General features: G+C 46.2%; 46 protein-coding genes, 3 pseudogenes and 1 riboswitch. Of the genes and pseudogenes, 34 read left to right on the forward strand and 15 right to left on the reverse strand.

Features of this window, described 5'->3' with window-relative positions; translation table 11 throughout:
- Positions 1–728 precede the first annotated feature (728 nt).
- From cydH to B5D35_RS10875, 8 genes and pseudogenes are all read left to right on the forward strand, one after another.
- The gene (cydH, locus tag B5D35_RS25495) at positions 729–821 is read left to right on the forward strand and encodes a cytochrome bd-I oxidase subunit CydH (RefSeq protein ID WP_101210404.1); all 93 of its coding nucleotides are present in this window, start codon (positions 729–731) and stop codon (positions 819–821) included.
- A gap of 88 nt (positions 822–909) precedes the next feature.
- Positions 910–2,133, forward strand: coding sequence for a patatin-like phospholipase family protein (locus B5D35_RS10845; RefSeq protein WP_078752601.1), 1,224 nt, complete (start codon positions 910–912; stop codon positions 2,131–2,133).
- 26 nt (positions 2,134–2,159) lie between these two features.
- Positions 2,160–2,717: a sugar O-acetyltransferase gene (locus B5D35_RS10850; protein ID WP_078752602.1), complete on the forward strand. Its 558-nt coding sequence runs from the start codon at positions 2,160–2,162 to the stop codon at positions 2,715–2,717.
- Between the two features lie 146 nt (positions 2,718–2,863).
- On the forward strand, positions 2,864–3,463 hold the full coding sequence (locus B5D35_RS10855) for a GTP cyclohydrolase II (RefSeq protein WP_078752603.1): 600 nt from the start codon (positions 2,864–2,866) through the stop codon (positions 3,461–3,463).
- A gap of 285 nt (positions 3,464–3,748) precedes the next feature.
- Positions 3,749–4,528 (forward strand): hypothetical protein, encoded by a 780-nt coding sequence (locus B5D35_RS10860; protein ID WP_244556562.1) that lies wholly within the window; start codon positions 3,749–3,751, stop codon positions 4,526–4,528.
- Between the two features lie 269 nt (positions 4,529–4,797).
- Positions 4,798–6,000: pseudogene (gene emrD / locus B5D35_RS10865) on the forward strand (multidrug efflux MFS transporter EmrD).
- Between the two features lie 242 nt (positions 6,001–6,242).
- The gene (locus B5D35_RS10870) at positions 6,243–7,640 is read left to right on the forward strand and encodes a peptide MFS transporter (protein ID WP_078752604.1); all 1,398 of its coding nucleotides are present in this window, start codon (positions 6,243–6,245) and stop codon (positions 7,638–7,640) included.
- Positions 7,641–7,986: 346 nt separating this feature from the next.
- Positions 7,987–8,074: riboswitch (cyclic di-GMP riboswitch) on the forward strand.
- Between the two features lie 28 nt (positions 8,075–8,102).
- Positions 8,103–10,712 carry a calcium-binding protein gene (locus B5D35_RS10875; protein ID WP_078752605.1) on the forward strand — a complete coding sequence of 870 codons (2,610 nt, stop codon included), beginning with the start codon at positions 8,103–8,105 and terminating at the stop codon, positions 10,710–10,712.
- 178 nt (positions 10,713–10,890) lie between these two features.
- On the opposite strand, the gene B5D35_RS10880 is transcribed toward B5D35_RS10875, so the two are convergent.
- Complete coding sequence (locus tag B5D35_RS10880) at positions 10,891–11,520, reverse strand: response regulator (RefSeq protein WP_078752606.1); 630 nt, start codon at positions 11,518–11,520, stop codon at positions 10,891–10,893.
- A gap of 16 nt (positions 11,521–11,536) precedes the next feature.
- Positions 11,537–13,225, reverse strand: coding sequence for a nitrate/nitrite two-component system sensor histidine kinase NarQ (narQ, locus tag B5D35_RS10885; RefSeq protein ID WP_244556563.1), 1,689 nt, complete (start codon positions 13,223–13,225; stop codon positions 11,537–11,539).
- A 195-nt stretch (positions 13,226–13,420) separates the two neighbouring features.
- Between narQ and napF the strand changes: the two genes are divergently transcribed.
- The 7 genes from napF to napC are packed head-to-tail and all read left to right on the forward strand — an operon-like array spanning position 13,421 to position 19,442.
- Complete coding sequence (napF, locus tag B5D35_RS10895) at positions 13,421–13,936, forward strand: ferredoxin-type protein NapF (protein ID WP_078752609.1); 516 nt, start codon at positions 13,421–13,423, stop codon at positions 13,934–13,936.
- Positions 13,933–14,220: a chaperone NapD gene (locus tag B5D35_RS10900; RefSeq protein WP_078752610.1), complete on the forward strand. Its 288-nt coding sequence runs from the start codon at positions 13,933–13,935 to the stop codon at positions 14,218–14,220. Before napF ends, B5D35_RS10900 begins: the two co-directional genes overlap by 4 nt.
- Positions 14,204–16,690: a nitrate reductase catalytic subunit NapA gene (gene napA / locus B5D35_RS10905; RefSeq protein WP_078752611.1), complete on the forward strand. Its 2,487-nt coding sequence runs from the start codon at positions 14,204–14,206 to the stop codon at positions 16,688–16,690. The genes B5D35_RS10900 and napA overlap by 17 nt, the downstream gene beginning before the upstream one ends.
- Before the next feature lie 19 nt (positions 16,691–16,709).
- The gene (gene napG, locus B5D35_RS10910; protein ID WP_078752612.1) at positions 16,710–17,507 is read left to right on the forward strand and encodes a ferredoxin-type protein NapG; all 798 of its coding nucleotides are present in this window, start codon (positions 16,710–16,712) and stop codon (positions 17,505–17,507) included.
- On the forward strand, positions 17,507–18,367 hold the full coding sequence (gene napH, locus B5D35_RS10915) for a quinol dehydrogenase ferredoxin subunit NapH (protein WP_078752613.1): 861 nt from the start codon (positions 17,507–17,509) through the stop codon (positions 18,365–18,367). Before napG ends, napH begins: the two co-directional genes overlap by 1 nt.
- Positions 18,357–18,836 carry a nitrate reductase cytochrome c-type subunit gene (locus B5D35_RS10920; RefSeq protein WP_078752614.1) on the forward strand — a complete coding sequence of 160 codons (480 nt, stop codon included), beginning with the start codon at positions 18,357–18,359 and terminating at the stop codon, positions 18,834–18,836. Before napH ends, B5D35_RS10920 begins: the two co-directional genes overlap by 11 nt.
- Positions 18,837–18,845: 9 nt before the next feature.
- A complete protein-coding gene (napC, locus tag B5D35_RS10925) occupies positions 18,846–19,442 on the forward strand; it encodes a cytochrome c-type protein NapC (RefSeq protein ID WP_078752615.1) in 597 nt (198 codons plus the stop codon).
- Between the two features lie 74 nt (positions 19,443–19,516).
- On the opposite strand, the gene B5D35_RS10930 is transcribed toward napC, so the two are convergent.
- On the reverse strand, positions 19,517–19,837 hold the full coding sequence (locus tag B5D35_RS10930) for an HI1450 family dsDNA-mimic protein (protein WP_078752639.1): 321 nt from the start codon (positions 19,835–19,837) through the stop codon (positions 19,517–19,519).
- 191 nt (positions 19,838–20,028) lie between these two features.
- On the opposite strand from B5D35_RS10930, the gene B5D35_RS10935 reads away from it, so the two are divergent.
- From B5D35_RS10935 to B5D35_RS10950, 4 genes are all read left to right on the forward strand, one after another.
- Positions 20,029–20,817, forward strand: coding sequence for a hypothetical protein (locus tag B5D35_RS10935; protein ID WP_078752616.1), 789 nt, complete (start codon positions 20,029–20,031; stop codon positions 20,815–20,817).
- Positions 20,818–21,104: 287 nt separating this feature from the next.
- Positions 21,105–22,475, forward strand: a complete 1,371-nt coding sequence (locus B5D35_RS10940) for a YjiH family protein (protein WP_425291235.1) — start codon at positions 21,105–21,107, stop codon at positions 22,473–22,475.
- Positions 22,476–22,958: 483 nt separating this feature from the next.
- Positions 22,959–23,564, forward strand: coding sequence for a type VI secretion system-associated protein TagO (locus B5D35_RS10945; protein ID WP_078752617.1), 606 nt, complete (start codon positions 22,959–22,961; stop codon positions 23,562–23,564).
- A gap of 132 nt (positions 23,565–23,696) precedes the next feature.
- Entirely contained in the window at positions 23,697–24,290 is a 594-nt protein-coding gene (locus tag B5D35_RS10950; RefSeq protein ID WP_078752618.1) for a PGAP1-like alpha/beta domain-containing protein, read from the forward strand.
- A 63-nt stretch (positions 24,291–24,353) separates the two neighbouring features.
- On the opposite strand, the gene B5D35_RS10955 is transcribed toward B5D35_RS10950, so the two are convergent.
- On the reverse strand, positions 24,354–25,637 hold the full coding sequence (locus tag B5D35_RS10955) for a DASH family cryptochrome (protein WP_078752619.1): 1,284 nt from the start codon (positions 25,635–25,637) through the stop codon (positions 24,354–24,356).
- Between the two features lie 459 nt (positions 25,638–26,096).
- Between B5D35_RS10955 and B5D35_RS10960 the strand changes: the two genes are divergently transcribed.
- Positions 26,097–26,432 (forward strand): hypothetical protein, encoded by a 336-nt coding sequence (locus B5D35_RS10960; RefSeq protein WP_078752641.1) that lies wholly within the window; start codon positions 26,097–26,099, stop codon positions 26,430–26,432.
- A gap of 51 nt (positions 26,433–26,483) precedes the next feature.
- Here the strand turns inward: B5D35_RS10960 and B5D35_RS10965 are convergent, their stop codons facing one another.
- Positions 26,484–27,116, reverse strand: a complete 633-nt coding sequence (locus B5D35_RS10965; protein ID WP_078752620.1) for an OmpA family protein — start codon at positions 27,114–27,116, stop codon at positions 26,484–26,486.
- The gene (locus B5D35_RS10970) at positions 27,113–28,429 is read right to left on the reverse strand and encodes a TolC family outer membrane protein (protein ID WP_244556564.1); all 1,317 of its coding nucleotides are present in this window, start codon (positions 28,427–28,429) and stop codon (positions 27,113–27,115) included. Before B5D35_RS10970 ends, B5D35_RS10965 begins: the two co-directional genes overlap by 4 nt.
- A 568-nt stretch (positions 28,430–28,997) precedes the next feature.
- Between B5D35_RS10970 and B5D35_RS24835 the strand changes: the two genes are divergently transcribed.
- From B5D35_RS24835 to B5D35_RS10980, 6 genes are all read left to right on the forward strand, one after another.
- Positions 28,998–29,174 (forward strand): hypothetical protein, encoded by a 177-nt coding sequence (locus B5D35_RS24835; protein WP_244556565.1) that lies wholly within the window; start codon positions 28,998–29,000, stop codon positions 29,172–29,174.
- Positions 29,175–29,231: 57 nt separating this feature from the next.
- Positions 29,232–34,505, forward strand: a complete 5,274-nt coding sequence (locus tag B5D35_RS24840; protein WP_244556567.1) for a T1SS-143 repeat domain-containing protein — start codon at positions 29,232–29,234, stop codon at positions 34,503–34,505.
- 17 nt (positions 34,506–34,522) lie between these two features.
- Positions 34,523–37,345, forward strand: coding sequence for a hypothetical protein (locus tag B5D35_RS24845; protein WP_139367748.1), 2,823 nt, complete (start codon positions 34,523–34,525; stop codon positions 37,343–37,345).
- A gap of 135 nt (positions 37,346–37,480) precedes the next feature.
- Positions 37,481–38,542: a calcium-binding protein gene (locus B5D35_RS24850; RefSeq protein ID WP_244556566.1), complete on the forward strand. Its 1,062-nt coding sequence runs from the start codon at positions 37,481–37,483 to the stop codon at positions 38,540–38,542.
- Positions 38,543–38,556: 14 nt separating this feature from the next.
- The gene (locus B5D35_RS24855) at positions 38,557–39,243 is read left to right on the forward strand and encodes a calcium-binding protein (protein ID WP_139367749.1); all 687 of its coding nucleotides are present in this window, start codon (positions 38,557–38,559) and stop codon (positions 39,241–39,243) included.
- Positions 39,244–39,366: 123 nt separating this feature from the next.
- Positions 39,367–40,347, forward strand: coding sequence for a chemotaxis protein CheV (locus B5D35_RS10980; RefSeq protein WP_078752622.1), 981 nt, complete (start codon positions 39,367–39,369; stop codon positions 40,345–40,347).
- Positions 40,348–40,456: 109 nt separating this feature from the next.
- On the opposite strand, the gene B5D35_RS10985 is transcribed toward B5D35_RS10980, so the two are convergent.
- Both B5D35_RS10985 and B5D35_RS10990 read right to left on the reverse strand, forming a co-directional pair.
- Positions 40,457–42,562 carry a TRAP transporter permease gene (locus tag B5D35_RS10985; RefSeq protein WP_170915169.1) on the reverse strand — a complete coding sequence of 702 codons (2,106 nt, stop codon included), beginning with the start codon at positions 42,560–42,562 and terminating at the stop codon, positions 40,457–40,459.
- A 132-nt stretch (positions 42,563–42,694) separates the two neighbouring features.
- Positions 42,695–43,708 (reverse strand): TAXI family TRAP transporter solute-binding subunit, encoded by a 1,014-nt coding sequence (locus B5D35_RS10990; RefSeq protein ID WP_078752624.1) that lies wholly within the window; start codon positions 43,706–43,708, stop codon positions 42,695–42,697.
- A gap of 333 nt (positions 43,709–44,041) precedes the next feature.
- On the opposite strand from B5D35_RS10990, the gene B5D35_RS24555 reads away from it, so the two are divergent.
- The gene (locus B5D35_RS24555) at positions 44,042–44,293 is read left to right on the forward strand and encodes a hypothetical protein (protein ID WP_078752625.1); all 252 of its coding nucleotides are present in this window, start codon (positions 44,042–44,044) and stop codon (positions 44,291–44,293) included.
- A 36-nt stretch (positions 44,294–44,329) separates the two neighbouring features.
- Here the strand turns inward: B5D35_RS24555 and B5D35_RS11000 are convergent, their stop codons facing one another.
- The 4 genes from B5D35_RS11000 to B5D35_RS11015 form a co-directional block, all read right to left on the reverse strand.
- Positions 44,330–44,818, reverse strand: a complete 489-nt coding sequence (locus B5D35_RS11000) for a hypothetical protein (protein WP_078752626.1) — start codon at positions 44,816–44,818, stop codon at positions 44,330–44,332.
- Between the two features lie 287 nt (positions 44,819–45,105).
- Positions 45,106–46,533 (reverse strand): NAD-dependent succinate-semialdehyde dehydrogenase, encoded by a 1,428-nt coding sequence (locus B5D35_RS11005; protein WP_078752627.1) that lies wholly within the window; start codon positions 46,531–46,533, stop codon positions 45,106–45,108.
- 131 nt (positions 46,534–46,664) lie between these two features.
- The gene (locus tag B5D35_RS11010) at positions 46,665–48,002 is read right to left on the reverse strand and encodes a CoA-disulfide reductase (RefSeq protein ID WP_078752628.1); all 1,338 of its coding nucleotides are present in this window, start codon (positions 48,000–48,002) and stop codon (positions 46,665–46,667) included.
- A gap of 63 nt (positions 48,003–48,065) precedes the next feature.
- Complete coding sequence (locus tag B5D35_RS11015; RefSeq protein WP_078752629.1) at positions 48,066–49,466, reverse strand: L-cystine transporter; 1,401 nt, start codon at positions 49,464–49,466, stop codon at positions 48,066–48,068.
- A 727-nt stretch (positions 49,467–50,193) separates the two neighbouring features.
- Here B5D35_RS11015 and B5D35_RS11020 point away from each other — a divergent pair.
- Complete coding sequence (locus B5D35_RS11020) at positions 50,194–51,414, forward strand: hypothetical protein (protein ID WP_212567537.1); 1,221 nt, start codon at positions 50,194–50,196, stop codon at positions 51,412–51,414.
- Positions 51,415–52,593: 1,179 nt separating this feature from the next.
- Here B5D35_RS11020 and B5D35_RS11035 read toward each other — a convergent pair.
- The 3 genes and pseudogenes from B5D35_RS11035 to B5D35_RS11045 form a co-directional block, all read right to left on the reverse strand.
- Positions 52,594–53,375: pseudogene (locus B5D35_RS11035) on the reverse strand (transposase); the annotation flags it as partial.
- Positions 53,376–53,531: 156 nt separating this feature from the next.
- Complete coding sequence (locus B5D35_RS11040; RefSeq protein ID WP_078752633.1) at positions 53,532–54,485, reverse strand: phage integrase; 954 nt, start codon at positions 54,483–54,485, stop codon at positions 53,532–53,534.
- Between the two features lie 46 nt (positions 54,486–54,531).
- On the reverse strand, positions 54,532–54,828 hold the full coding sequence (locus tag B5D35_RS11045; protein ID WP_078752634.1) for a helix-turn-helix domain-containing protein: 297 nt from the start codon (positions 54,826–54,828) through the stop codon (positions 54,532–54,534).
- 107 nt (positions 54,829–54,935) lie between these two features.
- Between B5D35_RS11045 and B5D35_RS11050 the strand changes: the two genes are divergently transcribed.
- From B5D35_RS11050 to B5D35_RS11065, 6 genes and pseudogenes are all read left to right on the forward strand, one after another.
- Positions 54,936–55,208, forward strand: a complete 273-nt coding sequence (locus B5D35_RS11050; RefSeq protein ID WP_078752635.1) for a hypothetical protein — start codon at positions 54,936–54,938, stop codon at positions 55,206–55,208.
- A complete protein-coding gene (locus B5D35_RS11055; RefSeq protein WP_078752636.1) occupies positions 55,205–55,465 on the forward strand; it encodes a hypothetical protein in 261 nt (86 codons plus the stop codon). Before B5D35_RS11050 ends, B5D35_RS11055 begins: the two co-directional genes overlap by 4 nt.
- 15 nt (positions 55,466–55,480) lie before the next feature.
- Positions 55,481–55,630 (forward strand): hypothetical protein, encoded by a 150-nt coding sequence (locus B5D35_RS24295; protein ID WP_170915167.1) that lies wholly within the window; start codon positions 55,481–55,483, stop codon positions 55,628–55,630.
- Positions 55,614–55,817 carry a helix-turn-helix domain-containing protein gene (locus tag B5D35_RS11060; RefSeq protein WP_078752637.1) on the forward strand — a complete coding sequence of 68 codons (204 nt, stop codon included), beginning with the start codon at positions 55,614–55,616 and terminating at the stop codon, positions 55,815–55,817. The genes B5D35_RS24295 and B5D35_RS11060 overlap by 17 nt, the downstream gene beginning before the upstream one ends.
- A 103-nt stretch (positions 55,818–55,920) precedes the next feature.
- The gene (locus B5D35_RS24300) at positions 55,921–56,061 is read left to right on the forward strand and encodes a hypothetical protein (RefSeq protein ID WP_170915168.1); all 141 of its coding nucleotides are present in this window, start codon (positions 55,921–55,923) and stop codon (positions 56,059–56,061) included.
- A pseudogene (locus tag B5D35_RS11065) lies at positions 56,058–56,612 on the forward strand (hypothetical protein); the annotation flags it as partial. The gene B5D35_RS24300 and the pseudogene B5D35_RS11065, both read left to right, overlap by 4 nt.

Here is a 56,612-nt window from a genome sequence, read left to right on the forward strand (position 1 = left end):
GCCTGAAACTCAGTATATTGCTTAAGAACCGAACAACTTTAGGCTGCCATGTCTTCCAACCGAATTAAGCAACAAAGCCGTGATGATGTTATGTGATCGTAATTGAGCGGAGTATTCTAAATGTAAACAGATTATGTATGGTGTATTACACTGACTAAAATATTTTGATTGGTGAAAAATAGTAATTTGAAATTATGGTTTAACTGTCTTTAATTTGTACAAAAATGTGTTTTGGTTCGAATTTCTGATTAAGCGCTCAAAAAAGCACCATAACATTAAATTGTAGCCTGTTTTCTAGACACATCAACATATGAGAACAGATTGGTTGTTGTCATAACTATTTAAATAATAATGATAAAAAATTGAATATATTTAGAGTTCGAATTAATTGCATTGTTAACTTGGTGTGAATTAATACCTTCTATTTTGAACGTTATCTCTTGCGTTGGTGGCAGGTAATAGCCTGCGGATTCTTGAAGTGATTGTGTAAACGTGGTTCCTAAAAGGAGGCTTTGTTGTTTGGCGGGTTTTTAAACGTAGAGCAGCAAAAAATCCTGATCTAGCAAGTAACGACAGGCTTTATGCTTTGAGTCACAATTTGAAACATAATCACCAGAACTAGGACGAGATAGTTTCAAATAGTGAATGTTACTGCTTGATCAGTTACGTGCTCTACATTATGTATATGTAACGCTAATGTTGTATTTCATGTGATTGGAGCTAAGAAAATGGACACTAATTTAAGAATCGCTTTATTCACCGCGTTTGCAGCTCTTGCAGGCATCATTACCTTTGCAACTGTAGCGATTGTGTTCTCCTGAACGCTCGTTGCACAAATTGTTGGCTCTGCAATGGCGACCTTGAGTAGAATGGTTCTGAATATAGAACAGCATTCTCTCAGAGGTTGGTGTGCAGAGTTCCAATGTAAAAAAAGGTTCATTGTTATCCCTGGATGAGCAATACAAGCGTCATCCGTTTCTTTCCTCAACGCAAAATAGAAAGCTCAGAGTTGCACTCGTCGCGCAAGGTGGGGGGCAGCGTGGTGTTTTCACCGCTGGCGTTATTGATGCGTTTCTAGAAGCTGAATTTGACCCGTTCGAGTTGTACATAGGTACATCCGCAGGGGCACTCAATCTTTCCTCCTATATCACTCGCCAACGTGGGTTTGGTTTTCGTTTTATTACGCAATATACGACGCACGACCGATTTTTCAATTTGATGAAATACGTACGCCGTCAACAGTTTATGGATTTGGACTGGGCGTTAGAAGCCGCAGGACCAAATTCTCCAGATGGCCTCCAAGTAGAGAATGCACGCTCTTTGCTTGAAAACCGAAGGGCGTATGCGTGTGTTACTAATACCCGCACGTTAGAACCCGAATATTTCAATTTGTTGGAAGATAATTACCTGGACGTGTTGAAAGCAACATGTGCTATTCCCTTGCTCTATCCTGAAAGCGTACAAATTGGTGACCACCACTTTGTTGATGGTGGGGTGAGTGGCGCAATCCCGGCGAGAGAGGCCTACAACCGTGGCGCCGATGTTATTGTTGTGATTCGTACGGAACCCGTGGAAGAACAAGAAAAAGAGCTGCCTGTCGCACCCGCGTTTTTGGATAATCTGAAAAGCCGGATGGAAGAGCGATTACCGCAGTACTTTGAACGGTTTAATGTGGAAGACAGGCTTGATAAGCTGCAAGATTTTCATGGTCATGTTCAACAGCATGTCCAAACGCTAAAAGCGCGTTATAAAGAGAACCATCAAGAGCCGATATGGCATAAACTCAGAGACATGGTGCCCGACAAGTTAAACCAAAATGGCGGTAGGTGGCTGTTTGGCGGTGAATCGATATATCGCTTACAGGCAATGAGCGGGCACAAAATCAATGCTGTTATGTTTGATATGGTCACGAAACATTATCAAAGTTACCACGATGCGATTGATTTTATGGCACGTCCTCCAGCACGGACTTTACTTATGCAAATTGCGCCCGACGCTCCGCTTGAAAGCAGCGCATTATTGAGTAAATCATTTCAATTGAAGCTTGATTACTTTCAAGGCCATGAGCTGGGACGGGCATTTTTAAATCAATATGGTTCAGCGCTAAATTCTCTTTCTACGGTTGGTAAATAGAGTCGATTTTTATCAGGGACGTACTTTTGACTGAATTTGAAAAAATGCAGCAGGGGCTGCCATACAGCCCTGTTGATTCAGAGTTGATGCAATTTCGTTTTGCTTCCAGAAGGCTCTGTCAGCAGCTTAATGCTGTCGATCCTGCCGATACGGATAAGCAATATATGGTTATCACCAAACTGTTTGCAAGGCGGGGCAGGGGCGTTGTCGTAGAAGCGCCTTTTACTTGTACCTATGGCATGAATTTGCATCTTGGAAATAACGTTGCGTTTGGCCCCAATTGCACGGTTATTGATAGTAGCCATATTGAAATCGGCAATAATGTATTGATAGGTCCAGCAGTGGGGCTTTATACAACCACACAAGCGTTACTGCCGCTTGAACAGCAAAATGGCGATAACGAGATCTCACTGCCTATAATTATTGGCAACAACGTAGTAATTGGTGGTAACAGTGTCATCAAAGCTGGTGTGTCGATTGGCGAAGGAGCCGTTATTGATGCAGGCTCAGTGGTGGAAGGCGATGTTGAGCCATTTTCCGTTGTCGCGGGGAATCCGGCTGCCGTAGTTAGACGCCTACGATGATTCGTTATTGGCAGTGGTGCTGGACTTCTGTTACGATTGCCCGCCGCATTGATTGAGTTGTTATAATATAACAATTGTCGCAATCGGTGTTGCAGTATAGGGCAGTACACCTCGGTTAACGCCGACATAACAGAGTATTACAGTCGATGGCAAAAATTAGAGCAAGAGTCCCGTTGAATGTTGGAGTGGGAAGTAAGGTTCCTGCAGAAGTCCTGTCATTCGAAGGTTTGACCTCAAATCAAGAGCACGTCGCAATCATCTTCCAATGCGCTGACAAACAGCAAGGCGCCCCTCTCGTTCGTATGCACTCCGAATGTCTTACTGGTGATGTTTTCCATTCGTCTCGTTGTGACTGTGGTGAGCAGCTAGAAGAAACCATCCTGAAAATGGGTGAGCAAGGCGGCATATTGCTGTACTTGCGCCAAGAAGGCCGAGGTATTGGTCTTTACAACAAATTGGATGCGTATGAATTGCAAAGTCAGGGAATGGATACCTACGAAGCAAATAATCACCTTGGGTTCGCCGACGATCTTCGGACCTTTGAGGATGCAGCAGATATGCTGAAAGCTCTGGGTGTTACAAAGATTCGTCTGATCACAAACAATCCTAAGAAAATTAAAGATATTCAAGACCACGGCATTGAGCTTGAAGCGGTGGTAGGCACCGAAGCGCATCTTAAAGACGGCAATAAGCTGTATTTGAAAGCTAAAATTTCTCACGGAAAGCATAAGCTACGTTTGAGTTAATCCGCAGCCGTTAAAAACATTTAGAAAGCCCAGCATCTTCGCTGGGCTTTTTTGTTTGGCTCTATATCACATCTGGCAAAGATCGGTTGTCTATAGCTAAACAACAGGCCGATGATTTAAAAACCCAACCTTGCTTCCGAATGACGAATAGATAAGTTTGACAGCCAATCTAGAGTTTTGCAGCAACGCCTCATTACTGCATTTTCAACACTTTAACCTGTTGCTATTAAAACGTTTTTCGAAGATTTTACGCAGAGTTTTAGTAGTCAGATTCGAGGCTTTGCTATGTTGAAAAATAATAAGAAAATGATGAACCTGTTCGCTGTTTCTGCTTTGGCATTTGCTGTGTCGCAACCTGTATTGGCACATGAATATGTGGTGACACCTGAAATGGCCGCCAGCTATGGGTTAACGATGCCAACGTTGACAGCAAATATGGAAAAGATCCCATACTCTTACCTTGTTTACGGTGGCCAGATTGAAATCAAGTTGGAAGGGGCAAAGTTCAATACTTCTGACATCAATGTGCTTCGTAATGCGGTGAGTGTGTCGAGCGAAAACCGTCTGGTGCCATATCGCGCAACCTCCAACTCAGTGAGATTCCGTGTGTCAGGTGATTTCGATCTTCGTGCACTAAATTTTGTTGATTTCACAGTTGATTCAAGCGTACTCACTATCCCGCAAGACCTGACGTTAACTCTGCCCGTTGACCAAGATATTGCGGCTCCTGATACGCCACACGAGGAGGCAAACAAGGTTGCACAGTTGAAGGATGCGTCAGTGAAAGCAACAGACTTTCTATCAGGCTCTGGGAAAGTGTTCACAATCAACTTGAAAGAAGGGCAGTTCCTGCCTGGCTGTGCAGACCCAATTGCACATAGCATTATTAAAACCTCCAATGTTCAAGGTATCGTTCGCATCTGGCAGCGTACCAATACATCCGTCGATTTTATCGTAGAAGGCGGTCACTACACGACGAGCAGTGGTAATTGGAACTTCGAGTTAGCACCAGAAACAACCACGCTGGGAACCACATTGCACGTGAGCACACCGATTGTTCACTAATCCTTGTTGATGACGAAAAGAAAGCACCCATTGGGTGCTTTCTTATTGCTCAAATACTTCGCATTACAAAAACTAATCCTTTCTATGATTTCTTATCGTGTATGAAACACGGTTTTTATGTTGTTTAACTTCCTCTCGGCCATTAGTATCTGCGCAAAACCCGAGGGGGAAAGAAATTATCTGCAGTTTTCTCCGCTAGAATCCATTTTCGCTTCTCTCCCTCGCATAAAAGAAACTTAGTTAATTTGCTTGTTTAGGGAGACCTGGTGATGTCGTCGACAACGCCTTTGTCCAAAATTCTCATGATGATCATCATTCTGGCTGCGGTCGGTCAGATGACTCAAACTATGTATGTTCCGTCTATGGCTTTGATGGCGGAAGACTTCAGTGTGTCTCCAGCTTTGCTGCAAGCGGTGATGGCGTGTTATCTCATCCCTTATGGTTTGTCGCAGTTTATCTATGGCCCTTTGTCGGATCGTTTTGACCGCAAACCCATTATTTTGGTTGGCTTAGCAATCTACCTTGTAGGCACCATCGCTGCGTTGGTTGCACCTTCATTCAATCTGTTCTTGGTTGCGAGTGTCATCCAAGGTGCGGGTATTGGTTGTGGTGGGGCTATGGCCCGTACTCTGACACGCGATTGTTTCGACGGTAGTCGTTTGCACCGTGCGAATAGTCTTGTCAGCGTAGGTCTTATTTTCTCGCCGCTGGCTGCACCTGTGATCGGTGGTCTTCTGAGCACTTATATTAACTGGCAGGCCAGTTATGCATTCTTGCTGGTATTGGCGGCGGTGGTTTACCTGATCATGTCGCTTTACTTTGAATAAACGCTACCCGTTGAATCTCGCCGAAATGATTCGGTGCTAGCACGTTACCAATACGTGATGAGTAACCGCCAGTTTCAAGGTTATCTCATTTGTCTTATTGCTGTTTTTTCGGGTATCGCAGTCTTTGAAGCGGCAGCGGGCGTGATTTTAGGCAGTACGTTAGGGTTGAATGCTGCGACGGTAAGTTTGCTGTTCGTAATGCCACTGCCGGGTTTTATGCTTGGCTCTTGGCTATCCAGTATGATTGAGCAACGTTTGTCTGTGGCAAAGTCCCTGATCATCGGGACCGCGGTACTCATTATTGGTGCATTGGTGGTTTTCATTCCGGGTATTGAAGGCGTGGTGACCGTTGAAACATTGATTGGTGGTGCGTTTATCTATTTTCTCGGGGCGGGGGTGTTGTTTCCTTCGGCAACGACAGGTGCATTGTCACCCTTTCCTCACCATGCGGGCACCGCTGGTGCAGTATTGGGCGGTGTTCAGAACATGGCGGCAGGATTTTTTACACTGATCGCCGCAAAAATGAGTGTCAATGACCAGTTTTCGCTTGGCGCCATATTATTAGCGATGGCCGTTGTAACTGGATTAGGGTTACTCCTATGTAGAAATAGAAAAATGGCACCTGACTTACCTGTCACCGCGTAAACTAATCTGCTTATTTCCTCCCAGCTAACCGCAGGAATTTCATAAGATATTTCTGCGGTTTTTGTGCTTTATAGACAATTAATCCCATTTATCAACTATGCAATCTTAAGTTTTCGTTCAATTATTATTTGCGGCAAAGACCGATTTGGTGCAGTCTTTACGGCCTGCGGCGGAGACTAGAGAGGAAAGGAGGCCCCGATATTGCCCCGCCAGGCTAATAATAATAGGCGGTATAGACAAACATGAATGCAAACACTCAGGCAACGTGGCTTGGTCATCCTCGCGGATTGTTCCTGCTCTGTGGTACAGAGTTGTGGGAACGTTTCTCCTTCTATGCAATGCGCGCCATTCTGGTGCTTTATCTCACAGACAAAACCATAAATGGTGGCCTTGGTTGGACGACTCAAGACGCACTGAATCTCTATGGTATCTATACCGGTTTGGTCTACCTGACACCTGTGCTGGGTGGGTGGTTAGCCGACAACTTCCTTGGTCAACGACGCTCTATTCTTATTGGTGGTGCATTAATGGCGATCGGTCAGTTCACACTGGCGTTGCCGAATAGCATCATTGACCCTTATGAGCTGAATGCTTTCTATGTTGGTCTGGCCTTCCTTATTGTGGGTAATGGCCTCTTCAAGCCAAATATTTCGACGATGGTTGGCCACTTGTACAATGAAGGTGATAACCGTCGTGACGGCGCGTTTACCATCTTTTATATGGGCATTAACTTAGGCTCACTGCTTGCAGGTATCATTGCGGGCACTGCATCTTCAGAATACGGTTGGAAAGCAGGCTTCTTGTGTGCCGGTATCGGTATGTTGATGTCGCTTGTTATTCAGATGGTTTTTGCCAATAAATACTTGGGCAGCATTGGTATTGAGCCTGCGGCTAAAAAGCAACTTCGTGAATCGGGTTCGTTAGAAAAACAGCCATTGACGAAAGTAGAGCGTGATCGCCTGAAAGTTATCGTCGTAATGAGTTTGTTCGTTATCATCTTCTGGGCAGGCTTCGAGCAAGCTGGCGGTTTGATGAACATTTACTCGCAAGAGTATACAAACCGTATGATCGGTGCATTTGAAGTACCAGCGGCTTGGTTTCAATCATTGAACCCGTTCTTTATTATCTTGATTGCCCCGATTCTGGCTGTGTTTTGGCGTCGACTAGGCGCGAATGAGCCGAGTTCGCCGATCAAGTTTGCAATGGCAATGGGCTTCCTTGCGATGGGATTTGTCTGCATGGTTGGTGCGGCACTTCAGCAAGGGGGGGATATGTCAGTGAAAGCCTCCATGTGGTGGTTGGTTGGTGCATATTTCTTCCATACACTGGGTGAGCTTTGCTTGTCTCCGATTGGTTTGTCATTGATCACTAAACTGGCACCGCTACGTTTAATGTCAGTCATGATGGGAACTTGGTTCTGTGCCAATGCCGTCGCGAACTATGTGGCAGGTTTGATTGGTAGCCATGTTGGCGATGCGGGCCCGTTGGCAATCTTCGGTGGTATCGCAGTGACTTCCGCCATTGCCGGTGTACTGTTAGTACTTTGCTCAAGCAAACTGGTTGATTGGATGCATGGCGCAGAAGGTGCAAAATCGCTAGAAAATGAAAAAGCGGAAGAACCTACACCAGCAACGGCATAAGTTTTACTAGAAACTGAACTAATGAAAAAGCCATCCATCGTGATGGCTTTTTTGATATAGCCACTTTGTTGTGCATTTATTTCTATACGAGAGATGCAATAACTAATGCTATCGTCATCCTTCCGTACTGAATGAAATCTCATTACTTTCTAATACCATTTGGTTCTTTCGCCATAACCGACTAAAAAAACTCCCCCCCTTGTCCTGAAAATCCCCTTAATTCTCATGAAATGCCTTGATGCTATGTGGCTAATCAACCAGTCTGAGAGCCATATGAAACAGGGCGGTGGTATAAATAGTTGTTGTTTTAGGGGCCCTAAAAAAAATAAACAATAGGACGCAAGGTAGAATAAAAAGCCAAACCTACCGCGAGGTTGGGACGGAAAGCTTCAGATCTCTCTAATCAATCATGGACAGATGGCTGAGCTACCTCGAGCTGGTTAGCAAACGAGGATATAACTCATGGCAACAATTACAGGTACTAATGGATCAGACACGCTAAATGGCACGTTGGGAAACGACACCATTACGGGTAAAAATGGTGATGACACAATATATGGTGATGTTGGTTCGGGCGGCAGCTCTACAAAAACTGGCGCAGTATTTGTTATGGGCCAAGATTTTTCTATGAACAGTGGCAATTTCCACACTTGGTCATTCCCACCCACACTTAACTTCACCGGTTCAACATCGACAGTGACCTATAACGATGATGATGGTCAATTAAACGGTGATGACAAATGCAATGAATATTCTGACGATAAATCGCAATCGGTGGAAATTGACGGGCAAGAATACGGCGTAAACGTGGACTTCAGCCTCAAATATTGCGATAGCGACGGCAACGTGTATACCTTTGCGGTGGTAGATGTAGACCTAGACTCTAATGGTTATCACTATTGCAATGTCGGTGAAAATGGCAAAATTCTGATTCAGATAGATGGCCCCGAAATTACATCAAGCACCGATCTCAGCCTCGTACCAAACTCCTACCAGAACGTAAGCAGCCTGAACTATGACGATATCACAGAGCCAACGACGGTTGATCCGTCAGTAGGCGGCGATGACACGATTTCGGGTGGTAGCGGGAATGATACTATTCATGGCCAAGGTGGGAATGACTACATCGAAGGCGATAATGGTCAGGACAAATTATACGGCGGTGATGGCGATGACATCATTTATGGCAACACGGCGTCGCCTAACTTTGGTGGCGGTGATCCTTGTGTAACCGTGTTCCAAATGGGTAACGACTTTACTATGCCTTCCGGTGGTGAATTTCACTCTTTTTGTTTTCCACCAAAGCTGACATTTGATGGCGGCTCAACCAAAGTTACATTCCAAGATGATGATGGCGTGCTAAACGGTGACAACTACTGTAACGAGTACTCAGATGATAAGTCACAAACAGTCACTATCGACGGCAACACTTACTCTGTAAATCTTGATTACACCCTTAAGTATTGTGACTCTGATGGCAACATATATACCTTTGCCATTATTGACGTAGATCTTGATGGCAATGGACACCACTACAACAACCTGAATGAAAACGGAAACCTTCTTCTGCAAATTGATGGCCCAGAAATTACCGATACAACCGATTTGTCTTTAGTTTCAAACTCTTATAGTAATATTAATTCTTTGAATTACGACGATATTTCTGAAGAGCAAACGCAAATGACCAATGATGAAGACTACATCGACGGCGGTGCGGGTAACGATACAATCTACGGTCAATGGGGTGATGATGAAATTCATGGCGGAGACGGTGATGACACCATCTATGGGGGAACAATAGGTACCCAGACCATTGATTGTGATCCAACCGCGAAAGTGTTCATCATGGGGGATGACTTTACCATGCCTAAAGGTGGTGAATTCCATACATGGTGTTTCCCGGAAGAATTAGCGTTTGACGGTGATCGTACCGAAGTGACGTTCCAAGACGATGACGGTGTCCTTAATGGCGATAACATCTGTAACGAATATTCAGATGATAAAACACAAACCGTGACCATTGGTGGAAACACTTACTCAGTGAACCTCGATTACACCTTGCAATACACTGACGGGACCAATACCTACAAATTCGTCATCATCGATGTGGATTTGGATGGCAATGCTCACCACTACAGTAATGTTGCTGAAAACGGCAAAATTCTACTTCAAATAGAAGGCCCTGAGATCACGGCATCGACCAATCTGACATTGGTTGCAAACTCCTACAGTAATATCACTGAATTGAATTACTCTGAGTTTGCGGAAACGACCAAAACGGTAGAAGTCAGCGACAAAGACACCATTCACGGTGGGGATGGGGACGATACTATCTATGGCGGTGACGATGATGACGTTGTATACGGTGATGCGGGTGATGACACCCTTTTCGGTGGTAAAGGCGACGATATCATCCACGGTGGTGAAGGTAACGATACCTTGCTTGGTGGTCCGGGCAAGGATGAGCTGTACGGTGGTGCGGGCGATGACCAGTATATTGGTAGCAACGGTGATGACACCTTCGTGTTTGGAGAAGATGATTTTGTCGGTTTGACCACCACAAACCCAGCGGGCCAAACCATTAATAAGTCCATGTACAATGCGGATAATGGTTTCGACAGAATGCTGGTTAATGGCGATGCTAACGTTGATTTTACGGGTGCCTCTTATCAGTCTGACCCAAATATTAAAGGCAACGTCATGGCGCAAATTGAAGCGGTTATCGGTGATGACGGCGATCAAGATGTGACGATTAATCCCAATGAAATCTGGGCACAATCAGATATGCCATTTGGAGAAGATCTGGGGAAGCCGGATGATTGGGATGGGTTTGTTGCCCACTTAGGTGGGGGTGATGATTCGTTTAACCTTGCTGGTTTGCCTTGGAGCTATGACGAAAATGCGACCGTAAACGCGCCGCTTTCCGCAGAAATGATCAGTATCATGGGGCTAAACAATACACAAGTTGGCGAGTTGACTGCGTATGTGTTCACTCACGATACGCAAGATCGCACCATTACCGTATGGACGGATGCAGAAAGTGTCACATTAAATGGTGATGATATTTTCTAAATCACTAACATGTCATTACATTGAAAAAGGAAAGGCTCACTTCGGTGAGTCTTTTTGCCATCTATTCTATTGACGCTACTGTATTCTCATCGTGTTTTGTCAGCGTTGATAATCTGTTGAGCAATTTGTCTACGTATGAATGACGCGTCCTGTGCCTGATTCAATCAGCGTATAACCATTAGTTAATGGTTTCATGCTCTAGGTATAAAAGCGTGGCGGCCATTCTTGATTCTACACCTAGCTTTTTCAGCAGGTTTTTCAAATGGACTTTAACTGTCGCTTCCGAAATGTATAGGTGCTCGCCAATTTGTTTATTGCGAAACCCTTTGGCCACTTGCTGCAAAATCTGCAGTTCACGTTCAGTAAGAACACTGAGAGGGGAAGTTTGGTCCTGTGTTCGTTCCAAAAACGCTTTTACGGTATCGCTATAGGCTTTTTCACCAGTCATCGCAATTTTTAATTGTGCAACGATTTCTTCGGGTTCGCTGTCTTTGAGCAAGTACCCATCAGCACCTGCTTGCACTATTGCATGAATGTCATTTGGGCTGTCTGAAACAGTCAATATGACAATGATCGATGTGCAGCCGTCAGAGCGTAGTGCCCGTAACGTATCAAGCCCCGATAAGCCTTTCATATTGAGGTCTAAAATGATCAGGTCGGGCTCGTGTCTTGCGGCTTCAGCTATAGCGTCTGTTCCCGTGCTGACTTCTGAAACATGGCTAACTTCAGGCTCAAATTTTAAAAGTTGAGCAAGCCCTTTACGCATTAAAGGGTGGTCATCAACCAGAAGTACATTCCATTCACTCACTGTAAACTCCAATGTTCTATTTCAATGAGAATTTTAGGCAGACTTTGCAACCGTGATCCGGTGAAGAAACTATACGCAGGTTCCCCCCCAGCAACTGTGCTCGTTCTTGCATTATATTCAAACCATAGTGGTCGGGTTTTTCTTCTGTTAAAACAAAGCCTTTACCGTTATCAGTGATGTCGATATACGCAAACGCTTTGTCCTGACGGCATTCAATCAAGATCTCGCTCGCTTCTGCATGTTTAATGGCGTTAGAGCAGGCCTCTCGAATGATTTGCAAACTATGCATTTGGCGTTGTGCATCCATAGACATAACATCAATCGACGAGGAAAGTGTTATGGGGGCAGCAACTTGTGCTTGCAGTGTTTTAACCAGTTCGTGTAGCGCAAGCCCGAAATCACTGTTTGTCAGTGATAAACGGAACGCATTGAGCAATTCTCGTAGTTGATGGTAGGCAATGCCTAATTGTTCACTAATCTCCTGAGTGATGTCATCGCAATCTTGGTTGTCGATAAGCTTTAGGTGTCGTTTTAGCAACGTCGTTTGAATTTTAAGGTACGAAAGTGACTGTGCGATAGAGTCATGAAGCTCCCGTGCTAGCGTGGCACGCTCTTCCATCACAGCCAAATGTGTTGCCTGTTTTTGCGCATGGTTGTAATAAATGCCACGCGCCATGACGGACGCTAAATTTGATAAGAGAACGGTATCCGTCATCGCAATGTCACCTTGCCACTCTAGTGTCCCTAACGTTTCACCATCCAGTTTTAGTGGTTGTGTATACCAGCCCTGGTTTGTGGAATCACCCGTTTCTATCGCCCATTCTGACAAGTTGGGATTATTCACACTGAGTCGAAGTGCTTGAACGCCTTCAATTTGCAGCGTCGTGGCGAGCATTTTTTTAAAACTGTCTCGGGTAAGAAAACTGGAAGAAAGCTGAGTAGAGCAATCATAGAGAACATTCAGCGCGTGGTTGGCTTTAGTGAGCTTTCGTGTTTTCAATTCGATTTTGGATTTTAAATCGGCATAGAGCTCTTTTAGCTCGTTTGTCATCAAACCAAAACTTTCCGTCAGGACACCCAGTTCGTTGCTTCGTACTGCGGGTAGTACGATCTCGAAATCTCTTTTTTGGATGCTTTTGCTCGCTAGTACCAGTTGATTCAAAGGGCTAACGATGCGTTTTTGTGTGTAGTGAATGAGGAAAATGACAATGGCAAGTATCAGGCCTAGGCCAACACTGCTTACTAAGGCGAGAACTTGTAACTTGTTCTCCGAATGCGTTTGTAATGCAAACACAAAACGGTCAATTTCATTGACGAAAAGGCCGACTTGTTCGAGGTAAAACTGCCTGTCTGGCCCTTCAAGCTCCGGTTTTAGTTTTAACCATTGTGCGATAAGGAGATCGTACCTGACGCGAATTTCTTCCGGCACAGCAAGGTTATCCAGTAGCTGTAATTCAGGTGAAAAAAGTGAGGCTTCGAACATGCTGATGTGATCGGTGTAACGTGGTGAGTCGGTTACGATGTCATAAGCGAGCCGATAACTTTGCATACGCAACGAGCCAGAGGTATTAACCGCCGCAGCGTCATTGAGACTGGATGCCAAGGTAATAATAGAAAAGCCGGTAATAATGACAGCCAAAGTCAAAATGCTCAGCAGGGCTCGCGCGACAGTGGTTGTCACGGACTTCTTAACGGTTGCGTTCAAATTGGGTCTGCCCTTCAAACGAGTATTTCCACGGTTTTCGTCATAATGTGATTTGCGACAATATAAGAAATTGATCTAGAACAATACCACCCCCGATCTACCCCCTTAGAGGTATATATCCACCTCTCAATTCTTCTTAACGTGGCTCCATCGTCGCTAAGTACTGGCGAATCAAAGAGAAACGTAAGGTTGCTCATGGTAGACACACACCGTCGCTTTTTCCTTAGAAGCAAACAGAAAATCGCACATCAGCCTCTTCCTTGGTTGAAGGATGCGGCGGCATTTTCGGATCACTGCACACGTTGCGGAGAGTGCCAGCGGGCTTGTCCTGAAAATATTATTGTGTCAGGTGATGGTGGTTTTCCGACCCTAGATTTCAAATTGGGTGAATGTACCTTCTGCTATGACTGTGCTGAGGCCTGTCCTGAGTCACTCTTTCTTCCTGAGTCACTCTTTCTTCCTGAGTCACTCTTTCTTCCTGAATCTGAACAGCCTTGGAAACAATCCATCTCGATTGCAACAACGTGCTTAGCAAAGAACGCGGTTGAATGCAGAAGCTGCGCGGATGTGTGCGAGCCTCGTGCTATTCAATTCCGCATGACGTTGGGCAATGTTGCTCAACCCCAATTTTCCACATCAACGTGTACAGGGTGTGGCGCTTGCGTCTCACCCTGTCCAGTTTCTGCAATTTCAATGGAGCAATCACTTTGAATGAGTACCACGTTAGCAGCTTGATTGTGCATGCTGCCGCCGACCAAATTGAGACCGTCAAATCGAGTATTGAAGCGTTTGAGGGTACAGAAGTGCCTGCAGCGTCAGAAGCAGGAAAGCTCATCGTGGTCGTTGAAGGAAGCAGCCGCTCTATGCTGCTGGAAGTGTTTGACCAAATTAAAGCGTTGCCGGGTGTACTGGCGGCGACGCTCGTGTTTCATCAGGTCGAGAACGAAGAACCTGAATCAGTAATGGAAGGAGAGGGCAATGAACTTAACGCGTAGAAAGTTCCTCAAAGCCAACGCAGCCGCCGCGGCCGCAAGTGCTGCAGGGATCACACTGCCCGTTGCTGTTGCGCAAGCAGCAGGGAACGATGACCAAGTCACATGGGATAAAGCACCGTGTCGTTTTTGTGGTACGGGTTGTGGTGTGCTGGTAGGGACGCAAAATGGTCGTATTGTGGCATCACAAGGTGACCCTGATGCACCTGTTAACCGTGGTTTGAACTGTATCAAAGGGTACTTCCTGCCAAAAATCATGTACGGAAAAGACCGTTTAACTCAGCCTTTGTTGCGTAAAACCAACGGTGTCTATGACAAAGAAGGTGAATTTGTGCCCGTTTCATGGGACGAAGCACTGGATTTGATGGCAGAAAAGTACGTGACCGCGATTCAACAAAATGGCCCAACAACCGTCGGTATGTTTGGCTCTGGCCAATGGACAGTATGGGAAGGCTACGCGGCAGCTAAGCTGATGAAAGCAGGTTTCCGCACCAACAATATCGACCCGAATGCGCGACACTGTATGGCGTCGGCGGTGGTTGGTTTTATGCGTACTTTTGGTATGGATGAGCCAATGGGTTGCTATGACGACCTCGAAAAAGCCGATGCGTTTGTGCTTTGGGGTTCAAACATGGCCGAAATGCACCCAATCTTATGGTCTCGTCTAGCCGATCGCCGCTTGTCTGCACCACACGTAAAAGTAGCGGTGCTCTCAACATTTGAACATCGCAGTTTTGAGCTGGCTGATAACGGCATGATTTTCACGCCGCAGACCGACTTGGCGATCCTGAACTTTATCGCGAATTACATTATTCAAAACAACAAAGTCGATAAAGGGTTCATCGAAAAACACGTCAACTTCCGCAAAGGCGCGACAGACATTGGTTATGGCCTTCGTCCTACCCATGCGTTAGAAAAAGCGGCAAAAAATGCGGGAAGTGGTGCATCTGATCCGATTGATTTTGATGCCTTTGCGAAATTTGTGGCTGATTACGACGTTAAATCAGTGTCTGAACTTTCTGGAGTACCAGAAGATCAACTTAACGCACTTGCCGAGCTGTATGCTGACCCGAAAGTGAATGTGGTTTCCTACTGGACCATGGGCTTTAACCAGCATACTCGTGGAGTGTGGGCTAACAATCTTGTTTACAACATTCACTTGCTGACAGGCAAAATCTCCAAGCCTGGTTGTGGCCCCTTCTCACTGACGGGTCAGCCATCTGCATGTGGTACAGCACGTGAAGTTGGTACGTTTGCACACCGTCTGCCTGCAGATATGGTAGTAGCGAACCCGAAACACCGAGCGTTTTCAGAAGCTAAATGGCAACTGCCCGAAGGCACGATTCCACCTAAACCAGGCTATCACGCCATTTTACAAGACCGCATGCTGAAAGACGGCAAGCTTAACGTTTACTGGGTGATGTGTAACAACAACATGCAAGCGGGTCCAAACATCAATGAGGAGCGTCTGCCAGGTTACCGTGACCCACGTAACTTCATCATCTGCTCTGACCCTTACCCAACAGTAACAACAATGGCCGCTGACCTAATTTTACCGACTGCGATGTGGGTAGAAAAAGAAGGTGCATACGGTAACGCAGAGCGTCGAACACAATTCTGGTATCAACAGGTTAAAGCGCCAGGTGAGGCTAAATCGGACTTGTGGCAAATTGTTGAGCTGTCTAAGCGGATAAAAGTCTCAGATGTATGGCCTCAAGATTTGATCGCCAAGAAACCTGAATTCGCTGACAAAACCCTGTTCGATATTTTGTTTGCTAACGGAAAAGCGGACAAATATGGCCTTGATGAGATTCCAGCTGACCGACTGAATGATGATGCTCGTGACGCGGGCTTCTATATCCAAAAAGGTCTATTTGAAGAATACGCAGAGTTTGGTCGCGGTAAAGCGCACGATCTTGCACCGTTTGATATGTATCACCAAGCACGTGGCCTGCGTTGGCCTGTCGTGGATGGCAAAGAGACACTTTGGCGTTACGCAGAAGGGTATGACCCCTATGTGAAAGCCGGCGAAGGCTTTGCGTTCTACGGTAAACCCGACAAGAAAGCCGTTATTTTTGCACTGCCTTATGAGCCAGCTGCAGAGGCGCCTGATGAAGAATACGACATGTGGCTATCCACCGGACGTGTTCTTGAGCACTGGCATACAGGCACCATGACACGTCGCGTCCCTGAGCTGTATCGTGCGTTCCCTGACGCGGTTGTGTATATGCACCCGTTGGATGCACGTGCCCGTGGTTTACGTCGTGGTGATGCGGTGAAAGTGGTATCGCGTCGCGGTGAGGTGACGACACATGTGGAAACGCGTGGTCGCAACCGTGTACCAAAGGGGCTGGTGTTTATGCCGTTCTTTGATGCAGGCCAGTTGGTGAATAAATTGACACTGGATGCGACGGATCCGCTGTCAAAAGAAACTGACTACAAGAAATGTGCCGTGAAAGTCGTAAAGGCTTAATGGATTAGCAGGCCACACGATGACTAAACGCACAAACGTCACCCAATGTACAGAGACAGCGGCAACGAAGGTTGGTCAGTCTGGCACAAGCCGTCGCCGTTTTCTCCGGGATGCTGCGCGCACTGCTGCAGGGGCGGGAATTGCCGTTACGGTATTGGGTTTGCAATCAAAGCAGAGCCAAGCACAAAGCAGCATACCCATTCGTCCCCCCGGTGCATTGGAGGAAAGTGATTTTCTCAATGCCTGTGTACGGTGTGGTCTGTGTGTTCGTGATTGCCCTTACGACACGTTGAAATTGGCAACACTACTGTCGCCGGTAGCGGCGGGAACGCCGTATTTTGATGCTCGGAGTATCCCCTGTGAAATGTGTGAGGATATTCCTTGCGTCATAGCGTGTCCAAGTGGCGCGTTGGATCGCAGCCTTACCGATATCACAGAAGCACGAATGGGAACGGCTGTGCTTATCGACCACGAAAATTGCCTCAATTGGCAGGGTCTGCGCTGCGATGTGTGTTATCGCGTTTGTCCGCTGATTGATGAAGCGATAACACTTGAGCCGATGCATAACCAACGTACGGGTAAACACGCAAAGTTAATACCCATGGTCAATGCAGCTCGTTGCACCGGATGTGGCTTGTGTGAACACGCCTGCGTGTTGGATGAGACTGCCATCAAGGTGGTGCCAATCAGCTTAGCGCGCGGAAAACTCGGAGAACACTATCGCTTGGGTTGGGAAGAGAAAGCGGCGAATAAAGGCGAAAGTCTAGTTCCCCGCCAACTGACTTTGCCAACGCGTGCACCGGTAGAGGGCAACTAATGGCAAAGAACCTCGCAAAAGATGCGGGCAAAGAAGCGGTGAAACGCTTGGGCTGGTGGCGCTCACATCGTTTTTTGTTTCTTCGCCGAGTGACGCAGATGTCTGTTCTGTTAGCGTTTTTTGCGGGACCGATGTGGGGGGTGTGGGTGTTGAAAGGAAACTTGTCAGCAAGCGTATTGTTGGACATTGTGCCTTTCACTGACCCCCTCATTGCCGCCCAGGCGCTGGCAACAGGGCACCTGCTTGAGCCAGAGGGCTTAATGGGTCTCGCCATCGTCATTGTCATATACGCATTGGTTGCCCCCCGCGCTTTTTGTGGGTGGGTATGTCCCATGAACATGGTGACGGATGCGGCTGCATGGCTAAGACGCAAGTTCAATGTGAAAGCAAGCTTTCAGATGTCAGCGTCAGTTCGTTATTGGTTGCTTGCATTATTAGTTATCGGCAGCGGTGTGTCAGGCACCTTGCTGTGGACATGGCTGGATCCCGTATCTGCGTTACACCGTGGTCTGATATTTGGCGTGGGTGGGGGGATATGGTTGGTGGCGTCGGTATTCGTACTTGATCTGCTTTTAGTCGAGCATGGTTGGTGCGGTCACCTTTGCCCATTGGGTGCCAGCTACGGCGTGATTGGTAGTCAGAGTGTTATGCGTGTTGCGGCTGTAAAGCGCAGTGCCTGTACGAAATGCATGGATTGTTTCAACGTCTGTCCTGAACCTCAGGTACTTAGACAGCGGCTAAAGGGCGGTGACGTACGAGTTATGGACAGAAACTGTATGAGTTGCGGCCGCTGTATCGACGTGTGTGCCGAACAAGTTTTGGAATTCAGGAAAAGATTTGGAGCCGAAAATGAAGAGTAAAAAAGCGGTTTCTTTGCTGTTGTCTGCACTATTGGGTGCAGCCGTGTATGCAAATGTTGTGAGCGCGAATACTGAGAGAGTGACAGAAGAAGCGATTGTTGTTGAATCGTTGAGAGGTACAACGGGTATCGAGGAGGCCAATGTTCTGCCGGAAATTAAGAGCGTTCCTAAAAATCAGGAACGTTTTGCACTGAACTATGTTAATCAACCGCCAATGATTCCTCACTCTATTGATGGGTATCAGGTGAATCAGGCGAATAACTCTTGTTTAGAGTGCCATGATGTGGACGTTTACCGTAAAACAGGTGCACCTCGAATCAGTCCAACCCATTTTATGGATAGGGACAACCGCGTTTTGACGGAAGTATCCGCGCGCCGTTATTTCTGCCTGCAATGTCATGTGCCTCAAGCGCAGACAGAAGCGTTGGTGGAAAATGACTTTGTGCCTGCAGGCAAGTTTGGCCAGTAAGGGGGCAGAATGAGAATACCTAATTTCATTAAGCGTTCGTGGAAATGGTTTCGAACGCCGAGCCATTTTGCTATAGGAACGGTGCTCATCGTTGGTTTCACAGGTGGGATCATTTTCTGGGGTGGTTTCCACACTGGCATGGAAATGACCAACCAAGAAGGCTTCTGTATTGGTTGTCACGAAATGCGAGACAACGTTTATGAAGAGTACGTCGGGACGATTCACTATACGAACAGCAGTGGTGTACGCGCAACGTGTCCAGACTGCCATGTGCCCAAAGAGTGGGGCCCGAAAATGGTTCGTAAGATTCAAGCCAGCAAAGAGCTCTATGCAAAAGCGTTTGGTGTTGTAGATACGCCACAAAAGTTTGAAGATCACCGATTAGAAATGGCGACGCGCGAATGGAATCGTATGAAAGCAAACGATTCACAAGAGTGCCGTAACTGCCATAACTTCGAGTACATGGACTTTAGTACCCAGAAGACAGTCGCTGCGTCTGTACATTCCAAAGCGGAAGCAGCAGGACAGACGTGTATAGATTGTCACAAGGGTATTGCGCACAAATTGCCGAAGAACTTCGACGCAGGAAAAGAGTTTGGTTTTTAACGCTCTACGTGCAGTGAAATAGAAATGTGCAGCGAAATAGAAATAAGGCCAGCGGTTATGCTGGCCTTGTTTTTTTATTCTGCACGCTTCCAAAGCATGTGGCAGAACTTCTGTTCTGGATCACGACTGATTAGCATACGAAGTAAAACGTCGTTCAATGAGTCATCGGTCGCTAGGCCTATTCTAACTTCGATGAATACATCACGATCAACATCAAAACCTACATGGCCTTCCCAGTCTTCAAGCGCTTCCAGCGCGATACCTGCACCGTCTTCATCAAAGCGTGCTTGATAGGCGAGTAGGTCGTCATAATCCAGATTGTCTTCCGCCATTTCGTAGAAAATATCGAAGGCAATTTCCAGCGTTTCGTCAATTGAAAGTAGGGAGGTTTCCATGATTGTCACCGAGTGGTTCATTTCCCTGTATTAGAGCATGTAAAAAGGCTTTTCCCAATGCTCATTATCGGCTTACGACCTGCTTTTATTGTGTGATGCGTGAATTTTTAGGCTTCTGATCTGGTTGACTGAATAAACAGCCATTAAAATAGAGCCTTAGCCGATCGTAATTTTAAACGCAGGAACCTAATTTGTACCAAGCGCAACCTCGTCGAGGTCTTTTGCCAGAACTCGATAGCCAAGCACCTCTTCAAGCTGACTTTATCGCACCTGTTGCGAATGGTCTGCGTCAAATCGATGCCGTATTGGAAGACGTGATTCATAGCATTTATCTTTCTGGCGATGTGGCGCAAAGAACGGCGGAAAACTCTGCGGACTTGGAGTTTACGCTGGTCACCAACAGAGTACTCAACGTCCAGGAATACTCCTCGCTAAATACCATCCGTTGGCGTGTAGAACAATCCGGTGAAGCGGTAAAAAGCGTCTCTTTCAATGTGGTTCCACTGAAAGAGATCACTAACTTTGCCAATATTTTTCGTTGGGGCTTTTTCCTGAAGCATTGTGCTATTTGCTTAAAAGGCGACAACTTAGCTGACAGCTTTGGGCATTTTGAAGTGAGTTGGGAGGTCTCCAAAGCCATGAACGACGATCTGCAGCCAAGGTTAAAAGAGTTAAGGCAAAAGATCGCACTTGCTACAAAGTGGGGCACCCAACTCGATGCAGCAGAAGAAGTGGCTAAACGGCTCATTCGTGCAAGTTTTGGTTTGGTTGCCCATAAAACCCATGCCTGGGAAGAAAATGTGGAGCGATGTTCCGCGGCCTTCTTAGAGCATTACCCCGATAAATCTCTAGAAATTGAGCGACTTTTTTATCTCATTCAACGTAAACCTGTTAAAAAGCGAGCGGTTGTCGCGCTGATGGATGCCTTTGGTGCATGGGTAAGCGAAGAATACGCGAAAACAGATCGAAAAATTGGGTAATTATTCACTTTCTTGTCCTAGAAGTTTTCGGACATATTTATCAAGCTAACTCATTGATATTTGGATGTGACAAACAAACAGAAATAACACGCCGTTAACATTTTCGTGGTGGTTTTTGAGTAAATAATCGACAGAAATAGATGTTTTGGACTGCTTTTAGTAATTTATTCAATATAAGTGACTAATTATTGTTTACATGGCTTTTTTGATGCTTTAATCTTGCGCTCAATTAGTCACTTTTAGTGAATATCTATTTCTTGCCCTCGCATCGCTCAGGAAGTATCGCCATGCAGAAGACATCTAATATTGTTAAAGATTCATCGTCGACACGGAATGTGTTGATGTTCGCTATTCCATCACTACTTGGCATTTTGTTGTTCATGACGCCTGTAGTAACAAGTGGTGGTTTCACTATTCCTATTGCTGTTCTGGCAAAAACGTTCCGCAATGTGATGGGTGATAGCTCTACGCTTATTGTTACCTCAATTGTCTTAATCAGTGCTGTGGGTTCATTGTTGGCACTGGTGATAAAACCGCGCTTTATTACCGACTCTAAATTCCTGACTGGCCTCTTTTTACCTTCTCCTGTTTGGCTGGTTGTGCGACTGCTTGGTGCGGTGTTTGTTTCTATGGCGTTCTTCGGCTTTGGCCCTGAACACGTTGTGGGCGGAGCAACTGGTGGGTTCGTATTAGGTGACTTGCTGCCAACGCTGTTGTCTGTATTCGTATTCGCGGGTCTTTTCCTGCCATTACTGACCAACTTTGGTTTGTTAGAAATGATTGGTGCCTTCATGACACGCGTGATGCGTCCGTTGTTTGGTTTACCTGGTCGTTCTGCGGTTGACTGTGCGAGTTCGTGGCTAGGTGATGGCAGTGTGGCCATTCTAATGTCGAGCAAGCAGTATGAGCAGGGTTACTACACAGAACGTGAAGCTGCGGTAGTCGGTACGACGTTCTCGGTTGTTTCTATCAGCTTCAGCTTGGTGGTCATTGCGCAAGTAGGCCTAGAGCATATGTTTGTTCCGTTCTATCTGACGGTTTGTTTGGCAGGTTTTGTTGCGGCTATCGTTGTCCCTCGTTTGCCTCCACTTTGCTGGAAGAAGAATACTCTGGTTAATGGCGAAGAAAAAACGTTTGAACATGAAGCGTTGCCAGAAGGCGAGACGCTGTTCTCTTATGGCATCAAATCAGGGATTGAGCGTGCTTCTCACATCCGTTCGCTGTCTGATGTGCTGAAAGAAGGTCTGGAAAACGCTGCAGACATGGTATTTGGTGTACTGCCTGTTGTAATGGCAATTGGTACGTCGGCTCTTATCATCGCTGAATACACCCCAATCTTCACTATTCTGGGCATGCCATTTGTTCCATTGTTGGAACTGTTGCAAATCCCTGAGGCAGTGGCAGCATCAGAAACCATGCTCATTGGTATTGCTGATATGTTTATTCCGGCCGTACTGGCGGCGAACATTGATAACGAAATGACTCGTTTTGTCATCGCAACGTTGTCAGTGACGCAATTGATTTACATGTCAGAAGTAGGTGCGTTGCTGCTTGGCAGTAAAATCCCTGTAAAAGTATGGGAACTGGTGATGATTTTCATTTTGCGTACATTGGTAACTCTGCCTGTTATCGCTGGCGTCGCACACTTGATTTTCTAAACGACACGCCATTCTAAAAGCGGCCATCGGCCGCTTTTTTTATTCCTTCATATCGCTTAATCAGATTCATCAAGCATTTTCAGCCTATTTCGCACTCAGGGACTCTGCCTATGTCCGCGCGTCGCTATCCTTTATTGATATCACGCAATTTCTCTTTTCGATGTATCCGCATTGTTTCCCTTTCAGCATCTCTCTCAAAAATATGCGTGTCATTGCACATTATGTGCCTATCAAGATGCGCCTTGTATTTGTAAAATTTTAGTAAAAGAAATCCGTCTCCAAGAACAGCTTTTCCATATAGGGTTGTTACATTTGGGGCGGAATATAAATCGAACTTCGTCAGATCGACACTAAAAAATAGCGTTTGAAAGGCAAGGATCCCGATGTTCTCCTTAGCAGTAAGTGAGAGCAGATTTAGGTTGTAGGGAATAGAGGTTGCGGGTTACTCGCTAAAAAATCGTCGATGTTTCGAGATGTAGATTAATGAAAAGAAAGTTCTTTATGGTTGGCATTTTGCTGGTTTCTTCCCCTGTTAGCCCTCATGGGTTGGACAAAGAGGTCGCACAATGTGCCTCCGTTATAGGAAAATCCGCGCGAATAACGTGTTACGATAATTTGGCGAGTAAATTTGATCTCGCTAAACAAAAGACATCTCATGACGAGCTTATCGAGGCGGGTAATTGGGAGGTGACAGAGATCGTGAATCCCATTGATGACACCGAAACTGTCACTATTCGTCTAAGAGAGATGCCCAGCGATAATCGATGGCGCGAACCTATTGATCTTGTTGCTCGTTGTCGTAATGGCAGAACGGAGTTGTTCATATCTTGGAACAACTTTCTGGGCGGCGAGGGAAATGTGTTAACCCGCGTAGGAAATGAAAAAGCCGTCGGCGCACATTGGCGTCTTTCGAACGACAAGCGTACGACATTTCACTCCCGGCCAATGGCTTTTCTGAAGACGATCTCTACCTCAGATAAGCTTGTCGCACAAATCACGCCATATAACGAAACGCCCATTACAGCGATTTTTAATACTTCAGGTTTGGAAAGTGCGTTAGGCCCGATTCGGGATACTTGTCATTGGTAATTGTAATAAGCGTGGCGTATTAACTTCAATAAATTGATTCTGTGAAAAGAGGTGGTATTTCATTCTGTGTTGTCTGGTATAAACTGCGAGCGATGTTGTAAACATACTTCTTATGCAGGAAGGACAATAACAATGAAAATAATCTTGCTCCACGGCTTGTACATGCATGGCATTGCGATGCAGCCACTTTGTGGCCGCCTAGAAGATGTTGGGCACCACGTGCTGAATTTGTCTTACAACACCGTAAGCCCTGACCTTCAAAAGCTTTTTTCTGAAATGGATGATTTCATCGAAGGTGAAGAAACGGCGATTGTTGCACATTCTATGGGTGGGGTGATCGCACGAACCTATTTGGAGGCGGACAGTGAAATGAGTCACTTTGTCTCCAAAGTGGTGACCTTAGGTACACCACATAAAGGTTCACAAGTTGCCGCCTTTTTTAAGAAAGTGGGTATTGGTGATTTTATGTTTCAGGAATCCAGTAAGTACCTGATTCCTGAGAATGAGCCGATTTGGCCTAAAGGTTCCGAGCTTTACAGTATTGCAGGCGAGCTTGCTATCGGTCCAGCCACAGTGCTAAACCGTGGAGAGCCTTCTGATGGAACCGTTTTGTTAGAAGAAACAAAGATAGATGGGATGTACAGCCATGAAGTTTTTCCTTTAACCCATACGGCCTTGATCTTTGCCAAACGCGTTACAGAGCGTATTGAAGAGATCCTCGCATAAAATGAGAATGAATAACGGCAAAAGGTGGACGAACTGTCCGCCTTTTGCCGTTTAGTGGCATTGTTAAAATTTCAGCAAACTTTCTGACGGAGAAGACTCCGCCCATTTTGCGACAAAACTGCCATCAGGGTCATAGTCACGTGCTTGCTTTTCTATGCTGAAATGCGGCTTGGGTTTAGGGTCTGCGCCAACTCCTGCAAGATGCTGCCAATTTCCATAGTTTGTCGCGACATCAAAGTCGATCAGCTGTTGTTCAAAATAGGCGGCACCAAAACGCCAATCGACCCCTAGCTCATTGACTAAACAGCTGGCGACAATTTTTCTCCCTTGGTTTGACATGTAGCCAGTTTGGTTGAGTTGGCGCATACAGGCGTTAACTAGCGGGAATTCCGTGTTTCCTTGTTCCCACGCTTTGTAGTTTTCACTGTAGAAACTGGTGAGAGGTCGTTTTTTCTTTATCCCATCAAAAGCAAACATTCTCGTGCTGTGAAAGTGCATCATCCACTGAAAATACTCTCGCCATAGCAGTTCGGAATACATTGCTTCCGTGGAAGGCGATTTTCCGTTGCGGTACTCGTAGTTGTCCAGTTCAGCTGCGACAGTTCTTACCGACAACGCGCCGTTTGCCAACCAAGCAGAAAGACGAGATGAAAACTGCCAACCATCGAATCCATTTTTGGCATTGTTATAGTTTTTTAGTCCCTGAGTCTTCCAGAAAAACTGATTAAGTTGGACTAGCCCTGAATCTTCACCACCATGGTAAGGCGTCAGATCATAGATAAATTCTTGGCCTCCCCATAAATCTCTACGTTCATAAATTGCGGGTGGTAAGGAATCAGGCTTTGCGATAGGGATGCAAGGCAAAAGGTTTTGTGCACTGATTTTGTTTTTAAACTGAGAGAACGTTTGTGGAAAATTCTCTTTGGTAAAACTGATTTGGTTTCGAATGAACAGATTAAAACTCTCGCTTACCATGACCTCACAAGGCAATGTTTTGGTGAGAAAGTCCATCTGTTTTCTCTCGTTCACACCAGGGTGATCCGTGGCGGCCAAGAGGTTGATACTGTGTTTTTTACATAGTTCAGGAATGATTTCCAACGGATTCCCGACTTTGACAACGAGTCGTTGTTTCGATTTTTTGAGTTCTTTTTCAAGCGCACGAAGTGATTGGTAGAGAAATTCTTCCCTAAACCTCCCTAAATGACGTGATTGAAAGTGGGATGGTTTGAACCATGAGGGATCGATAACAAAAAGCATCAGAGCGTGATTGCATCGTTTGGAAAGTGCGACGAGTGCCGGATTGTCTGCCAGTCTTAAGTCGTGTCTAAACCAATATAGCCCATTCATTCAGTCTCTCCTTAAAAACGATGAGTGATTATGAGCGCGGGATGTAGCTTCGAACTGGGACAATATCTCCCTTAGTTGATTACGCAATAAAGCGTAAATTGGGTGAGAAAGCGGGTGTGAGTGTTTTGCAAAGAGACAAGTGACTCACAAGTTAAGCGTAGCACTACAGTACGGTAAGCAAGATTGCCAAAATATGAAATGTGTACGAGATCAAACTGATTGTGGATTTCTGGGCACTTAGATCAACATGTAGTACTTTTCACGGATTCGACTTTTGATACTTTTCATTGACTCTTGGTCATACATATTTGGGTAATATTGTGTCAATTTCTGAGTAATGTGTTGGTGTCTTGTCAGCCTTTTTTACGGTTTTAGAGGGATAGTGGTAGGGATAGACTGAAGCTTGCGTCAACTTTCTCTATATTGGCGAATCATGTCATTAATAAAAGTGAGGTTGGCGTGGTTGAATATCCTTTGTCGCTATCTGTTCGCAAAGCACTATTGGGCTTGTCAGGCATTCGTGAAGAGTTTGACAATGGCATTTTCTATTTTTCTCAATACGGACGACTATTCGGTATTGTCGATGAAGAAGGGATTGCACTTGTTGTTGGTGAGGAGTGTCTGGAAGAGGCATTACGTCGCCCGGGAGCGAAATTGGAGCACCCTGGTGGCAAACGCTGCAAAGGCGTGATTAAAGTGTCAGCGGCAGAATGCACTGAGACAGATCTGGATTTTTGGCTGCTGCTTGCGCTGCCAACAAATCAAGGAACCATCGACCCGATTACACTGCACTAATACGAAGAAGTCAGCTTACCTGTTAGGAGAAACTGACTTCTTCACGGCTTTTTATTTAGCCGCGGTGGAATAAATGGTCCACTTCATCACGACATTCTCATCTGAGGCAGCTACGCTCGCCGTGACTCTTCGACTGAGTATTTCTGTCTGATGCTCTGAATTTGCTGCCACTGGTTCGTTTTCACCAAACCCTACTATCATAATGCGGTCTGGGGTTACGCCCTTGCGAACGAGGGCTTGTTTAACGGCATTTGCGCGTCTTTCTGAAAGTGCCTGGTTGGCGTCGATACTGCCAATTGGGCTAGCATAGCCTTTTAGCTCGACGTGTGTTTGGGGGAAGCTTTTCATAAAGCGCGCAAGTTGATCGACTTCGCGTAAAAACGACGCGGGAATACGCGCCGAGTTATTCGCAAACAATATATGAAGGTTATCGCGTGCATTTAACGCGAGAACTTCAGCACAGCCATCGTTATTAATATCCGCGCCTGGTGGTGTACCCGAGCATGCATCACGTTGATTGATGACACCGTCGCCGTCAGTGTCTTTCAAATCTGCCATTTGTTGAGCGACAGGCGGGGGATCGACAGCTAAAGAACAGCCAGCGACAAAAAGAACAGATGCCGCGATGGGCAAGACTACAGCTTTTTTGAACTTGACTCGTGAGAGCCAAACTGCGTTCGTCATTCTTTATCTCCTTCATCATTTGAGCTATACACAGAGGTTTGCCATTCTTCCGGCGTCTCTACCCTGAGCTCAGATAGCAGCAAGCCAGTGGCGTTTAACACTCTGTAACGCGCCAGAATTCCTGAAAAATACGCATCGAGGTAGGAACGACGTGCGTCGAACAACTCGTTTTCCGTGTTTAGCAGGTCCAGCAAGGTTCTTCGGCCAATAAGATATTGTTTTTCGTAAGCAATTAGGGTGTCTGAAGCCGCATCAACATGTTGTTGTAGGAAGGAAGTTTGCTTCTCTGCCAGCTCTTTTGCAGACCAAGCAAGGCGAGTGCTTTCATTCAGCAATCGGTGGGCATTATTGCGTATGTTTTTCGCTTTATTGATTTGATAGGCCGCGCTACGTGATTCGGCTGCATCAGTGCCGCCATTGAAAAGGTTATACCGCATTCGCAACATCGCCTGAAATTCGTCAGTGTTTCCAGGCGTGCCATCTAACTCCTCCCCCCATTCCTGCGAAGCCTCAATGGTAAAGGTGGGGTACATATCACCTTTAGCCTGATTGTATTGGTATTTGGCTGCATCTACATCATGGTGGGCAACGTGGATAACGGGGTTGTTTTTCCTCGCGATGTTTAATGCCTCAGCAAGGGAACGAGGAATAAATAGCGCATCAACTTCTGGCGTCACCAAGGCGTTGGGTGACGTGCCAACAATTTGTTCAAACTCAGTGATTTTATCTTCTAGGTTGCTTTGTGCGGAAAGCACATTGGTGTGCGCCTGGGCAAGACGTCCTTGCGCTTGGGTGAGGTCTGAAGATGAACTTACACCACTTTCGGCGAGCTTGTTAACGTCGGCGGTGATTTCTTCGTGAGTCGTAAGATTTGAGCGTGTGAGCGTTAAAATTTGTTGTGCTCTGAGCACGTCTAAATAGACTTCAACAACACTCAATGCCGTATCTTGGATGTCTGCAAGTAGTTGATAACACTGGGCTTCTGCTTCTGCTTTGGTGCGTTGTATGTCGTTGTAGGTAATGGCGCCATCCCAAATCAATTGTCTGAGACTCAATCGCACGTCCTGAGGGTGATAGTCCCCTTTATTGCTGTCATTGTTGTAATCGGAGTAGCCAATACCAGCTTCCAGATCGAGAGAAGGTAAGTAACCTCCCGTTGATGCGTCTATGTTTTCGTGTCGGCTTTTAAACTCGTTATAGGCTTCCTTAATCAGTGGATTTAGTGTCAATGTTGTCGCAACTGCTTGCTCTAACGACTGTGCATTGATAGATAATGAAAATACCGTGGTTGTTAGAGACAAAGCGACGAGCATTAAGAATTTGCATAAATATTTCGTCTGTTGGCTTAAGCGTAATAAGTGAGATTGCACATTAGCTAACCGGTGTCTCTTATGGGATGTTGACTTGCTCATGAATGCTCCCTGAATGCGTTATTATTGTCTGTTGCTGCATAAAACTTGATAAAACACGACAAATTTACCCAGTGAAGGCAAAAACCACCCGACAAGGGGCTTTTTACGACGAACGGGAGGTATGTACGTCATAACCGGACAAAAATTGTGTGATGAAGCAAAAGAAACCTCTCGTCGCCTTTGCCCGTTAAAAGTAGGGCAAGTTGATGCGTATGTGACCCCCTAAACCAAGGTTTATCGCCTTTCTATTGGAAATGAGACAGATTGAGACGCATAAGTGACAGCCAAAATAGAAGCAAAGACAGTTTCTAGGTGCATTTGTGGCGCGTCGTCGCTTGTCCTGCCATTTGAGACATTTGTTTGCCCACAGCCAGATACTGGACCAATGATGACTGACACAGGAGGAGTGTTGAAATTCTGATTAGAATTTCACGACCTCCTGTTTTTGCTTAATTAAGGGGTATAAGCGATGACGGAGCACAACGATGCAGATGGACAAAATCAGGGCGAAAGTGATCATACAGACGCGCATCTGACCATTAAAAATGGTCAAGTATTTGTTATTCGAGATGGCGTAGCGAACCCAGTACCTTTCTCTTCTGATGTAAAAGCAAACGATTTGGTTGTCGCTAACCCTTCAGCATAGTTTGTTGTCATAAAAAATGGCATTCCTACCTTAGTTGATGAACCTTGTGCGACGTGTATTCGCGTTGATGGAGAGGGCGTTGAGGTAATCGGTCTCGCGACCAATATTGGATTCCGTGAATCTGACGTGGCGCTTACTTTGCTAGAAGACGATATCACGGCGCTACAACGCGCAATACTGGAAGGGATTGACCCCTCGGAAATACAAGAGACTCCTGCGGCAGGTGGAGCAGTGAGTTCGTCTATCGGTGGATTTGCAGTTATTCAGTACGACTACACTGCGGTATTGGCGGAGGCGGGCTTTGAAACATCGTACGTACGCCAGTCGCGATCGTTTTTCAACGAAGATGATGCTCCGTTACTTGCTGCTTTGGGCGGCGGGGATTTGTCTATTACGGTGCGAGAGGGCGATTTAAGCGACCCGTTGCAGGGTGAGAGTTACCCCGTTTCTGGCAGTAAAACACTGATTGTATCTGCGGGGTCTTTGGGACTCGATGCGTCGTCTTTTGTGTTTGAACCACTGTCAGTTGCTACGGCTATCGCAGAACTCTCAAAAGAGACGTTCACATCGGGTCAGTCTGTTGAATATTCGCTGAGTGAAAATGCGAGAGAAATCGTCGGGAAAACAGCAGAGGGTGAGACCGTTGTCACGATAGTACTCACGCCATCACTGCTTGGCAGAGATATCGAACTGACAACAACAGTGACGATTTTTAAACCCATTGACCATCTTCCTTCGAACGCCTCAGGGTTGGTTAGGGTCGTCAATGATGCCTTGGAAATTGATCTCTCTGTTCAGGGCTCAGACACTGCGGGTAACGCGCTGCGCGAGCCTGTGGATGTTATGATAACCATTACTGACGGCGCGCTTCCTACGATAAAGCCGAGCAGTATCACTCACAATGAAAACGAATTAAATTTTGTTTCCAAACCTATCCCACTCAATGTAGAAGCGAACGCTGATGAAATATCGACGGTGAAGTTCGTCGCCACCGATCAACTCAGTGCGGCGTTAGATAACCTGACAAGTAACGGATCAGCCACAACGTTTGAAATTTCAGATGAAGCGATCACGGTTGTACTCGCCTCTGAGCCTTCTGTTGTGGTGTTTAGCATTCAGTTGGAACAGAAAAATGGAGAATACAACTACGTCTTTTCTGAAAATGCCAGTGTAGATCAATCGGTAAATGGCGAGTCTGTGCTGATACCGGTTACGGTTGCAGTCACAGACTACGACAATGATACTGTGGAAGGCCGTTTTTCTATCACGATTGATGATGGTAATAACGGAACGGGAGAAAGCGCTTCTCTTTCCGGAGAGTTTGATGTTACGGAAGGTAAAATTGGCGATGGGGGAGCTGTTCCCGTACAAACTGCCACAGGTTCGGTGTCTATCGACGCCGGTTCAGACAGACTGTTGCCTGATTCGTTATCCATTTCAAACCTAAATACTTCAGCGGGTATTCCCGGACTCATACAAGAACTCAATGAGCTGACATCGGAAGGTCGAGCGCTGGTATTTGAGCTGTCTCCAAGTAGCACAGGGAACACAATTCTCATCGAAGGGAAGCTACCGGATGGCTCGATCGCGGTTTCTTTTACGCTTGTGGCGTCTCAAGTACCTGGCGATGGCGCTGCGGGAGTTTCCGTTGCTTCTACGTTTGTGCTTTACCAGCCATTGGACCACCAAGACGATGCGAAATTTGTTGGGAATCGCTGGGTGACTCTAAGTGATCCGTCAAGTGGCAACTTGGCGTTTGATATAAAGCTCCAACTGCAACTTAAAGACACTGATGGCGATATTTTAGATAAGCCAGTTGCTCTCAATTATCAGGTGGTTGACGGCTCAAGGCCTGAAATTAAAACCGCAGATATTGAGGTGACCGATCCCGATGAAAATGCGGGACCTTCTACTGAAACAGCGTCGCTTGGTCTTTCTTTGGGCAGTGATGAGATTGCATCGTTAGAGTGGCAAGTAGGGAGTAGCTTTAATACGTTTGTGGCGTCGTTAAGCAGCGACGGTAACGCGCTTTCTCTAATTCCAGCTAACGCACAAATTAATGGTTCTAGCGCCCCCATTAATATCGGCTATCAAGACGCTAACGGCACAACAGTGACAGTTCTGACGCTGACATTACTCCCTGATACGGGTGATTACAGTGTGACGTTGAGAGAGTCTATTGACCAACCGGACAGTGAAAGTGTTGTCTTCAATTTGGGTGTTAAAGTGACCGATTTTGATGATGACAGCGCATCCGACAATTTCACGGTCACCGTTTTTGATGGCAATAATTTATCACTTTCTCCCGTCAACGCCACCATTATTGATCCCAACATAGGCAGTGTCAGTGAGCAAGAGAATCTGAGTCTCGGGTTAACGCTGGGCGCTGATGCTCTGAAAACATTAGTGTTTTATGCACCTACAGGACTAGAGGCCGCATTAAATGCAATGACGAGCAGTGGCTACGAAACGAAAGTGATACCTCAGCCATTTTCGTCACTTTCGGACACAATCAGTATTGTCATCGATGATGCCAACTCTCCCAATAATGGAGAAACGGCGCTTTCAATTGTTCTAAACAAGGACGCCAACGGAATACCTGATGGAACTTACAGTGTCTCTCAGTCATTGGCTATCGATGAGCCTGATGAGCTCATCAATCTTCCCATTGGCGTACGTGCTATAGACACGGATAACGATGCAGTTTCCGCTGAATTTACTGTCACTATCAAAGACAGCAGTGAATTACCTACTACCGGAGTTACTGGTGACATTACGTTAAGTGAGCCTGATTTAACACCAGGTTCAGGGCAGCAAGGCTACCCCGATTCAGCGGATACCGACGTGACTATCACTGCACTCAATGATCGCTTAATTCCAGAAAGTGCAGGGTTGGAAGAAACCCAGTTGGCGAGCATTCTCGCCAACCTCAATGGTTCTTTAACCAGTGATGGTGTGAGCGTTGTGTTTACTTACGATACGAGTACACACACCTTGGTGGGGATGGCAAACAATGAAAAGGTCATTGCCGTCAGTTTCGAAGGCACACAAGCTGCCAATGGATTTAGCGTTGATATCACGCCTACGTTGACGCTCTACAAACCGCTGGATCATTTGGACAGTGGTGTATCGAATAACACGCTAACAGTGAATGAAGACAATATTTCGATAGCTTTGCCTATACAGGTGAAGGATTCTGACGGTGATATTGTCAGTGGGGCGGCATCTGTTGATGTGGTGATAAAAGACGGTGAAGGCCCGTCCATTACGTCTACCCCAGCCTTAGCGGTGGAAGAAAGTGATATCAACCAAAACGGCAGTGGAGGAAACACCAACCGTCCTGGTACGACGCCCGGAGGAGTAGGTACCGATCAGGATACCGACAGCGGAAAGCTCGTAATTGATTCGGGTAGCGACAATATTAAAGACATTTCACTTGATGTTAGTGCTTTTGCGTCAAACAACGCGTCTAACAGTCAAAATGCATCAGGAAACAATGTACCGCTAAGTTCGAAAGGTGAACCTGTCACTTTGCACCTTACTAGTGATGTGAGTGGAGTGAAAACCTATACGGGTAAAGCGGAAACACGAGAAGTGTTCACCATTACCTTAGATTCACAGGGGAACTATACCTTTACGTTGCTCGGTGCGTTAGATCACCCTCAGGGTGATCAAAAAAATACCTTAACCATCAATTTGCCCGTCGTCGTTATGGATTCAGATAATGACACCGCGACTAGCATTTTGAACGTTAATGTAGCCGATGATGTGCCATTTTCGTTGGAAACCGATGGTGTGGGTGTAGGTGGCGGTGCTTTGGTCACGGAAGAAGGGGATCATTCTCCGAGGTTAACAATACTGCCTGCAAGGAACCGCGGGGCGGACGACGCCCATATCAAGTCTGTCACAATCAATGGTGAGCAGCATGAGTTGAATGTCGGGTTGAATAATGTTTTCATTGTCAGAGAAGGGCCGGGAGGGCAAGTCCTTGGCACATTGCTGATCCAAAGTTCAGGGAATGTTCAATTTACCGCTGCGGAGGATGTTGACCACAGTGGAAGCACAAATAACCGTATAGAAGAAACGTTCAGCTACGAAATCATCGACGGTGATGGAGATATTGTTGTTGGCTCCACACAAATCGTTGTTGTGGATGGAGAGCCTCAACTTATTGTTGAAAATGCTGCGGGTGTTGAAGATCAGGGGCGGGAAGGCGACCCCAATGATGATGTGGTGAATAATCCTGCGGACGGTATCCCCATTAATATCTCTATTGATGTGGGTGACAATGATCAGGGAGAGGTTGTTGATCGAGTGTTGATCACCCTGCCGGCTAATGCGCAAGGAACATTTTATGCCAACGGCGCTGAACTCGCGGTAACTGACGGAAAAATAGTGCTACCTGCAAATTTGTTCTCTCCTGATGCTCAAAACGAAATATGGACACTGCAAGGTGTTACCTTCGTACCCAATCAAGATTATTCCGCTGCCAGCGGAGTCCCCACATTCTCGGTCACGGGGTTCGTGAAAAATGCGGATGGTACAGAAAGAACGTTGGCCACACAGAGCTTTACTATAACGGTTGAGGGCATTGCGGACGTTCCTCAGTGGGATTCTGAAAACACCACGCTTTATTACAACATCGATGAAGACAGTGACGGTGCAAATCTCGCCATCGAAGCGGATTTACAAGATAGCGACGGCTCCGAAACACTGACCTATTTTCTTACTCTGGACAGCGGTGACGCCACGTTGCTTCTAAACGGCAATACACTGACACCAAGTAATGGGAAATACGAAATTTCTGCCGCTGACATCAATAATGTCATGGTGAAGCCGGATGCTAATTATTCGGGAGATATTACGCTTACCGCCATCGCACAAAGTAAAGAAACCTCCAACTTCGTGGCGGGGCAACAAACCGCAGATTCCGCGCCTAGAACCATCACGATTGCAGTGAGCCCTGAAGCAAATTCGACGACATTGAAAGTATCCCGAGTGAGCGGCGATGAAGATACCCTGATCCCGCTAGGGGGCAGTATAAAGCTCACCGACACGGTTGATACCGATGCATCTGAAACCTTGTATGTTTGGATTACAGGGTTACCTGAAGGGGCGAACCTGTTTCTTGGCAGCGATAAGGTTGTGCCTGACAGCAATGGTTTGTATGAGGTCTTGTATGCGGATATCGCGAACCTGAAACTTGAGCCACCACCGGAAAGCAATGTGGACTTTGCTATTTCAATCAGGGGAGTAGTGAAAGATACCGCTATCATCACTAACGCTTCAGGCGTGGACGAAACGGTCACTCAAGTAATCCTAAAACCTTAAATGTAGCGTTGAAAGGGGTGGCTGATGAGCCGGATATCGAGCCTGATCTTGGTGATATTTGGCAACCTGTTATTGAAGGCGGGAAAGAAACGGGTATTGAAACCACGATTGAAGAAGACAGCTCAGTTTCCCTTTCATTTCATATCAAGTCCGGCGAAGACGGTGACAAGTTACCGGATGATAACTCCGAAACGTTGACGACGTTGCTGACCAAAATCCCAGAAGGGGTCACCCTGCTCGATACCAATAATCAAAAAGTGAATTTGATTTATGCAGGCATGGATGATGAAAACCCACCGCAGCCGCAATATCAGGCAAGTATTGATGGCTTGTCTGACATTAAACTTATTCCACCGGAAGGGAGCACGAAAGACATCACACTCACAGTGAGCATTGTGGTGACGGAAAATGACGGTGACTCATTAACGGTAAATCGAGATGTGATCATTCATATCGATCCTAAGATTGACGCGACCAATTACGCATTGTCCTCTCTTGGTTATGAAGACCAACCCATTGATATCAACTGGCGGCCCGATGAAAACAGTGGGTTTACAGATAACCGAGAAGAAATTGTTGGCATCGTTTTCTCGATGTCTTCTATCGCGATTGCTGCGGGTTACGAACTGACCATTGAAGGTGAATCTGCTCCATTGACATTTTCCGGCGGAGAAGTGGTGCTTTCGGCTGCCCAAGTGACAGCCTTGGTCAATGGATCGAGCCTCACGATGAAAGCGCCGCCAAACAGCGATGTGGATGAAGATATTGGCCTCAGTGTGAAGCTGACCGTTGAACAGAAAGATGAAGATGACCCATCGATTATCGACAGAGTTGATGTAACCGGCGATCTGAATGTGCGGATTATTGCGACGGTGGAAGATGGAGATATTGAGGTAGTCAACGCTGCTGATACAGCCTTAACGACGATCAGCGATGGCGGAACGGGTTCAATCTCGCTGTCGGATTCTGATCACCGATTGGTATTCAAAACTGCAGAGGGTATTAATACTGATGGAAGCAGTGAAGAGCTAATCACTGAAGTCGTTGTTTCGTTTGTTCAAAATGCACAGGGCGACCCGTTTACTGGTGAAAACCAAGCCTATTTTGACCAGTTTTATATTAAAGGCGGGATAAACAATGGCGATGGCAGTTGGACAGTCCCCGAGTCGTCATTGGCCGATCTGACGATTTCAACGTCTTCGCCGATCACCACACCCGTATTCGTGAAAATTGTGGGAACTGTACAAGATCAGGGCGATGCGGGTGAAGGAGATAAAAGTGCCGAAGAAGAGCAAGATCCTATTGTAATTACCCTGGACTTTAGTGGTCACAATACCAATACACAAGAGGCCGGAGCCATCACCGTCAACGCTGGTGACATAACTGGTGTTGAAGACAAAACACTCAACCTAGGTCAACAACTGGATGGTCTCATTTCAGTGGATCCAACGAATGCACCTGATGATGAATTGACGCTGGTGATCAGCGCTGCATCTCTTTCGTCTGCGGGCGTTAGCGTCTCCGGCATGGAATTTAATAGTGTCACGGCAGAGTACGTTGCAAAGGTGAGTGTCGCCGCGAATGGCAGTGTCGATCTGTCAGGCGTTTCTCTCTCTTTACCCAAGCACTTCGCAGGGGATTTCACGTTACCGATAAAGCTGGTTACCACCGACCAAGAAAGCGGTGATACCAAAGAGATTACCACGACAGTTGATGTGCTCATTGAACCTCAAGTCGATGGCATTAAGACAAGTGTTACTGTGATACAAACAAGTGGCCTTGATAGCGACAAACAGCCGGACAGTGGCAGTACCACGGTCTTTCCCGGTGAGGCGTTGGAAGATGGCATTATCAAGCTGAGTATCACGGACTCTTTGTTAGACCCTGATACTGACCCAACTCGTGGTGTGGAAAGCATTACCTCAGTAGCGCTTTCAGTTGAAGGAGCTGTCGGTAAGTTTGTAGACGCATCAGGACAAGTCGTGGAGGATCAAAACGGTGTGTATACCGTCACGCTTGCTCAACTGTCAGACATCTATTTCAAGCCCACTGAAAATTACAGTGGGCCAGTGAATGTGAATGTAAAAACCTTTATCACAGATACGGCAAAAAATGACGATACGGGGAAACCAGACTCGACAGTTTCTGGCAGTGTCGATTCCCAAGTTTCGTTTACGATTATCCCTGTTAATGACCCCATCACGTTTTCAGGGAACACAACGCCAATCAATGGTAATGAAGACGCCGAGATCGCGTTGACGGGTATTTCCGCGAGTGTTCAGGATACCGATGGCTCGGAAGAGATCGTGTCTTTACAGATCACAGGTGTGCCTGATGATTTCCAACTGATTTCGACAGGGAGCCAATTGGTTCAAAATAGTGGTAATGGGATTTGGACGATTAGTGTGCCCAGTGGGAGCCAATCCGTCAGTTTGGATGACATCTCTTTTATTCCACCGGAAAATTTCAGCGGATCTCTAGACGTTGATTTAGTGGTGTATGCGAAAGAGCAAGCATTGGATGTACCTAATCAATATGAAAGTAGCATTACCGTTGTGGTCAACCCAATTGGTGATGGTGTAGATACCGACATTACAACGGCAGTGTCTGGTACGGAAGATGAGCAAATTATCTTACCACTTGATATCAGCGTTATAGACAATTCGCCGACATACGATGGCACAGGCCTTGCTGTTATTGAAAATGGCCCGGAAAAAGTGCGTGTTGTGTTGACGAATGTCCCTGATAGCTCAACGCTCAGCTTACCGCCAAATGCACCTGCCGGAAGCACGATCGAGAAGCAGCCTGATGGCTCCTGGATCGCCAACATCAACGGATAAACGTTATCCGAGTTAATTTTCACGCCCGGCGATGCAAATGAAAATAACTGGGATGGGAAGCTGGAGGTATCAGTTCGTGCCGTTGATAACGGTGTAGAAGCCGTTAGTGCACTTTGGGACGATCAAACCATCACTGTGACGGTTTCCGCTGTCAATGATGCGCCCGAATTGACGTTACCGAGCACACCTCTTGCTGCAGAAGAGGAGACGGCATTACTTATTGAGTCAATCCGAGTGAAAGACGTGGATGCCGGTGAGTCACCAACGGGTGTTATTGAAGTGAGGCTCAGTGTAAAAGATGGCGCAGTCGCATTGCCATTGGGCTCTCCAACGACAGGGATAACGGTCACCGGTGCGGGTTCTGAAACCATGACGCTAGAAGGTACCCTTGACGCGATTAATGGCTTGCTCACGGCTGGGGTGACTTATACCGGTGATACGAACTTCTCTGGTTCAGACCTACTAACCGTTACCGTTAACGATAATGGCAATACGGGGTCTGGCGGTGCGAAAACCGACACGGAATCCGTGGCTATTAATGTGGCGCCAAAACCAGATATTCCCACTCTTACGTTGAGTACGGCACAGACTGCAGCGGTAGGAGGGAGCATTTCAGCGGTGATTCCATTGTTGGGATTGGCTGCTGCACTGACGGATCCTTCTGAAACCTTATCGGTTGAAATAAGAAGTATCCCATCCTCCTTAACGTTTGTGGATGCAGATGGCGTAGCCATTGGGACAGGTCCTGTGGCAGGTACACTGACACTGACTGCTGCAGAACTGGCACAGCTTCATGTTATGGGAACATCACCGAGCACAACGACAGTCAGTGTTGTTGCTGTCTCGACGACAACATTGAATGAAGATGCAGAATCACCGTCTATATCCTTGTCTATCAATGTACAAGACCCCGCCCAACAAGCCATTCAGGCGCAAGATACAAGCGTAGAAAATATCGTGGTGTCTGGAGATGAAGGCGCGACTCTGGAAGGTGGTGCAGGAGATGATTCACTCATTGGCGGTTTGGGTGCCGATATTTTGATAGGTGGTAGCGGGAATGACGAATTGTATGGTGGGAAAGAGGGCGCGGATGCTGTAAAGGATTCGTTTGTATGGGTCACCGCAGATCTTGGTACGGTGGGCTCTCCCGCTGTTGATACCGTTCAAGACTTCGAATTGTCGATGTTTTGGACGTGAGTCAGGCAGTCAATGTGTCAAATCTCGCCTCGTTTGATGACTTAACCTCACAACTTTCTCTGAGTGAGCAAGAGGGGAACGCCCAGCTCAATATTTTAAGCGGTGGCGATATTGTCCAAAAAATCATTTTGACAGGCATCAGTATGGATGCACTTGTAAATGGTGATGCGTCAAGCCTTTCTCAGTCCGAGCAGCTTGCAGCAGTAGTAAATCGCGGTGTCCTCCATCTTGGCGACAATATCGGAACCGCAGCAAATGATTCTTTGATTGCGGAGTCTGGTGGGCAAAGTCTCTTTGGTATGGATGGCGATGATACGCTTCGGGGTGGAACAGGAAATGACATACTCACTGGCGGAGAAGGTGACGACATATTCCAGTGGTTAGAGTCATCGCTTTCCACACCAAACAACAGTGACACTGTCACTGATTTTCAGTTGGGACAGGACAAAATCGACATCCTTGACCTGCTTCCTGATCTGGGGGCTGCACCTTCCGTCAACGACTTGTTACCGTACTTTGATGACGCAGAGGTCGACAGTAACGGCACGATCACCTTGCAAATTCTCTCCGGCACCCATGAGCAGACGATTGTGATGCAGAATATGGATATTTCCACGTCAGGATTGGATCTGGCTGCTGGGGCGCAAACGAGCGATATCATTAATGCCTTATATGACCAACAGGCGTTTAAATTTGATTAAGTACGCATCAAAACACTGAATTCATGAAAACAATTTTCGAACAATCTGTCATTAGTCTCAATAAAGAGACTATGCTGAAAGAGAAAAATTTCAATTTGCCTCTTAACCGTATCGAGATTTGGCATGAGTACAGAACAAAAAAGTTCAATCTTGACAGAAAGTGGTACCAACGAGCTTGAAATTATCGAATTTCGTCTGGAAAAGCGTCTTCCTGACGGTGGTACCAAAGTGTGTTTTTACGGAATCAACGTTGCAAAAGTACGCGAAGTGATTCGTGTACCAGATACAACCGATTACCCCAATGCTCAGCCCAATGTTCTTGGGGTGTTTTCTTTGCGTGGTAAGCTTATCCCGCTGGTGGACTTGGCTGGTTGGTTAGGCGTTGACACCAACTCCGTCATTGAAAACAAAGTGGTTATCGTGACAGATTTTAACCGCATGTCTAACGGCTTTCTTGTCGACAGCGTGTCACGGATCCACCGTATCTCCTGGGAGGAAGTTGAGTCGCCCAGTCAATTTTTAGAAGCGTCAGATCAAGACTGTGTTGTTGCCGTAGTGCGACAAGAGAAAAACCTGATCATGATCCTCGACTTCGAGAAGATAATTGCTGACATCAATCCAGAATTAAGTATGGAAAAATATGATGTTACCAAGGACAAGCGTGTCGTTATTGATGATGCAATGGTCGCGAAGCGCGAAGCGAAAACCATTCTTGTTGTTGATGACTCTGCCTTCATAAGGCGCTTGATCGAAAATACGTTACGTTCAGCGGGGTATAATGTCATTACCGCCAAAGACGGGCAGGAAGGGCTTGATAATATGATTGAGTTCGTCCGCCTCTGTTCAGAGGAAAACTTGCCTATCTCGGAGTTTGTGGATGGTGTGGTGAGTGACGTTGAAATGCCAAAAATGGACGGTATGCACCTGGTTAAAAGGGTTAGAGAAATCAATGAGTATCAAACGATTCCTATTGTGATGTTCTCGTCGTTAATGAGTGATGACAATCGACAGAAAGCGTTAGATCTTGGTGCAAATGACACAATTACCAAGCCCGAAATCGGCAGAATGGTCGGATTGATGGACAGCTTTGTGTTGAAGGAATAGTATTTTAGACTCTTAGTGAAACGGCACCTTATCGGTGCCGTTTTAATTTTTACTCTCTACAGTTGCGTTGCTTTCGACCATCTTCTTTTCATTTGTTCATCCTGCCGCATTACGCCATTTCAGTGGTGAAATTTCGCTTACTTATAACCAACAGACCGAAGAAGATGGCAGCCGCAGCGAGGCGAATGAATAAATCGATCCCCGGCCACATCATTGCAGCAGCTAGGGCAAAACAAAGCGCACGTAGAGGGAGCGTGATAGGGCCTTCGAGATACCCTTCCATGCCTGCAATTAATGCCCAAACACCGATAATCGCAAACAGTGTGACGACGATAACTTGTTCAAAATCCCCTGCAACCAAAGGTGTATACGCCATCAATAGGGGAACAAGATAAAGCCCTTTTGCAATTTTCCATGCTTTAAATCCTGTTGCCATAGGGGGCGTTTTCGCAATCGTTGCTGCAGCAAAAGCAGTGAGACAAACGGGCGGGGTAACATTACTGTCCTGAGATAACCAAAAGATGATCAAATGCGCAGCAAGGAGAGACAAGCCAACGGTCACCGGACCCAAGCTTTGTTCGAGCAGCGTTGCTTTAAAATCATCAGGCACTTTGCCTAGAAGCTCTAGTGCCGACTCAAACGCCATGGGAGAGCCCAGCGCAGCAAGTTGGTCAGGAGCAATTAACATGAAGATGGTTTTGGCCTCCTCCGGCAATTGGCCTGTCACCAGAAGTTCAATTAATTGTTGTTCGGCGATTAAGCCGTAAATAGCGGGGGCGGAAAGCGTGCCAAGTACAATGTAAGAGGCGGTGACAGGTAGACCCATCCCCAAAATTAGCGAGGCAAGGGCGACCAATACCAGCATGATGAATAGGCTGCCACTGGCCCAATCATTGATCATCAATGAAAATGTGTTACCGATGCCCGTAGTGCTAATCACATTCACCACCAACCCGATACCTGTCAGTAAAACAGCTGTGGTAGCCATATTTCTTGCACCTTGTGCCAAGGCATCAAAAATGTCTGCGACGCCCATACGATTTGGTGAAAGCCAAGATGCCGCGACGACTGAAATAATGGAAATTCCCGCTGCATAGGTAGGCGTGAAATCCATGACTAACAGTGTCACGAGAACCACGAGTGGGATTAAATAGTGCCAACCTGAGACCAAAACTTTAAACATGGGCAGGCTTTCTGTTTCTACGTGATGAACGCCGGAACGTTTGGCTTCAATACGCACAAAAAACGCCACAGACAGGAAGTAAATCAGCGCGGGAGCAAAGGAAACTGCGATGATCTCAACGTAGGGGATTTGGGTGTAAGAGGCCATAATAAAAGCACCAGCCCCCATCACTGGCGGCATTAACTGACCACCGGTTGACGCAGCGGCTTCCACCCCGGCCGCAAATTTGGGTGGGAATCCCGCTTTCTTCATTAAAGGGATGGTGATCACCCCAGTCGATACCGTGTTAGCGACGCTCGAACCAGAGACTGATCCCATCAACCCCGACCCGAGCACGGCAACAAAACCCGGCCCACCGATGATTTTACCCGCAGCAGCACGAGACACATTGATAATGTAATCACCAGCCCCAGACTTAACGAGAAAAGCCCCAAACAATATAAACATGAAGACATAGCTCCATGAGATTCGTGAAATAGGGCCGAACATGCCTTCTGAGCTATAAAAAGCTCGGTAAAGCATAGTTTCTGCTGAAAGACCCGGGAACGAAAAAATTCCGTCAATCCAGCTTCCCCACCAAATGACATAAGTTAATGAAACGATAATCAAACAAGGGATGAACCAGCCCATGGTGCGCCGAATCAGCTCCAAAGCAATCACGATGGCGAGAATGGAAAAAATCCAATCGGTCGTCACGAAGGTCACGCCTCTGTCATAGAGAGCGTCTTCACCCCATATGATGTAGACAAGGCAAGCGACAGCGGCGATGGCGATACCGATATCGATAGCTAAAGCAAATCGACTTTTGCGCCATTTTGCGGCTGCCGGATAAGTGAGGGCGCACATCGCAGAAAAGCCGGCGAAGTGCGCGGCAGATACCCATAACTCGGGAAGCGTAGCGAGCGTGTTGAACCAAATGTGAACGAGCGATAAAAGGATACCAATAACAGTGACGCATCGGGTGAGCAGTGGAAAGTCAGTGCGTTGAGTCAGTTCAAATTGGGATAGACCTTCTTCGAGACTGTCATCAATGGTTGCTTTGGTGGGTGAGTTTTCGTTCATTGTGCCCTCTACTGTGCGTTTAGCACTACTTCCTTGGGGTCTGGCAGGCTATGCGCTGACGACATCCGTCAGCGCACAGAAACCCATCTCATGGGTTAAGGCTTATTGAGCAACCAAATGCTCAGGAATAGTCAGCCCTTGTTCTTTATAAAATCGTGCTGCACCGGGGTGCAGTGGCACGGGCAAGCCATCAATTGCTTTCTGTAAAGACATGGCTTTGGTTGCCTTGTGAATACCATTCAAAAACGCGAGGTTTTCATAAATGGTTTTCGTCAGTAGGTATACATCTTCATCACTGATATCTTTACGAACAGCAAGGAAGTTGGGTTGTGCGATGGTTTCTACAGCGTCGGTTTGGCCTGGGTAAGTGTTCGGCTCAATGACGAAACGCGTCCAAAGGTTATAGCCGCCGTTTGCTTCTTTAATCTGTTTATCCGTGAAGTTAAGGATGGTGATCTTGTCGCCCATAGAGGCAAATGCACGGGTCACCGCACTCACTGGAACGCCCGCAGGTGTGTTCATACCCTGGATCGTACCGTTTTGGAGGGCATCAGCACTTGCACCATATCCAAGGTAGGCAAGGTTAAACGTGTCAGGATTTATACCTAGACCATCCAATATTTGACGGCCTGAGCCTTCCGTTCCCGAGTTTTTCTTACCGATTGAGAATTTTTTGTCATCCAGCTGTTTCATGTCATCCATGTTGCCGGATTTAGCTAAATCACTCAGTACCACAAAGTGTTCAACGTTTTGCCATAGCATGGAAACTGAGCGTAATTCCTTCTGAGGGCCGGCTTGCTTCAGTTTGCCTTCTCCGCTCCACGCCCACGCGCCATACAGGCCTTGTAGAATTGCAAACTGTGCTTCGTTCTCACGTAACAGTTTGACATTTTCACCGGAACCTGCGGAGCTAATTGCGGAAAGAGAAAACTTATATTTTGGTGCTAGCTTCACTTTGCTGAGTGTGGCGAGTGCAACACCAACAGGGTAATACGTCCCGCCTGTGGATGCCGTTGCTAATATATAATCTCTGTCTTCTGCGGCTGCAGAATGAATACCGGTCAGTGAAATCGCTGTGGCGAGTGATAGCGTTTTAACAAGAGCCTTGATCTTCATACAACTCTCCAATGTTGGAAGGGGCATTGTGTCGTCATGCAGTGTAAGAGAGGTACTGCATGGTCAGGGAGTTAACGTATCTCTTTGATGTAGCACGAAGAGTTAGCCCGTCAACCCGTGTTCAATTTTCAACAGTGGGATAGCCGAGAATGTAAATGGCATGTTGCGCTTCGGTGTATAAATATAATGGTGCTCTCAGTTTTCTTGGTGTATATCCCCATTCCATCGAAAACTTCGCACCGTTAGCCAGCTTAGGCATAGTGCGAATAATGTCAGTTGGTGCCAGAAAAACGCTTCCGTTATTATAAAGTTTGAAAAACAACAGGATAAAACATGGCAAAACCGAACAAGAAACTGCCGGAGCGATCGGTAGATATTCAATGCGGAAAGTGTAAGACACTGCTTTTTAAATACAAAAAGGGTGGGAAAGGGGCTTTGGTTAAGTGTTTCAAAGAACGGATTGTTGATGACTTCACAACTCAGCCGTGCGAATGTCCATCATGTGGAAGCGTGTTCGCGAGAGACACCCTCGTGAGGGGCGCACCTGCGTTTAAAATAATTGGGAATAAAGCGGTAATGCGGTGAGAGAAGCACTGCAACAGTGTTGCAGTGCTGAAGGTGTTAGATGCCTGCGCGTTTGAAAAGACCAGCCATCAAGCGTGAGTTTGATTTTACGCCAGATGATTTGCCTTTGAATTCACCTGCAAGTTTGGTGTTCCCAATTTCGCGAGCAATATGTTGCATAGTCGTATACATGTCTTTTGCTGTTTGCATACGGCCTTTGTCATTCAAAGGATTCAGCAATTTAAGCATATCTGCGCCAGTCAGATTTTTCGTGTTCGCATGCTCTTCGATTGCTGTGAGAAGCTTGTCCAAGTCGACCGTTGCTTCATTGCTTTCAATGCCCGCTTTTTTCATTGCTTTCAGGTTACGCTTGCGGATTTGATTAATAATAAATGTTGGTTTGTTCATCCGCTTGAAGCCCCAGTAACCAGCAGCGACTACCAGCGCAATACCGCCAACGACATATGGCCAGATTGAACCAGAAGATTCAGCAGCAGTTTGGGCAGTTGCCGCCACTTCAATGGCAGCAGAAGGTACGTCAGACATCAATATTACCTTAGTGTTCTCGTTAATGAGGCGTAGTGTCGCACTGTTGCACGAAAAAACGCTGTCGGACCTCACATTAAGTGAAACTAGGGCACGGATGCAAGTGCGTTCGCTGACTTTTTATGCAAATTTGCGCAGTATTAATGGCACATCAAACCTTACCGCAATTAACTGACTGAATAATGAACACTATTTTATGAATCATCCATGTGTTGTCATTGTTTTTACTGTTAAAAACAATGACAACATGTGACGTGCTTGCTTCTGAAACAGCGTGACTTCGACGTTTACATACTTCCTAGGCAGATGTATTTGGTGTTTAGGTATTCATCAAGTCCTTGGTGAGCACCTTCGCGCCCAATACCTGATTGTTTAACACCGCCAAATGGGGCAACTTCGGTAGAAATGATGCCTTCATTTACGCCAACCATTCCGTAATCCAGTGCTTCAGCAACACGGAAAACGCGGTTGATATCTCGGCTGTAAAAATAGCTGGCCAAACCGTAGATTGTGTCATTTGCCATCTCTATCAGTGAAGCTTCATCGCTAAAGCGAATGACAGGTGCAATTGGACCAAAAATTTCTTCTTGAACGATGGACATGGTGTGAGAAACGTTTTTTATTACTGTCGGTTCGAAGAACTGACCGTCGAGTGGTTTACCACCCACTGATATCTCGGCGCCTTCACTGACGGCTTCGTTGAGAAGTCGCAGTGTTTTCTCTTTGGCTTTTTCGTCAATTAACGGTCCAATACTCACGTTTGTATCTAAACCATTACCAATTTTTAGTTCGGCGACGGCGTTGGCGAATTTTTCCGTGAACTCATCATAGATAGCCTCATGAATATAGAAGCGGTTAGCGCAGACGCAGGTTTGTCCGGCATTGCGGAACTTAGACGTGATGGCGCCTTTGACCGCCAAGTCGACATCTGCATCATCGAACACAATAAAGGGTGCGTTACCGCCCAACTCCATGGATACGCGCTTAATGCTGTCTGCACTTTGGCGCATCAGAATGCGGCCTACGTTGGTGGAACCCGTAAACGAAATTTTCTGAATATCAGGGCTGTGGCAAAACAGTTCACCGACCATTACTGCTTCTTCTGTGGTCACGATTATCAAGAGGTTTTCAGGCAAGCCTGCTTGTCTGGCGAGTTCAGCGACGGCGTAAGCTGAAAGTGGTGTTTGCACGGCAGGTTTAACGATAAAACTGCAACCTGCAGCCAGTGCAGGGGCGGCTTTTCTCGTGATCATTGCAATGGGAAAGCTCCAAGGGGTTATCGCTGCGGCAACGCCCACAGGTTGGCATATGGTCATGATACGTCGGTCTGCTAGTGGGGTTGGAATCGTTTCGCCATATGCACGTTTGCCTTCTTCAGCAAACCATTGAACAAACGACGCACCGTAGGCAACTTCACCGCGAGACTCTGCAAGGGGTTTACCTTGTTCCAGCGTCATGATTCGCGCCAGATCTTCTTGGTTAGCCATCAATAATTGATACCAGCGATGCATTATGTCAGCACGCTGTTTTGCGGTTGTTTTTGCCCAAGCTTTTTGGGCTTCTTTCGCTAACTGGATTTTATTCTCAATACTCGTTTTGTCATAAGAGGCGACAAATCCGAGCACATCGCCTGTAGCGGGGTTTGTGACTGGAATAGAACTGGCTGTTTTCTCACAAAGGCAGGATAACAGAGACATGTTTGAAATCTTTTCCATGGTTCTTTCTTCCAATTTTTTTGTTTGATTTTGTTCAGACTAGCGAGGCGTGTTGAGGGATGCAATGCGAGAGTGTGATAAGTATAAAAAAGGCCAGCGAATGCTGGCCTTCTTCTATTTTGAAAAGCGGCTTACTTTGCAACGTTACCTGCGACATTCATAATGTCCCATGTGCGTGCAAAAGGGGGGGCGTAGGCAAAGTCCATCATGCCAAGTTGTGTCGTTGTCACACCCATCGAAACAGCGACTGCCATGGCATCAATACGGTGTACTGCGCCTTTGTAGCCAATGATTTGTGCACCTAGAATTCGTTTAGAGTCCGCTTCGTAAACCAGCTTCATATGCATATCAGACTGGCCTGCACAATAATTCGTGTGGCATTTGTCTTTGATTACAGTGGTTTTAACGTCAAATCCAGCATCGATGGCTTCACGTTCAGATAAACCCGTGCGACCAGCCTCAAGGCCGAGAACGCGAACACAACTCGTACCCAGAGACCCAGGGAACTCAAGTGGCTCGCCGTTAACTTGTGCAATATTGTCGCCAATCATTCGGCCAAGCTTGTTCGCACCTGTTGCCAAGGGAATATAAACATCTTTACCCGAAACAGCATGCCAAATCGTTGCACAATCTCCCGCTGCCCAAACATCAGGCAGAGACGTTCGGCCTTGTCGGTCTACGATGATGGCCCCGTTCTCCAAGGTGTTGATGCCTATTTCTTTGAGAAAGTCTGTGTTTGGTTTTACGCCGGTACAAACAACGACAAGGTCGGTTTCGTAGTGGGACTTATCAGTGATGATTCCTGAGACAAAATTTTCGCCTTCAACCGAGAGCAAGGATTCAGACGTCAGAATCTCAACTCCTGCATGCTCAAGTTCTGAGTAGAAATGTACGCTGATTTCAGCGTCAAACGCATCGGGAATAAGACGGTCAGCACGTTCAATCAAACGTACAGACTTACCTTGATGAATCATGGCTTCCGCAACTTCAAGGCCGATAAAGCCGGAGCCAATCACGGTAACATGGCGACAATCTTTATTTTGAATCGCGGCTTTAAGATCTAAACCATCTTGCATCACGCGAAGCGTATGTACGCCTTTTTTGTTTAAACCTGCAATAGGAGGCAAGACTTCCTTTGCGCCCGTTGCAATCATAAGGCGATCGTACTCTGTTACGAACGATTCACCGTTTGCTGCGACTTCGAGTTTCTTGTTTTCAGCGTCTACTTTGGTGACGCGATGGCCCGTCTTAACTGTTACGCCGCGTTCTGCAAATTGGGCAGGCGTGAACTCAGCCATGTAACCCGAGTCTTGGAATTCATCGGCGACGTAATATGGCAGGCCACAAGCACCGAATGAAATGATGTCAGACGCTTCGTAAACGGTAATGTCTGCACTTGGGTTAACGCGACGTGCTTTTGCTGCCGCGCTCATGCCAGCAGCTTCACCGCCGATAATGATAATTTTCATAGTTATATCCAGCAAACTAAAAACGGGGAGCACAGGCTCCCCAAAAACAATGTGAGTCTGTGATTACGCCGTTGCGTCTTCGCCATCAAGGGTTAATGGTGAATCGTCGTTGAATACATTCATGTCCGTTTGACCCATAACTTTACTGGTTACTGCACCAGCAGTGATTGAACCAGAAACGTTAAGCGCAGTACGGCCCATGTCGATCAGCGGCTCGATGGAGATAAGAAGGCCTGCCAGGGCAACAGGGAAGTCCATTGCGGACAATACAATCAGTGCCGCGAATGTCGCCCCGCCACCGATACCTGCTACACCAAAAGAACTGATGGTGATGATGGCAACCAAAGTGACAATAAATCCAATATCCAATGGGTTAATACCCAGTGTTGGCGCAATCATGACTGCCAGCATGGCAGGGTAGATACCCGCACACCCGTTCTGGCCAATTGTCGCACCAAATGACGCAGCGAAGTTAGCGATACCATTTGGAATACCCAGTGCTTTCTCTTGCGTTTGCACGTTCAATGGAATGGTCGCGGCACTGCTTCGAGAGGTGAACGCAAACGTCAGCACTGGAATAACTTTTTTCAGGTAGCGCAATGGGTTGAGGCCAATGAATGCAATGATCGCTAAGTGAATGGCGAACATGGTAAACAGGGCACCATATGACGCCAACACAAAGTTAGCCAGATTGACGATATCCGCATAGTTTGAGCCAGAGATAACTTTAGTCATCAGGGCGAGTACGCCATAAGGCGTAAGGCGTAGAACCATGGTCACCATGCGCATCACAATTGCTTGTGCAACTTTGATGAAGTTCTCGAACGATGCGTAGATTTCTGGTTTTTTGCTAGAAATCCCTGTTGCTGCCAAGCCAATAAAGATGGAGAAGATCACCACGGCGATGGTCGATGTTTTACGTGCGCCCGTCATATCCAAGAATGGGTTGGCTGGAATAAATTCAAGCACCATGTTTGCAAACGACATGGATTCTACTTTACCCAGATTAGTTTCGAGCGATGCACCCCTTGCGACCTCGGCAGCACCTGCGGTTAAACCATCAGCCGTCAGACCAAACATCAATGCCCATGCAATGCCGACAAGGGCTGCAATCATGGTTGTCACGACAAGCACACCGATACTGATGCCGCTGATTTTGCCGATAGAAGAACCGCCGTTGAGTTTGAGAATGGCACTAATGATAGACACCATAACAAGCGGGATGATGATCATCTGAAGCAGCTTTACGTAACCGCGGCCGACGATATCAAAGTAGTCGATACTGGAGGCAATAATGTCTGAGCCAGCACCGTAAAAAAGTTGGAGGATACCACCGAAGACAATACCTAAACCTAAACCCGCGAATACACGTTTAGTGAAAGGAACGTATTTCGCTTGAAGGCGGTATAGAAAATATATTAGAGCAATAAATATTGCGAGGTTAAAAATAACACTCATCGCCATTATTTTATTCCTTATTTTATAGCATGCCTTTAAGGGGCAAATTAAATGTAGGGTGAAAAGAAATAAAGATTGCTGCAGGTTTATTTAAAACATGCTGTTAACAAAAATATCTATAATCTTTCACGCATACGTGTAGACACACGGCTACAGCCCTGACCTCAAGGAATCAGTGAATGCGTGGATATTAATAGAATTAAATACGTATATAGAACGTAATTTATATATCTAAAAGTTCTAAGTTATAAGTAATGTAATAAAGCGATTAAAATACAGCCAAAACAAACTCAAACGTTGTTATTTGTTTTAATAATGTAAACGCATTGTGTTTCGATGTTTGTTTATTTGTCGGGCGAAATCTCTGCTGTGTCTATAAATATAAACACATTTGTTTTTTGAAAGAGTGAGGGTTGTTTTAATCGCCTTAAAACAAGAAAGATTCTTTTTAAAATCTTCGGGCAGATCACGAAGCGTAGCCACGCGTTGAGATGAGGTTAGCGAATGAATGCCTGTAAACCTTGTTCATAAATATGGGATCAGTGTCACTCCAACTTCCTAAATTCGTCCGCCATTGATCGACTAAATTGATCTTTATCCGATTAAAAAAGCTAGGTGGCCGACGGAAATGATTTTTATGTCATTTGTCGATAAAAAATAATTAAAACAATAGGTTAAAAATTCATTGGAGCGCTAAGGGGTTGACATGGAAAGATTTAATGCGGTTATCGTCATGATGACGATGGCGACACTGATTACAGCTTGCCAATCTACATCTGAACCACGCCAAGTGGCATCCCAAACCAATACGGTTTCACAGCAAAGTCAAAATACGATGGCGTTGTACGATAAAGCGAAAGCTGATTACGTGGAATGGTTTGCGAAAATGGAAGGCAGCAAAGCACTTCGTTTATACGATGACGATGCGGTCGATGATCTTTTTGATGCCAGGGATGACAGCGTTGATGTCTATGAGGACTTTTCTGTCGAACCAGGAAAAATATCAGAGGATTATTCATCGTTTTCATCAGGCAGTTACGGTGAAGTTTTTGACGAAAGGTTGGCGATAGTTGCTGCACAACATACTTCATTATTGGCGCTGAAAGAGACGGCAGACGTGTTGCTTGCCGAAGCGATCGCTGAAATGGCATATTTGGACTCTATTAATGCAAGCACTGTTTTTCCAAGTAAATATAAAAGTATAAATAGAGATTACAGCCGACTCTTTGGCTATGTTGCTGATAACGATATTGATGATGCCCAGGTCAAACAGGCGGCGTTTTTAAACAAAGCAAAATCATTAGAGAGCGACATCGCGATGCAAGTGAATTTCGTGCCTCTGGCGAAAGAATTGGCATTGCTTAAACGTGAAGGATTCAAATCTGTAGCGCCAATCAGTTTTACGAAAGCGAGTGCGACCTTAGAACAGGCAGAAGCTATTGTCAGGCTAAATCCGCGCGATAGGGTGGCGATTGATAAGGCTGTTAAAAACGTTACATTTGAAATCAGCCACCTGAAACATGTGGGACAAGAAGTGAAGCGTTTCAGAAGCGTTGATGACGGGAAGTTTGAACCTTTGGTACTGGAGTTGGAAAACCGTCTTCATAGCATTGCTCAGGCAATTGGCGAGCTGGATCTTCGTAGTAAGCCGATGGTAAAACAGGCAGAAGAGTTGGTTTTGCGCGTCGGCAACATGAGTGAAGTGCCTGCTGTTGATCCGAGACTAGAGACGTTGATGGCTAAACTCGATGCGGTTAATTCAAATCTATCTGAAAGCGATACTCAGAAGGACGCATTGTCTGCAGAGTTAACAAAAGTCGAAAGGCAAAACATCAAATATGAAGGGATGATCAACGAACTTCGCATGATGGTTTTTGAACTAAAGCAAACACCTGATGGGAAGGCGGCTTTGCAGCCCTCGTATCTTTCCGTTGAAGAAGAGCCAGGTATATAGCAAGAAAAGAGAAAGCACCGTCGGGTGCTCTACATCTCGATGTAATCGCTTGTTTTAAAGCATTATGATATACACGCTTTCCATAAGTTGACCACGTGTCTATCAGGTACAATAGAGACACGCGTCGAAACCTTGTTTGACCAAGTGCGATGCAAAATATCTCTCCACTACGATGACAATGATTAACAAGGAATAATACCATGGCAAAGACAAGGTTAAAAACGAACGGAAAACTCAAGAAAGGAGGCGGGACGGTGAGAGTCTCAACGACCAAGAAAAAAGACATCGCGTAAGCGGAAATAACACGCACAAAACCACTCAGCTAAACGGTTTTACCATTTTCGTCGAAAGTTCATTTTTTTACTTTGTCTAAAAAGTGCTCAGGTAATAGTATAGTAAGTGAAAAAAAGCAGATAAGGAACAAAGCAAGGGCGCAACTGAGCATGTCGTTAAAAGAAAGGTATTGACTGATCACCTCATAATTGACTGTAGATCGATAGACAAAGGAACACAATGAATCTGCGGATGCCATGAAAATCGTGAGGTAAAAAGAAATTTGGAGAGATAAATCATCAATGAACAGATGATATAACAGTGCAAAAAGAATAAAGAGTACAAAGCAAACGAGTAATTCGTAATTCATCACTGCTCCTTATTATGGCCATCATCCCTATTGTATATTTTCCAACCCACTATACCTCCAAAAACGCCAGCGACGATAACGCCAATAGGACTAAGAGCAAAAGCCCCTGCGACAGCAGCACCAACAATCGACCCACCGATCGTATTAAAGCTTCTCTCACATAGACCACTCTTGCGTACAGGCTGATTACAATGCTTTCCATCAATCATTTTTACACCGCTTATGTTATGACATGACTGAGTTCCATTATATCCCAAATTTTAGGTAATACTACTGGTATGTACTGGCCATGATTTATATCGATACCTTTGGCTTTAGGCACATATTACGTATGGTCATTGAGCATTGGCTTACATGCAAAACGAAAGTAAATGACAGAACTCATACAAGAGATGCTGGTCGAAAAAATATTTTCAAGGGCTTTTGATAAAGTTAAATTAACCATAACGTATTCGCAGTCACTTAGCTGACTAATTATCGAGACAAGCGGTAGAAAAAGAACGGAATAGTAGACAAGCCTATGGCGCATTGATCTATCAAAAAACCAAAAAAGCCCGCGATAGTCGTGCAACACCGTTCACGGTATTGCGATTAACCGGATAACGGGTCTTTGATATTTTGACCGCCCTAGGACTTGATGCCCTGGGGCGTATTTCTATGAAGAGCACTGACAAGTCTCCTCTTAAGGGTTGGAGCCTCTTGGGCGTATTGCCCGGAGATAAGGCTTTGCTCATTGCCCTCAGTTGACTCGCGATGTACTGACATGCGTATTTAAAGCTTATTTCATTCGGTGCCCGGCCATGAGCTACTGCTGCTTGGCTGGCCTCCCGTCTCACTAGATTGTATCCAAGAAGCAGCCGACCACAACTCCTGATAAATAGCTCCACTGTCTTGCTTCTCAATGTAATCGCATTGTGCTGCATAGAGCTTTGATGTCTCGATTTCCCACCGTTCATGATAAAGCGTCGCCACTTGTTTTGCGCTGTACTTCTCTCATGGAAGTGAGGTAAACACCGTCTTCTCTCTCATAAGTCACCGCTCTGATCTTGCCACGTCTCAGGCAAGCTTGGATTCTTTTTTCGAGCCTGAGGTGAGACCTTCATTTCAATGAGATTATCGTTGGTTTCTTCCTCATCAAGCAGTGTGTAGACCAAGCCCTTTCTTGCTGGAATAAGCTAATGCCAGTGAGCACCGCTTGCGATAGGTCTAGCAACAAGTCTGTACCGTAGACCCATTTATCCAACAGCGTCACCGAGTTATCGTGGAGAGCATGAATATGGCAGCGGGGGGAGGGATTCGCCCCCCCAACACGCGGATTTGGAAAACCGAAAAAATCAATTTAAAAACAAAATGTTAACTATATTAAAAATAGGGGTTCAGCTTTTTCCGTACTCCTTTTGGCTTTATTTGTGAGTAATATGAGAAAAATAAAGCGACCTTTGCTGTGCGGTCGCCTTAATTTTGGGCTGAATGGTTATCTATGTTTGTTGAGTGGATTGAGCTCTAGTGCTTCTTCTAGGTGCTCAGGAGCTAGGTGTGCATACCTCATGGTTGTTGTTATCTCGCTATGACCTAGCGTATCCCTCAGCTTTACTATGTTTCCGCCATTAATGACATAATGACTAGCAAAGGTGTGCCGTAGAACGTGAGTCATTTGTCCTTTAGGCAGTACGATACCCGTTCGTGAAACAGCTTTACGAAATGCTGATAGGCTACTCAGGAATATTTTGCTATCACTGACAGGCTCAATACTGTGTAGCTCTTCAAAAAGCCATGGTTGGATTGGGACACTTCGGTTCTTGCCAGACTTGGTGTTTAGAAAGGTGATCTTTCCATCTTTGATTTGTGATGGCTTTAGGCTTTCGGCCTCGTCCCATCTTGCGCCCGTAGCAAGGCATACCTTAACAACATAAATCAATGAGCGGTTAGAGGAGGCGGCACAAGCTTCCAGTAATTGGTCAATTTCATCATGGGATAAGTACCGCAATTCGCCTTCTCTTTCCCTAAATTGGCGGATCTTAACTAGAGGGTTAGGGAAGGTGATCACACCGAGCCTTTCCAGCTCATTAAACATGGCTCGAAGGTAGCTATGTTCACGATTTGCAGTCGTGGTACTTATCGTTTTCGTTCTTTCCTCACGGTAGGACGAAAAGGTTGAGGCAGTCAGTTGGCTGGCTATTGGATTGCCAAGCCTTTCCGATGTTCGATATAGCAGCTTCCGCAGCCTAACGTGATCTTTAAGTACCTTTCCATGAAGCCGATACCAAACATCAATAAGCTCATCAAGCGTCCGGTTATCTTGGTGTGCGCCTTTGCGCTCTAACTCCAATTTAAGCTGCATATCCAGTTGCACGGCTTTTCGCCTCAACTTAAACACTCGTTCAGGCGCATAGCTGGATGAATAGCCATTTTCATTTTTCAGCAACATGTCGTATTCACCTTTCCGAACTTATAAAACGAGCGATAACAAAGCGTTAAGCAGTCTTCTTGTCGTCGGTGCTTTTTTCGACAATGCCGAGCTCTAATAGGATAGAAAAGTCCGGAGCAATTTGACCAGATTCTGGAAGGGTTTCGTCGGTAGTTAGCCAATAGGCATACTTTTTAAACCGCTCATGTTTTGTAATTTTCATTAAATTATCTGCTTTCAATTCTTTTCTGTCTTGCTCGTAATTTCTAAGGCTTCCTACTGGAATATCAATTAGTTGTGACATTTCAGATTGGCTTAAGCCCTCTGCAATTCGAATCGCTTTGATTTTTTTTCCAATAATCACTCTTGATCACCATGCGCCCTTCGGCGTAATATCTAAATGTACGCCCAAGGGCGCATAGTCATAAAAAGCCATTTAAGGCCATTTACCTAAACCTTCGAGGATATCACATGCTTGGAATACCAACACCTAAAGAGCTGGACTTGATGGAGGCCTTGCAGGGCATGCCTTTGATGCCTTGCTTCTTTACCGATGTAACCACGTTTGCAAAGTCCCACCGTGTGGGGCGTGACAAGGTGTTGAGGCTAATGGACATCGGAAAAATCCCAGAAATAGATAACGATGATGGCGGTAAGCGTTATATCGATATGCTCGAACTGGCAATACGTATCCGAACTAAGCAATTCAGCCTCTCGGAGCTGTATGGGGAGGGGGAGGTATGACACACGCGGATTCTATCAAAGACATCTACAACGGGTTGGTACAGAAATATCAATACGATGTGACCTGTTTACGTGAAAACAACACGCCAGATAACACCCATTACTTCATGAACGCTAAGCACCGTGAAAGTACCTCGTTCAAGCTCCACACCCTTGCGCACTTCGCCCATGACCTCGGAGAACCTGAGCTGGCGGGTTCAATTTTAAATGCAGCAGCACAGCTAGGTGCGGATGCTCAAATACCCGCTCCCATGTAAGGAGAGGCGTAAGGCATGACAGACGTACTTAGAGAGATGCGAATATTTCGCCTCAACATCATGCACCGCCAATTCAAAAAGCTGGTGAGCAACGAGGGCAAAGAACGCTTTGCACGCAAAGCTAACCGACTCAAAAAGGAAATTCGCGATGCAGAAAGCCAATAGCAAACAAGAAATTTTATTGAGGGTAGGAAAGGCTATTCAGAAAAAGCGCAATCATTGGCCTCAAGATTATTTTATTCGCAAGCATAGGTTGGGTATTTCTCAGGCGACACTCTCTCGCTGGGAGAGTGGACGGCAATCACCGCCGCTTCACGTGCTTGTTCAGCTCAGCATTATCAACATCGTTTAGTTGCCCTGGGACACATACGAGCCGCGTATCACGCCCAGGGAAGAATACGAAAAGTGTATTCACCTCTAGATAAAGCCCAATCAACTCAAAAAGGAAATTCGCAATGAAGACACAAAAGCATAACGCCAAAGAACTTGAATACGCCAAGCTCTATTGCCGTAGAGCCTACTTTAAAGGCGTAAAAGTGGCTGCGCTTTACGCGGAAGCTCGACGTTGCTTCTCCATGAGACAGTGCGCATCATGAGCCAAGCCCTGCACCACGCTAGCCCCCTTCATAGCCTGTCACTGGCGCAGTACGTCACTCACCTTTGTGACGGTCTGCCCCGCGTGGTACTTAATGATGTCCGCTTTAAGTTGCGCTGTCGCACTGCCCGAGACGGCGCAGACGACCGCGCCTTGTCCCTCTTTGCACAAGATTCTGTGGAAAAGGCCAAAGACGTGACGGAGCATATCGTCAGGGCGTTCCCGTTCGCCGCCACTGACCACACCCAAAAAGGGCAAGTGTTCTTGTCACATGACGTGCTAATGAATGAGGCCGCTTGTGACAATCTGGCGCACCGACTCTCTAGCCTCTTTGTTGACATCATCCAAACCCTGCATTGGGATGCTGACGCAGATAACGCCTATTTCGCCAACCTTCTGACCGCCTATGAGCGTATCAGTGGCTTGTTGAAAGAATGTTTTATTGACCCGCCAGAGCTGGATTTTTCCGGTGTAGGGGAAAAATACACACAAGAGGATGCCGAGGCCATGCTCGAAGCCATATTGCAACGTTGCTGTGAGCCTGACTGGATA

Source organism: Enterovibrio nigricans DSM 22720 (genome assembly GCF_900167155.1).
GTDB classification, from domain to species: domain Bacteria; phylum Pseudomonadota; class Gammaproteobacteria; order Enterobacterales; family Vibrionaceae; genus Enterovibrio; species Enterovibrio nigricans.

Bases quoted from the DNA above. Each gene is read 5' to 3' on its own strand.
- B5D35_RS24835 (WP_244556565.1), top strand. From the start codon at position 28,998: ATGACGGAGCACAACGATGCAGATGGACAAAATCAGGGCGAAAGTGAT.
- napC (WP_078752615.1), top strand. From the start codon at position 18,846: ATGAGAATACCTAATTTCATTAAGCGTTCGTGGAAATGGTTTCGAACG.
- B5D35_RS24295 (WP_170915167.1), top strand. From the start codon at position 55,481: ATGACAGACGTACTTAGAGAGATGCGAATATTTCGCCTCAACATCATG.
- B5D35_RS10855 (WP_078752603.1), top strand. From the start codon at position 2,864: ATGGCAAAAATTAGAGCAAGAGTCCCGTTGAATGTTGGAGTGGGAAGT.
- B5D35_RS11020 (WP_212567537.1), top strand. From the start codon at position 50,194: ATGATGACGATGGCGACACTGATTACAGCTTGCCAATCTACATCTGAA.
- napF (WP_078752609.1), top strand. From the start codon at position 13,421: ATGGTAGACACACACCGTCGCTTTTTCCTTAGAAGCAAACAGAAAATC.
- B5D35_RS10870 (WP_078752604.1), top strand. From the start codon at position 6,243: ATGAATGCAAACACTCAGGCAACGTGGCTTGGTCATCCTCGCGGATTG.
- B5D35_RS11000 (WP_078752626.1), bottom strand. From the start codon at position 44,818: ATGTCTGACGTACCTTCTGCTGCCATTGAAGTGGCGGCAACTGCCCAA.
- B5D35_RS10965 (WP_078752620.1), bottom strand. From the start codon at position 27,116: ATGACGAACGCAGTTTGGCTCTCACGAGTCAAGTTCAAAAAAGCTGTA.
- B5D35_RS11055 (WP_078752636.1), top strand. From the start codon at position 55,205: ATGACACACGCGGATTCTATCAAAGACATCTACAACGGGTTGGTACAG.
- B5D35_RS11050 (WP_078752635.1), top strand. From the start codon at position 54,936: ATGCTTGGAATACCAACACCTAAAGAGCTGGACTTGATGGAGGCCTTG.
- napA (WP_078752611.1), top strand. From the start codon at position 14,204: ATGAACTTAACGCGTAGAAAGTTCCTCAAAGCCAACGCAGCCGCCGCG.
- B5D35_RS11005 (WP_078752627.1), bottom strand. From the start codon at position 46,533: ATGGAAAAGATTTCAAACATGTCTCTGTTATCCTGCCTTTGTGAGAAA.
- B5D35_RS10990 (WP_078752624.1), bottom strand. From the start codon at position 43,708: ATGAAGATCAAGGCTCTTGTTAAAACGCTATCACTCGCCACAGCGATT.
- B5D35_RS10970 (WP_244556564.1), bottom strand. From the start codon at position 28,429: ATGCTCGTCGCTTTGTCTCTAACAACCACGGTATTTTCATTATCTATC.
- B5D35_RS10940 (WP_425291235.1), top strand. From the start codon at position 21,105: ATGCAGAAGACATCTAATATTGTTAAAGATTCATCGTCGACACGGAAT.
- B5D35_RS10860 (WP_244556562.1), top strand. From the start codon at position 3,749: ATGTTGAAAAATAATAAGAAAATGATGAACCTGTTCGCTGTTTCTGCT.
- B5D35_RS10950 (WP_078752618.1), top strand. From the start codon at position 23,697: ATGAAAATAATCTTGCTCCACGGCTTGTACATGCATGGCATTGCGATG.
- B5D35_RS10980 (WP_078752622.1), top strand. From the start codon at position 39,367: ATGAGTACAGAACAAAAAAGTTCAATCTTGACAGAAAGTGGTACCAAC.
- napG (WP_078752612.1), top strand. From the start codon at position 16,710: ATGACTAAACGCACAAACGTCACCCAATGTACAGAGACAGCGGCAACG.
- B5D35_RS10955 (WP_078752619.1), bottom strand. From the start codon at position 25,637: ATGAATGGGCTATATTGGTTTAGACACGACTTAAGACTGGCAGACAAT.
- B5D35_RS24300 (WP_170915168.1), top strand. From the start codon at position 55,921: ATGAAGACACAAAAGCATAACGCCAAAGAACTTGAATACGCCAAGCTC.
- napH (WP_078752613.1), top strand. From the start codon at position 17,507: ATGGCAAAGAACCTCGCAAAAGATGCGGGCAAAGAAGCGGTGAAACGC.
- cydH (WP_101210404.1), top strand. From the start codon at position 729: ATGGACACTAATTTAAGAATCGCTTTATTCACCGCGTTTGCAGCTCTT.
- B5D35_RS11015 (WP_078752629.1), bottom strand. From the start codon at position 49,466: ATGGCGATGAGTGTTATTTTTAACCTCGCAATATTTATTGCTCTAATA.
- B5D35_RS11010 (WP_078752628.1), bottom strand. From the start codon at position 48,002: ATGAAAATTATCATTATCGGCGGTGAAGCTGCTGGCATGAGCGCGGCA.
- B5D35_RS10945 (WP_078752617.1), top strand. From the start codon at position 22,959: ATGAAAAGAAAGTTCTTTATGGTTGGCATTTTGCTGGTTTCTTCCCCT.
- B5D35_RS11040 (WP_078752633.1), bottom strand. From the start codon at position 54,485: ATGTTGCTGAAAAATGAAAATGGCTATTCATCCAGCTATGCGCCTGAA.
- B5D35_RS11060 (WP_078752637.1), top strand. From the start codon at position 55,614: ATGCAGAAAGCCAATAGCAAACAAGAAATTTTATTGAGGGTAGGAAAG.
- B5D35_RS10930 (WP_078752639.1), bottom strand. From the start codon at position 19,837: ATGGAAACCTCCCTACTTTCAATTGACGAAACGCTGGAAATTGCCTTC.
- B5D35_RS24555 (WP_078752625.1), top strand. From the start codon at position 44,042: ATGGCAAAACCGAACAAGAAACTGCCGGAGCGATCGGTAGATATTCAA.
- B5D35_RS10875 (WP_078752605.1), top strand. From the start codon at position 8,103: ATGGCAACAATTACAGGTACTAATGGATCAGACACGCTAAATGGCACG.
- B5D35_RS10920 (WP_078752614.1), top strand. From the start codon at position 18,357: ATGAAGAGTAAAAAAGCGGTTTCTTTGCTGTTGTCTGCACTATTGGGT.